This window comes from Paenibacillus segetis, assembly GCF_014639155.1.
GTDB classification, from domain to species: domain Bacteria; phylum Bacillota; class Bacilli; order Paenibacillales; family Paenibacillaceae; genus Fontibacillus; species Fontibacillus segetis.
In genome coordinates this window covers 1-57,671 of the sequence record NZ_BMFT01000007.1, presented here as the reverse complement: position 1 = coordinate 57,671, position 57,671 = coordinate 1, and the positions used below count along the sequence as shown (strand labels likewise).

Sequence of the window (57,671 nt, the reverse complement as noted above, 5' to 3'; positions counted from 1 at the left end):
GTAAGCATTAATTATGTCTCCGGGTCACAAAAAAGCCTGCACACCATGAGCCTGTCTCGTCGTGCACTTAAAGAGAGATCCAGGGTGCTTATTGTTGACGACTTCATGAAAGCTGGAGGGACGATCCAAGGCATGGTCGATCTGCTGGGTGAGTTTGATGCAGAAGTTGCTGGAGTTGGCGTTTTGGTGGAATCTGGGGAAGTGGAATCGGAACAACGGTTGCTCCATGATTATATATCCTTGGCGACACTTCGGGCGGTAGATGCCAAAGGCAAGGAAATATCCGTCGAGCCAGGTAATTATTTTTCTAGAAAATAATAGCCCAAAGATCTGTCGATTTTACACAAAAACAAAGATTTTAAGACGAAACATGTCGAAATACTCTTGTTTTTAAAAAAATTCCTGATTTTAGGTCATTTTGTTCACGAAAAAAAAAGGATTTCCGTTTGCTATGTGGAATATTACACCAAGTCTCTGATGGAAAAAGGTGGTGAACACATATGCAAATTACGGATGTAAGGCTTCGCCGAGTTAGTTCAGAAGGTAGAATGAAGGCGATCGCATCCATTACCATCGATAACGAGTTTGTTGTTCATGACATTCGTGTAATCGACGGCAACAATGGAATGTTTGTGGCAATGCCAAGCAAGCGCACTCCGGACGGGGAGTTCCGGGATATCGCGCATCCGATCTCTTCCGGTACACGCGAGAAGATTCAAGCTGCGGTATTGGCTGAATACGAACGAGCTGCTGACCAAGAGGAAGTTATCGAAGAAGGGGCTTAAGCCAAGTTTTGATCCATCAATTGGGGTTTGAGAAAAGAGAGCCATGTATCATGGCTCTCTTTTCTTTTTGGCCTAAATGAGATATATTCAGTATTGAGTTTAAGAGAAGGAGGCCGGGGCCTTGAAAAGATTAGCGATTGTTCTTGCTGCAGGTCAGGGGAAGCGCATGAAGTCAAAGCTTTATAAAGTGCTCCATCCCGTGTGTGGCAAACCGATGGTTGGGCATGTCCTGAACGCGGTAAAGAAAGTCAATTGTGAACGCAGTGTTGTGGTCGTTGGCCACGGTGCTGAAGCGGTCCAATCTTATCTAGGAACGTCTGCCGAATACGTACTGCAGGAAGAGCAGCTTGGAACCGGTCATGCTGTCAAGCAAGCAAAGCCGCTCTTGGGAGGGGAAGAAGGAATTACCCTTGTCATTTGCGGGGATACTCCACTGGTAACGGAGGAGACACTTGAAGCACTGATTAGTCTTCATTCCCGTAGCGGAGCTGCGGCAACCGTGCTTACAGCTTCACTAGATAACCCGGTTGGTTACGGGCGTGTTATCCGAGGAGCTAACGATTCCGTACAACGTATTGTTGAACAGAAGGATTGTTCACTTGAAGAAGCTGCAGTACAGGAAATTAACACCGGCACTTATTGTTTTGACAATGCCAAGTTGTTTGCTGCACTGGAGAAAGTAACGAATCAGAATGTTCAGCAGGAATACTATTTGACAGATGTGATCGGTATTTTGGTGCAAGAGGGCGAGATTGTCGAGGGTTATTTAACAAATGATTACGCTGAATCGATTGGTGTTAACGACCGTTTAGCACTGTCCGAGGCGGAGTCGTTTATGCGTGAGAGAATTTTGCGAAAGCATATGCTCGGCGGTGTAACCATTATCGATCCAAGCTCGACATATATCGGAGCGGACGTAACGATCGGAGCCGATAGTATCATTTATCCGGGGTCATCTATTTCCGGTCAAAGTGTTATTGGTGAGGATTGCGTTATTGGTCCCTCAACTGAAATTGAAGATTGCCAGATCCACTCAGGTGCAAAGGTTAAACAATCGGTGCTCTGTCAAGCAGAAGTCGGCAGGGGAACGACGGTTGGGCCTTTCGCTTATTTGCGTCCAGGCGCAAAACTAGGTGAGGATGTCAAAGTAGGTGATTTCGTAGAAATCAAGAATGCCTCTTTGGGTGATGGCTCTAAAGTGTCTCATCTGAGTTATATAGGAGACGCTAAAGTAGGCAAGAATGTAAATATCGGGTGCGGTGCGATTACGGTCAATTATGATGGATATAATAAGTCTATTACTGAGATTGAGGACAATGCGTTTATTGGCAGTAATGTGAATTTGATTGCACCAGTGAAAGTTGGCAAGGGCGCATATGTTGTTGCTGGCTCAACCATTACTCATTCTGTAAATGATAACGACCTTGCGATTGCAAGAAATCGGCAGGAGAACAAAGCCGGGTATGCTGAGAAGCTCCGTGCGCGTGCGAAAGCTAAGAAGCAAAGAGAACAAGAATCATAAACTCTTTATTTTTGTTTTGTAACAAGACGGCAAAGACGTGATAAATAGCCTTGAAATGCAGCAGGATATAGTATCAAATTAAGACGAGATAGATTTACTATCTATTACAGCACGGAGGGTTTTTAATTTATGACTTATTGTGATTCTAAATTGAAGATATTCACCTGTAATTCCAATCCCAAATTAGCTCATCAGATCGCTGATTATATTGGGATTCCAATGGGAGACTCGGAAACGACGAGCTTCAGCGACGGCGAAATCCAAGTTAAGTTGAATGAGAGCGTTCGTGGTTGTCACGTATATATCGTGCAGTCTACCTGCGGTCCGGTTAACGACAATCTGATGGAGCTTCTTGTTATGGTGGATGCTTTGAAACGGGCTTCGGCCAAGAGCATTAATGTCGTTATTCCTTATTACGGCTATGCGCGCCAAGATCGGAAGGCGCGTTCGCGTGATCCAATTACGGCCAAGCTAGTCGCTAATTTGATCGAGAAAGCCGGAGCCCACCGTGTGATCACAATGGACCTGCATGCGATGCAGATTCAAGGGTTCTTTGATATTCCGGTGGATCACATGTTAGGTGTACCTATCCTGGCACAATACTTCCGTTCTAAGCAAATCAGCAACCCTGTTGTCGTTTCACCGGATCATGGTGGGGTAGTTAGAGCTCGTAAACTAGCTGACTTCCTAAACGCACCGCTGGCGATTATCGACAAACGTCGTCCAGAACCAAACGTAAGTGAAGTTATGAATATCATCGGGAACATCGAAGGTAAAACGGCCATCCTTATTGATGATATCATCGATACTGCTGGTACGATCGTACTTGGTGCCAATGCCCTTAAAGAGGGCGGGGTTGAAGAAGTATACGCCTGCTGTACACACCCTGTGCTATCCGGTCCAGCGATGGAACGTTTGGAGAACTCTCCGCTCAAGGAAGTTATCGTAACGGATACGATTCCAATTTTGCATGCTAATCCAACCAGTAAGCTTCGGGTATTATCCGTCGCTCCACTGATGGGAGAAGCGATTATTCGCGTTCATGAAGAATTGTCCATCAGTAAGCTGTTTGAAATAGAATAATAATTCCTGCTGCTATACAGTCATACCGGGGTTACATCTTCCTGCTTGGAAGATGTAACCCCTATCCGCGTTAATCATTAAGAAGCTGGAGGGTTGATCAACATTGAAGTGGATCGTAGGTCTCGGTAATCCGGGGGGCCAATATGAAAAGACAAGACACAATATTGGTTTTATGGCCTTAAATGAGCTCTCCCGTAGACATGGTATAGATATCAAACAGAATAAATGCAAAGCTTTGGTGGGAGAAGGTTTTATCGCTGGACACAAAGTGGCACTGATCAAACCGATGACTTTTATGAATTTGTCGGGTGAAGCGGTGCGGGCATTCATGGATTACTACAAGGTGGCTCTGGAAGACATGGTCGTCGTGTACGATGATTTGGATACCGAGCTAGGTAGAATTAGACTCCGTTATCAGGGTAGTGCGGGGGGACATAACGGCATTAAGTCGCTGATACAGCATACGGGAACACAAACATTTAATCGTGTTCGAATGGGTATATCCAGACCTGACCCAGGACATGCTGTTGTTGATTACGTGCTCTCTGCATTTGCTAAGAAAGAGGCTCAGCTATTACAGGACTCCATTGAATCGACATGCGATGCACTGGAATATAGTTTGGATCATTCTTTTGAGCAGACGATGGCTAAGTTCAACGGATAGCCTGATATCTGACTTTTTGAACTTACACGGATAGTAGATTAGCTTGACCCAATGAAATAGTTTGACTTATATTGAGGTCCGCTGGGGGCTAAAGAGAGCTTGCCTAGGGCATACTGAAGGAATAACAACACTTCAGGAGGCATATAGATGGCAATAAACTATGTATGCAGGCATTGCCGAACATTTATTGGTAGAATCGATGCACCGGATGTCTCAGAGCTGCAGCTAGGCTTCCATTCCTTGACCCCCGATGAGCGGAGAGATATAATAGCGTATGATTCTAGCGGTGAGACAACGGTCCGGGTGACCTGTGATTATTGCAGGGAAGCGCTTAACAATAATCCCGAACTATCGCTGTTGACGAATCCATTGCAATAGAGGTATGGCTAAATAACGAAGGATGTATACCGAACTTAACGGTTATAGAGCCTTGGCGGCACGGTTGCTAAGGCTCCTTTTTGGTTACTGTGGGGAGACTGACAGGGCCTAACAATAGATTTCACTAAGCAATAAGAGAGGTGCCCATTTTGCTACAAGCACTTATTCAAGCATTTTCCCAAGACTCCGACTTCGCCTCTACGGTTGCAGGTGTAAAGGCAGGAATGAAGGAGCAATTGATTTCTGGACTATCGGGTTCATCGAGGCAAGTCATGCTGGCCGCACTCCATAAGGAGAGCGATCGTCCGTTGCTTATCGTTACCCATAATATGTTCGCCGCGCAGAAGATTGCTGAAGATCTACAAGAAGCTCTCTCAGCCAATGAGGTGCTACTATATCCTGCAAATGAATTAGTTGCTGCTGAATCGGCCGTATCCAGTCCTGAAATGCTGGCACAGCGGATTGAGGTGCTGTTACAATGCTCCCAAGGTTTCCGGGGGATTGTTGTGGCGCCTTATTCTGGTGTCCGTCGGTTCATTCCGACACCAGAGACGATGCGCGAAGCTTGGATCGAGCTGAAATTAGGGGGGACCCTTCAGCTTGAACTCTTTTTGAATAAGATGATTGAGCTTGGTTATGAGCGGGTTGAACGTGTGGAATCCAGGGGAGAAATGAGTATCCGTGGGGGGATTATCGACTTCTTTCCTTTGACCTCAACGATGGCCTATCGGGTAGAGTTGTTCGATGATGAGATCGATTCGATCCGTACATTTGATCCTGTGGATCAGCGGTCTGTCGATCAGATCAAAGAGGTGTCCATACCGCCATGCAAGGAACTCATTGCGTCTAAGGAACGTTTGGAGAAGGCAGCGCAAGTTGCAGTAGATCGCTTGGAAACGCAACTAGAGAAAATGAGTGATCGAAAAGCTAAAGGTAAATTACGCGAAGAAGTCTCCAAAGAAATTGAAATGCTGCGAGAGCATGTTTATTTTCCGGAGATTTATAAATATATTTCGTTGATTTTTCCTGAGCATAAGACATTATATGATTATGTTGCAAAGGATTCACTGCTTATCCTTGATGAGCCAGCACGTCTCTTAGAGACGGCCAAGCAACTGGAACGTGATGAAGCAGAATGGAATCTCAATCTGTTTCAGAATGGTAAAAGTCTGCCCGAGTTACCGCTTGCTTTTGAGAGTGATCATGTTCTGTATCGTCGGCCATTCCAAACGCTGTTTCTGTCGTTGTTTTTACGGCAAGTGCCACACACTCAACCTCAGAATATTCTGAACTTTGTTAGTCGCGCTATGCAGGATTTCCACGGTCAAATGAATGTGCTGAAATCAGAAATGGATCGCTGGAAGAAGAGCGGAGCTCAAGTGATCATGCTGGCTAACGGGGAAGAGCGGATGGATCGCATGCGGCGGGTGCTGCAGGATTATGGTATCGATGAGCCAACTCTACTAAATGGTAATCTACAGTCAGGATTTGAGCTACCATCTGTGCATTTGGTGGTCATAACCGAAGGTGAGATGTTCTCCCAGAAGCAGCGTAAAGCACGCAAAGTGGGCAAGAACATGGACAACGCAGAACGGATCAAGAGTTACACCGAGCTGAAGGTTGGCGATTATGTAGTCCATCAGAATCACGGGATTGGTAAATATATCGGAATTGGTACGCTTGAGGTAGGCGGGATTCACAAAGACTATATGCATATTTTGTATGCGGGTGGAGATAAGCTGTCTGTACCAATTGAGCAAATTGATTTGATTCAGAAATATGTAGGCTCCGAAGACAAGGAACCTAAAGTATATAAGCTTGGTGGTAATGATTGGACTCGCGTGAAGAGTAAGGTTCAATCTTCTGTTCAAGATATTGCCGATGAACTCATCAAACTCTATGCGGATCGGCAAGCATCTCCAGGTTATGGATTTGAAAAAGATACGCCGGAGCAACAAGAGTTTGAAGCGATGTTCCCTTATGAAGAGACTCGGGACCAGATGCGGGCAATTGAGGAAATTAAAAAGGATATGGAACAAACTAGACCTATGGATCGCTTATTATGTGGCGATGTTGGGTACGGGAAGACGGAAGTTGCTATCCGCGCTGCTTTTAAAGCAGCTATTGAAGGCAAGCAGGTTGCGGTGCTTGTACCGACCACGATCCTGGCTCAACAGCACTATGAAACATTCCGTGAACGGTTTGCTGGATATCCTATTAATATTCAATCGCTCAGTCGTTTCCGCAGTCGTAAGGAACAGAATGAGACGATTAAGGGAGTCAAAAAGGGTACCGTCGATATTGTCATTGGTACACACCGTTTGCTATCTCAGGACCTCATTTTTAAGGATCTAGGTCTATTGATCGTTGATGAGGAGCAGCGGTTCGGGGTAACGCATAAGGAGAAGCTAAAAAGGCTGAAGACCAATGTGGATGTATTGACCCTGACGGCAACGCCGATTCCAAGAACATTGCACATGTCGATGCTGGGCGTACGTGATTTGTCGGTTATCGAGACACCACCTGAGAATCGGTTCCCTGTACAAACCTATGTCGTGGAGCATAGTCAGGCATTGGTTCGTGAGGCGGTCGAGCGGGAAATGGCTCGTGGAGGCCAAATTTATTACCTGTATAATCGTGTTCAAGGCATTCAGGAGATGGCTGCTCAAATTTCGATGCTTGTTCCTGATGCCCGGGTCGGGGTTGGTCATGGGCAAATGTCAGAGCAAGAGCTGGAGAAGACGATTCTTGATTTTCTCGATGGCGAATATGACGTCCTAGTCAGTACGAGCATTATCGAGACGGGGGTTGATATTCCGAATGTTAACACCTTGATCGTCCATGATGCTGACAAAATGGGGTTGTCCCAGCTGTACCAACTACGTGGACGTGTGGGACGTTCCAATCGGATTGCTTATGCTTACTTTACTTATCAGCGCGATAAGTCGTTGACCGAGGTAGCAGAGAAGCGACTACAGTCCATCAAGGAGTTCACAGAACTTGGTTCGGGATTCAAAATCGCTATGCGTGACCTTACGATTCGTGGTGCCGGGAATCTGCTCGGGGCCGAGCAGCATGGCTTTATCGCTTCTGTAGGATTTGATCTCTACTCGCAAATGCTAGCAGAAGAAATTAAGAAACGTAAGGTGTCTATGCTTGGAGAAGAAGTTCCTGAGGAGCAGTCGTGGAATACGTCAATTGATCTGGGTATCGATGCGTATTTACCATCCGATTATATTTATGATAGTATTCAGAAGATTGAGATATACAAGAAGACTGCATCTGCGTCGTCTTTTGAGGATGTCTCGGAACTTGAAGACGAGATGCTGGACCGATTCGGAGAATTGCCGGAAGCTGTGCAGAATTTACTCTCTGTAGCTAGAGTGAAGCTCTATGGTAAAATGTATGGCATTGAATCGATTTCACGGCGTGGTGAAGAGGTCATTGTGAAATTCTACAGTGGTCGTGAAAAGGATATCCTGCCGTCCAGACTTGCGGAAGTTGGAAATCTGTTCGGAAGACGTGTACAATTTAATCAAGGATCGATCATGCTGATCAATATCAAAACCAAGGGAATGGACGACAAACAATTGATGGGCTTACTGGAACAATTTCTAGAAGCTCTAAAGGATTCGTTCAAAGCGAAAGGGGAATTACAAAATGTTTCGAAGTAAAGGACGTACATGGAAAAGGTTAACGATTGCGATGGTGGCTGTATTAGCTTTTTCCGTTATGGCTGGTTGCGGGAAGAAGGATGAGTCCAAAGCCGGAAATGATACGAGTGCAGTAGTTGCTACTTATGAAGGTGGACAAATCACGCAAAATGAATTTGACCGGGAGTCACGCATTGTATTAGCACTTCAACCGCAAATGGAGCAGTTCCTACAATTGGATGATTTCCGCGAGTATTTGGTCAAGCAACAGATCGCCTACAAGTATCTAGACGAGAAGGCAGATGCTAAGATCAAGGAAGCAGGCAAGAAAAAAGCGGATGAACAATATAAAGCGATGAAAGAAGCATACGGTGCTGACCAATTTAAAGCGATGCTCGATGCACAAAAAGTAACAGAGAAAGAATTCCAGGACTATATGGTTCGGATTTATACAGTATTGGAAAGTCAATTGGTACTTATTAAAGATGACGAAGTAAAGGCTGAATTCGAAGCTACTAAAGATGATTACACAACAGCTTCAGTCCGTCACATTCTCATTGGATTCCAAGATGCGGAAGGCAACGAGAAGTACACAGACGAAGAGGCTCTGAAATTAGCCAATGAAGTCAAAGCAAAATTGGACAAGGGTGAGGATTTTGCAGCTCTAGCCAAGGAGTACAGTACCGATGCTGGTTCCAATGCCAATGGTGGATTGTATGAAAATGCTCAAGTAAGCCAATGGGTTGAAGAATTTAAACAAGCGGCACTAACTCAACCGATCAATGAAATTGGTGATCCAGTTAAGACAACATATGGTTATCATATCGTTCGTGTAGAATCACGGACTGAGAAGAAATTTGAGGATCTGACCGACACTGAGAAGGATTTGCTTAAGACGCAAGTAGCTTCTGCTAAATTGGACGAGTTCATGTCTGGCGAGTTAGAGAAGACGATCATCAAGAAAATCGACCTACCTAAGGTTGAAAAGGAAACTGAAGGAACAGAGGGTACTGAAGGTACTGAAGGTTCTGAAAACACAACAACACCGGAAACTGGAAATAATGCAGGAACCGAAACAAATACAAATACGAATAGCGGTAAATAATTTGGTTTAGGGAAGTCCAGGTATGGTGCAGAAGGCAGCGCGGAGACATCCGCGCTGCTTTCTTGCCCCGTCCCAAAGATTACGCTTTCAAAACGCATTGCAAATGGATGAATAAGTCGATGGAAAGGGATGAATACTATGGTTAGAATCACAGTAATCGAATCCCACCATTTCTTACAAAACATCACATAGCTGTCTTAAACGAAGTTCATCAAGATGAATTTTTTTATGCCAGTGATGTTGGAATAATGAGTAGGTTAGTGATATCCGTCTCATAAGTAATCAGTAGTTCAATTCAAAACTTCTTAAGGAAAGCGGGGCAACATGAAAATGAAAGCTACTGGAATTGTACGCCGTATCGATGATTTGGGCCGTGTGGTAATACCGAAGGAAATCCGTCGTACCCTACGTATTAGAGAAGGAGATCCACTGGAGATTTTTGTGGATCGCGATGGTGAGGTCATCTTGAAGAAATATTCACCAATCGGTGAATTAGGTGATTTTGCCAAGGAGTACGCAGAGTCCCTTTATGAAAGCACGGGGCATATTACGTTGATTTCGGACCGGGATACATTAATAGCTGTAGCCGGGGCTTCCAAGAAAGAATACTTGGATAAGCAGATTAGTTCGATGCTGGAAACTTGTATGGAAGGACGTAAAATTCTTGTTGAGGTAAACTCAGGATCTTACGAAATTAACAAAGACCATCCGGAGAATATTTCTTCTTTTGTCATAGCGCCTATCATTTCAGGTGGAGATCCGATTGGTACAGTGATTCTCTTGAACAAAGATGATTCCGTCAAAATGTCGGATCTTGAGTCCAAAATGGCCGAAACGGCTGCGGGTTTCTTAGCTAAACAAATGGAGCAGTAATGTCTCTTGACATAACCTATCTGTTATTCAAACACACTCCCGCTCATCGGGAGGGCCACGATGCCTTCCTGATGACACGGGAGTGTGTTGTTTTTGCAATGAATAAGGTAAAGAAGCTGCTCCAACTTTTACGAGGAAGGGAATTCAGCATATAATGGAATTTGGAATGTAAGCCATTATTATAATCTCTTTCGTAAAGTAGGTAACGCATGAAAGAACATGTTCAAAAAGTAGGCGGATCGAAGCTCCTTAAAGGGGCAGCGGTACTTAGTATAGCTGCGATATTTACGAAACTGCTCGGTATGCTGCAGAAGATCCCGATGCAAAATATTGGGGGAGACATTGTTTTTGGTATTTATAATACCGTCTATCCCTTCTATACGATTCTGATTATGCTAGCGACTGCAGGCTTTCCGACGGCGATTTCTAGGTTTGTAGCGGAACGTCATGCTGCAGGTGAAGAGGCAGGGAAGCGTGAAGTCATCAGGATGGCAAGCCTAGTTATGACGATTCTAGGCGTGGGTGGCTGCCTGCTCATGTATTTTGGGGCACCATTTATATCGCGGCTGATTGGGAGCAACCAATTGATTCCAGCTCTAAAGAGCTCCGCCCCAGCATTATTGTTTGTTCCGCTGAGCGCGGCTTTACGCGGCTATTTCCAAGGTTTACAGGACATGATGCCAACGGCAGTCTCTCAAGTGACGGAACAGGTCGTTCGGGTCGCGGTTATGATTATTTTATTACTGTATTTGAGTGGCCTAGGTTCTACTGATGCAGTGATCGCTGGAGGTGCCTTGGCAGGCTCGACTGCGGGAGGAATCGCTGGACTCTTTGTTATGTTGATGTATTGGCGCAGTTATCGCAAGCATGAGGGTACTATGCTTGGTGCGACGAACTCTCCATCACGGGGAGCTTCGTTACCGGAGCAGGGACAAGGCTGGCCGTTGCTCCGCTCCATGTTGAGTTACGCGATACCAATCTGCCTAGCATCGCTGGCTATACCACTAATTAGCCTAGTCGATACATTTACACTACCAAGACTGCTTCGAGAGAGCGGTGGCGAGATCGAGACGATGATGGCGGTTGGTGTATACAACCGGGGAATTCCTCTAGTACAACTAGTGACGATGATCGCAACTTCGCTTTCCGTGTTGTTTATTCCCGCTATGGCGGAATTAAAGATGAAGGGTGATCATGAAGGAATCCGGCGGCAGTCTACTGTAGCACTGCGCTGGTTCTGGCTGATCGGACTGGCTTCCTCTATCGGATTAGCTATGTTGGCTAAGCCGATCAATGTCATGCTGTACGGCGATGATGTTGGCAGTGGCACGATGGCTTGGATCGCTTGGACAGCCGCTCCTGGGGCGCTCGTCACGGTGTCGGCGGCCCTCCTGCAGGGGTTAGGCTACGCCAAGGCACCCGCGCTGCACCTGCTCATGGCAGCGGCGATTAAGCTGGTACTGAACGTGCTGCTCGTGCCGCAGTTCGGTGACGATGGCGCTGCCATCGCTGGCATCGCCGCCTACGCTGTAGCGGCAGCGCTGAACCTTGCGCTGCTACTACAGCGCGCAGGGCTCGCACTGCGCGTCCGCGATGCGCTGTTGCGGCCGGGCGCCGCGGCATTGGCGCTTGCCGCTGCGCTCGCGGCGCTGCGCCTCGCCGGAGCGGAGCTACCGCCAGGCCGGCTGGCTGCGGCGGTAGAGGCCTTGCTCGGCGTGCTGCTCGGCGTAGCCGTGTTCACTGCGGCGGTGCTGCGCACGCGCCTGCTGAGCGAGGCTGAGCTGCTGGCGCTACCACGCGTCGGCCCTAAGCTACTCCGCGTGCTGCGACGACTACGGCTGTTACGCTAGGCATCATCATGAAGCGTCGTTGTACGATTTAGTAAACGACCGGGACTAGTGGTATAGTAGTTACAAGAATTTGGCCCACTTTTTTTCTAAGGTAAATATAAATTGTGTATCTCTCTAATATTTGCCGCCTATGTTAACTGTGGGATAGGAGTGTGAAAGAATGAGCGGAAACATTACAGTAATCGGCTTAGGCTCGGGCGATCCTGATCGATTGACCCTGGGAAGCTTGAAACAGCTTCAAAATGCGCAGCAGCGTTTCGTTCGTACAAAAGACCACCCGGTCGTATCTTGGTTAGAGGAGACGGGTGTGAGCTTCTCATCGTTTGATACCGTGTACGAGGAGAAGGCAGATTTCCCTTCGGTCTACGAGGAAATCACAGAGCGATTAATCGCGAGTGCAAGGGGTAATGATATTGTATACGCGGTTCCTGGGCATCCGATGGTAGCGGAAGCTACGGTGAAGTTATTGCGGAGCCGTTGCCCCGAGGAAGAGATTACACTGAGTATCATTGGGGGAGAGAGCTTCCTTGACGAAGCTTTTCTGCGGTTTGGTTTTGACCCTATTGAGGGTTTTCAATTGCTCGATTCTTCAGGATTATCGCCTGCCAATATAGATCCGCGGATGCATACGCTTATTGGACAAGTTTACGACGTCTTTACGGCTTCGGAAGTGAAGCTCAGCCTGATGGAAGTGTATCCTGATGATTATGAAGTTGTCATCGGACATGCACTTGGTGTAGCGGGTCAGGAGCAAATGATTAAGGTACCGCTCTATGAGCTTGATCGGACGGAAGGGTACGGTAATCTGTCTCTCGTATACGTCCCAGCGAGTAACGATGATAGTTTGCGTATTCGTAGTTTTCAAAGGTTACATGAGATTGTCGACATTCTCCGTAGCCCAGAGGGTTGCCCGTGGGACCGTGAGCAAACCCATCAATCGATTCGTAAGAATCTAATTGAGGAGACCTATGAGGTGCTAGAGACGATCGATGACGATGATCCCGATCATATGCGAGAGGAACTCGGTGATTTGCTGCTGCAAATTATGCTTCACTCGCAGATGGAAGAGGAGACCGGCGCTTTTACCGTATATGATGTGATCCAAGAGCTAAATGAAAAACTAGTATATCGTCATCCTCACGTATTTGGAGAATTGAGCGCAGAGGATGCTGAGGCAGCGCTGAATAACTGGGAGGCCATGAAGGCTGAGGAGAAGCGGCGGAAAGGAATCGAGCCAGAGAGACTTTCAGTACTGGATGGCGTACCTCGAGATTTGCCAGCTTTGATGAAAGCATATAAACTACAGAAGAAGGCGGCCAAGTCAGGGTTTGATTGGGATCATATTGATGGCGCGTGGTCCAAGATCGAGGAAGAATTGGGCGAACTTAAGGAAGCAGTGCAAGGTGGGATGGATCCATTAGAGCAGACACGAGAGCTTGGGGATGTGTTGTTCTCGATTGTGAATGTAGCTCGGTTCATCGGGGTTGATCCCGAAGAGGCGTTGTCTCTGACCATTCTTAAATTTGTGCGACGGTTTAATTATGTAGAGGAAATCCTACGTGAGCGTGGCAAGACACCGAAGGAGAGCAACTTGGCTGAAATGGATGCTTTATGGGATGAAGCCAAGAACAAAGGGATACAATAATCGGCAGAAAATACTAAATTTCGTCTATTTTTGTGAAAAAAACAAAAAAATTATCTCTTTGGAGCAGGAATTCGGGCTTTAAGAAAGAATAATCATACAAGATATTATTGTGGTTATACGGAGCCTTGGCTTCTTATACAACTACAGTATCACCTATTTTCTTAACTATTGGGAGGCATTATTAATGAACAAGACAGACCTTATCAACAACATTTCCAGCAAAAGTGGCTTGACCAAAAAAGACGTTGAATCTGTATTGAACGGATTCCTCGGTGAAATAACCGATGCTCTTGCAGGCGGAGACAAGGTCCAATTGATCGGCTTTGGTACTTTCGAAACTCGCCAACGTTCAGGTCGTACAGGCCGCAACCCACAAACAGGTAAAACGATCGAAATCCCTGCATCGAATGTTCCAGCTTTCAAAGCAGGCAACAAACTTAAAGAAGCTGTAAAATAATGCGTCTTGATAAATTCCTGAAGGTGTCGCGGTTAATCAAGCGTCGCACGGTGGCGAAGGATATTTCTGAACAGGGAAGAGTCCTTATCAACGGGCGTGAATCCAAACCGAGTAGTACGGTTAAAGTGGGCGATCAAATCACCGTTCAATTTGGCCAAAAGCTGGTGACGGTTGCTGTCGAACGACTCGCCGAAACAACTCGTAAGGAAGACGCTGCTACCATGTATACCTTGGTTAAGGAAGAACCAATTGTGAAGGATAACGGTCTAGACTGGTCCTAAATGATTGTGACTGTACAAGATAAGAAGCATGTCTCTGTTAATCAGAGATGTGCTTCTTTTGTTTAAGAATAGGCAATGTATACGATGAAACTAAAAAATGCAAAATTCCCTCTACACAAATACCCGAATAATGGTAATATATAGTTACTAACCTCTGATTATTGCTGTTATAAAGTTCTACCTAATCTGACAGCAAGATTGTATTTGTCTTCATGGCACTGCATCATTGCCTGCTTCTGAGACAACCCCTCTGTTTACACACAAATACTCCTTTTGTGAGACTGCGATTTTTGACTAATCCAACCAAGATGTATAACAAAGCCCGATTTTTATGCGCAATGCTTTAAAACACCTCATCAAGTGAAAAATTTCACAATTATTTCATTCATCTTTTGCTTGGAACCCCATAATGTAAAACAACTGAATATGAAACAAGGGTGATCGCTGATGAAACAGTTGGTACAAAAGCTGTACTCTTGCGGAGAACTGTCCCAAGAGGAAGTCGTCCATCTGCTGCATAATCTTGGCCCTGAGTCTCGTGATGAGCTTTTTCGTTATGCCCACATGAAGCGAATAGAGCGATATGGAGATAAGGTATTTATGCGCGGTTTGATCGAGTTTTCTAGTTTCTGCAGGCAGAATTGTCTGTATTGTGGACTTCGCGCAAGCAATGTAGCAGCCGAAAGGTATCGTTTACAGCCAGTGCAGATACTAGATTGCTGTCAGGAAGGGTACGACCTTGGATTTCGTACGTTTGTCCTGCAGAGCGGAGAGGATTATTGGTATACAGAGACAATCCTTGTTGACCTAGTTAGGTCCGTTAAGGTGAGATTTCCTGATACGGCGCTCACTTTGTCCATTGGGGAACGGGACGAAGAAACATATCAGAGCTTGTATGAAGCGGGTGCGGATCGTTTTTTACTTCGTCATGAAACCGCTTCCCGAAATCTCTACAAGAAACTCCATCCCACGATGTCTTTTGACAATCGACGTAAGTGCCTGGCGACACTGCAGCGAATCGGCTATCAGGTGGGAGCTGGTTTCATGGTTGGGTTGCCTGGTCAGACCGTAGCGGATTTAGCAGAAGACCTCTTGTATTTAAGAGCTTTGAACCCAGACATGATCGGCATTGGTCCTTTTATTCCTCATGACGATACACCGCTAAGAGATGAGAGCGCCGGTTCGCTGGAAGACACCTTAGTGATGGTTGCCCTCGCTCGCCTGTTTGTGCCGGATGCGCTTATACCAGCTACGACAGCCCTTGGCTCCTTGGATGTAATGGGTAGGGAAAGAGCGTTGAAGGTTGGAGCAAATGTAGTTATGCCGAACTTGTCACCTGTGACTGTTCGTAAAAAATATGCCCTGTATAACAACAAGATCTGCACCGGAGAGGAGTCGGCAGAGTGTAGACACTGCCTTGAGCTTCGCATTAGAGCAGCGGGCTTCTTCGTGGATATGGGGAGGGGGGATAGTCTTAAGTCGGTTACAGTCAAACCATAGCAGGAATCGTTTTATCCCGCAGATACATGTGAAAATTTTCTCAATCAAAACGTAGAGGAGAAATGGAGAATGAGCATATTGACCAAAACAAATGAGCTCTGGTTTTTCGAAATCCGTCTGGAATCCATCGGCGGGATGGGAGCTAATTTAGCTGGAAAAATGCTGGCGGAATCCGGGGTGCTGGGGCTCGGTTTAAATGGGACTAATTTTTCGTCTTATGGCTCGGAAAAGAAAGGGTCTCCCGTCAAGAGTTTTGTACGCTTCTGCCAACCTGATGTTGAAATTCGTGATCATAGTCCAATTGAGCAGCCGGATGTGATCGGTTTGTTCCATGAAGCGCTGCATACCACCGTCAATGTATTAAGTGGATTGAAACCGGGGGGTGTCGTCCTGGTAAATTCGACCCGGAGCTTTGAGGAGATTCGGCGCGATTTACAGTTTCCCTATGGAACACTTGCCTTGATTGATGCGATGGGCATTGCAATTGATGAGCGCACTAGGGTGAATACATCTATGCTGGGTGCTCTTTTCCGCATCTGTGATTTTCTAGATCCAGATACGATGCGCCAGGTCATTCGCCAGACATTCGAGAAGAAATATCCGCATTTAGTAGAGCCTAATTTACGCACGTTTGAGCGAGGATATCAGGAGGTAAGATTTCAGACGATTGAAGCACTCACTGATGCCGCCGGCATGAAATTTGAGCGGCCGGAGCCTTTGCTTGGATATGAGACACAGGTACTTGGGGGACTTATTCGCACACAAGGTAACAGCATGCTGAAAGATTTGAGCGGCTCACGCCAAGGTTATTTACCTGAACTAGATTTAGCTTCGTGCATTCATTGCGCTAATTGCGATTCGGTTTGTCCTGATTTGTGTTTTGTATGGGAGTCAGGGGAGGACAAACGGGGGCGGCAGCAGATGTTCTTGAAAGGGATTGACTATCAATATTGCAAGGGCTGTTTGAAGTGTGTGGAAATCTGTCCGACGGGGTCATTGTCATCACTCCGGGAAGAGGTCGGGTACGCCGACAATCACCGCGTTGCCCACGTATTTAATTAAGCTTAGGGAGGACTATTTCTATGTCGATAACAGAAGACAAAATTTCTGCCTTAGCATTGGCAGAGCAACTCGTCGCATTTGAGTCGGGTAACGAAGCCGCAGCGATGGCTGCAACGCAGATTAATTATCATGTTATGGGTTATTTTCCGATTACTCCATCCACGGAGATTGCACAAATTTTGGACCAGAAGAAAGCGCAGGGTTTGCATGACATCAAGCTGATTGCAGCGGATGGTGAACATGGCTCGGCGGGGATTTGCTATGGTGCGGCTTTGAGTGGGGCTCGGGTTATCAATGCAACCAGTGCCAATGGATTTTTGTATATGATCGAGCAACTCCCCGTGCAATCAGGCACGCGTTTTCCTATGGTACTCAACCTGGTCACGCGCGCGATCAGCGGCCCGCTCGACATTCGTGGGGATCACTCCGATCTGTATTATGCGCTGAACACAGGTTGGCTCATTTTAACCGCTAGTACACCGCAAGCCGTATACGACATGAACATTATCGCTTTGAAGCTTTCGGAGCATGCCGATGTACGTCTGCCTGTCATCGTTGCTTATGATGGCTTTTTCACATCACATCAAAAACGGAAGCTGAGCTATTTTTCAGATGGCCGTACCGTTCGCGCTTTCGTAGGGGAACTGCCACCAGCCGGCTTTGATGATGTAGTTGATCCGGCTCATCCAGTTACGATTGGCGCCCATATGAACGGTGATGATCTACTGAACAATCATTATCAATTATCCTGCGCTATGGATCGAGCGGCTGAGGTATATCAACAGATTGCGGGCGAATACGGGCACTTAGCGGGCCGTAATTATGAGGCGTTGGAGTTATATTGTATGGATGACGCTGATGTAGCGGTATTCCTCCTGAACTCGGCTGCGGAATCAGCCAAAGATATCGTTGATAAATTACGTGCCGAAGGAGTTAAAGCAGGGCTTATCCGTCCGAATATCATCAGACCATTTCCAGCAGAGGAATTGCGGTCAGCACTGCGAGGAGTCAAAGCACTTTTGGTTGGCGAACGGGCGGATTCCTACGGTGGACAAGGCGGCAATATGACTCATGAGGTGCGATCAGCCTTGAAATTGGACCCGAATAACGAAACGATTGTACTTTCTCGTGTATTTGGACTCGGTGGGAAGGATTTCTATCCGGATGATGCTGAAGCCTTTTTCCGGCTGGCCATTGAGGCCATGGAACAAGGTAAAGCAGAGGTTCCTTTTGATTATTACGGGCATACGCCAGGCGATCCCGACAAGCAGCTACAACCCGTGTTAACACCAAGCTATGGGGATGCCTATAATAGCGGGCTGATTCAAGTGAATCCAGACGAAGCAACAGGAAAGCTGAGAGTTAAGATGCCACCGCTGCGTAGCCTGACGTCCAAGCCAAAACGGTTAGCCCCAGGTCATGGTGCTTGCCCGGGTTGTAGTGCAATCTCATCTCTAGAGTTGTTCTATAAGGGGATCGAGGGTGATGTGGTTACGCTGATTCAGACCGGATGCTCCTATGTTGTTACCGCGGGGTATCCATATACTTCACACAAACAGACCTTTATTCACAACCTATTCCAAAATGGAGCGGCCACCGTCTCAGGCGTTGTGGAAGCATTCTGGGAACGCAAACGTCGTGGTGAAATTGATGTGTCTGATAATGTAACCTTCATCATGGTGACGGGTGACGGCGGTATGGATATCGGGATGGGGCCAGCCATCGGGGCCGCTTTGCGTAATCATAAGATGATTATCCTGGAATACGACAATGAAGGTTACATGAATACCGGCTCCCAGCTTTCTTATTCCACGCCGCTAGGTCATCAGACCAGTACGTCTGGTGTAGGTAAGAAGCAAAAGGGCAAGGCGTTTCACCATAAAGACACGCCACAGATTATGGCGGCAACCCACATTCCTTATGTATTCACTGGAGCAGAATCCAATCCACAGGACCTGGTCATGAAAGCGGCTAAGGCTCAGTGGTACGCGCAGAATGAAGGTCTTGTCTATGGCAAGGTGTTAAGCACCTGTCCACTAAACTGGCGTTCCGAGGATGAACTGGGTACTCAAATTCTTAAAACCGCAGTGGATTCCTGCTTCTTCCCACTGTATGAGATTGAGCATGGAATAACCAATATCACTTATAACCCGGAAGCAAAGAATGCACGTGTTCCCGTTGTTGAATGGCTCAAGATGATGGGCAAGACGAAGCATATGCTGAACGATTCAGAACTGTTGTCTGCTTTTGAAGAGGAAATTGAGCGGCGGTGGGAGCAGCTGAAGCTCAAGCATGAAAGCCCACTGCTATAGTGCGGATGACAGGTGCTGGTGTTGTGTCTTGCCCCATTGTTAGAGACACCGCACCGGCTCCCCTTGATCAATTATCGAAACAACAATGGGAAGGGAGAGAATTCACCATGGAAGACACATGCTGCTGCCAAGGTGAGCAGTCGAATGAACGTCTTGATAAGGTAAAAGAGGTCATTGAACAGTTTCGAATGCTGCAAGGAGCACTTATACCGGTACTGCATGAAATACAGGATATTTTCGGGTATTTACCTGAAGAGGCGCTTCGGATTGTTTCTAGTGAATTGGATATGCCGATGGCGGAAATTTATGGAGTAGCTACGTTTTATTCCTTTTTCTCGCTAGAACCTAAGGGTGAACACGTGATCCGCGTCTGTATGGGAACCGCTTGTTATATCAAAGGAGCGCAGGCCGTGTTAGATCGACTTAGTCAGGAATTGAACATTCCGGTTCAAGGCACTACCCCTGATGGCAAATTTACTCTTGATGCAACCCGCTGTCTTGGTGCCTGCGGACTGGCACCGGTAATGACTATTGGTGAGAAAGTATTTGGTAGATTAACGCCAAAAGAGATTCCGAAAATACTAAAACAGATGCGAACACCTGTGGAAGCGCACTAGGGGAGGGGGAAAAAGATGAAAACGCTGATTAATCTGGAAAGTATTCGCACAGCGGGTCTAGGCCTGGTCGACAGGCGGAGATTAGGTGAAGTCAGTTCGGTTGGCGTAGCCGAGCGATCCGTTATGATCTGCGGAGGTACGGGATGTGCGTCTTCGGATGCAATGCAAATTGTTGATGCGTTCATACAGGAAGTATCCAGCCAAGGAATCGAAGATAAGGTTGAAATCGTTCGTACAGGTTGTTTTGGCCTCTGTGAATTAGGACCAGTCGTTATTATTTACCCCGATGAGGTTTTCTACAGCCGCGTAAGCCTAGAGGATGTAGCTGAAATCGTCGAGGAGCATCTTCTTAAGGGACAATTTGTGGAACGGCTGGTATACCAGCAATCGATGGAAAATGGGGTGATTAAGCCACTGCATGACGTTGATTTTTTCCGCAAGCAGAAACGCATTGCCTTACGTAATTGCGGCACCATTGATCCTGAAGAGATTAACGAGTACATCGCTGTAAGCGGATACCAAGCATTACACAAAGTGCTTACTAAGATGCAGCCAGCAGATGTGGTACGCGAAGTGAGAGAAGCGGGGTTGCGAGGACGGGGGGGTGGCGGTTTTCCTACCGGGATAAAATGGGAAACTGCGGCTAAACAGCAGAATGCACACAAATATGTGATCTGTAATGCCGATGAAGGTGATCCTGGTGCATTTATGGACCGCTCTATCTTGGAGGGGGATCCGCACTCGGTATTGGAGGGTATGGCGCTTGCTGGTTATGCAATTGGTGCAGATCATGGATTTATTTATTTGCGGGCCGAATACCCAATTGCGGTGAAACGGGTTCAAATTGCGATAAAGCAAGCCAGAGAGTATGGTCTCTTGGGAGAGGATCTGTTTGGTTCGGGCTTTTCGTTTGATGTCAGTATCCGCCTGGGGGCCGGGGCTTTTGTCTGTGGGGAAGAAACGGCGCTGATGAATTCCATTGAAGGAAGACGTGGTATGCCTAATCCTAAGCCACCATTTCCAGCCGTAAGTGGCCTATGGGGGAAACCTACCGTCATCAACAACGTGGAGACGCTGGCAAATGTGCCGATCATTTTGCTGCAAGGAGCTGATTGGTATGCCGGCATTGGTACAGAGAAGAGCAAAGGCACGAAAGTTTTTGCGCTTGGTGGTAAGGTCGTCAATACAGGGCTAGTGGAAGTGCCGATGGGTATCACCTTACGTGATGTGATATATGAAATCGGCGGAGGCATTCCTGGCGGGAAGGCATTTAAAGCAGTCCAAACGGGAGGACCCTCTGGGGGCTGTCTGACGAGTGAGCATCTGGATCGTCAAATTGATTACGATACGCTGCTTAGTCTCGGCTCGATGATGGGTTCCGGCGGTATGCTCGTGATGGACGAAGAGACTTGTATGGTCGACGTAGCTCGGTATTATTTGGATTTCACACGGGATGAATCCTGCGGGAAGTGTGCACCGTGTCGGATTGGGACGAAACGTCTGTTGGAAATCCTAGATAAAATCACGGAGGGAAAAGGGACGCTACAGGACCTGGATAAATTGGAGGAACTGTCCGAACAAATTAAGGCGGCTTCACTTTGTGGGCTGGGCCAGACCGCTCCTAACCCGGTGTTATCCACCTTGAAATATTTCCGTGACGAATATATTGCGCATGTCATTGATAAGAAATGTCCGTCCGGGGTATGTCGCTCACTGCTCACCTATTACATTGAGGCTGAGAAATGTAGAGGTTGTGGGTTATGTGCACGCAAATGTCCGTCGAATGCCATTACTGGTAAGTTGAAAGAGCCGTACGTGATTGATCTGCAAGCCTGCATCAAGTGTGGAATCTGTTTTGAGAGCTGCAAGTTTACAGCTATTTATAAAAGCTAAAGGTGTGAGGAGACCGTGATGGATACCGTAAAATTAAAGATTGATAATATTGAGACGGAAGTGCCAAAGGGGACGACGGTTCTTCAGGCTGCTCGCGAGCTGGGCATTCGTATCCCCACACTTTGTCATCTACAGGATATCAACCACTCGTCAAGCTGCCGTGTGTGCCTTGTAGAAGCTGGCCCTCGTCTGATCGCTTCCTGTACGCTTGCAGCCGAAGATGGCATGCAGATCAAGACCAATACAGAACGGGTGCGCAAAGCCCGTAAGACAACCATTGAGTTGATTCTATCCGACCACAACCGGGAGTGTACTTCCTGTTTACGTAGTCGAACCTGTGAGCTTCAAGATGTGGCTTATCAAGCCGGGGTGCGTGAGGTGCGTTATGCAGGGGAGAAATCCAATGGATGGTTTGATATTTCCTCTCCATCGATCGCAAGGGATATGTCCAAATGTTTGCTCTGCGGGCGTTGTGTGGCCATGTGTAGCAATGTGCAGACTGTAGGGGCGATCGGTTTTATGAATCGTGGCTTCGATACGATGATTGGCCCTGCATTAGATAAACCGATTGGTGAATCAGTCTGTGTTAACTGTGGGCAGTGCATTATGGCTTGTCCAGTTGGGGCACTACAGGAGCGGGAGCACATACAGGATGTTTGGAAAGCGCTTGCGGATCCGCATAAATACGTCGTTGTTCAGACTGCACCTGCGGTGCGTGTTGCTTTAGGTGAAGAATTTGGCATGCCGATGGGTACCCGAGTGACAGGTAAAATGGTGGCGGCTCTGCGTAGGCTTGGTTTTGACAAGGTGTTTGATACGGATTTTGGTGCGGATTTGACCATTATGGAGGAAGGTACTGAGTTACTTCATCGGGTGGAGACCGGTAAAGGATTACCACTCATGACTTCCTGTTGCCCAGGATGGGTGAAATTCGTCGAGCATTTCTACCCAGATATGCTAGATAACCTCTCAAGCTGTAAATCACCACATGAGATGGAAGGCGCAATGATTAAGAGTTATTTTGCAGAAATGATGGACATTGATCCTGAGCGGATTGTGGTTGTGTCGATTATGCCATGTACCGCGAAAAAGTATGAAGGGGAGCGGACAGAGTTATCCAATGAGGGCATGCAGGATGTTGATTATGTACTGACGACACGGGAAATTGCTCAAATGATTAAAGAAGCTGGCATTGACTTCGCTAATATGCGTGGCGAAACGTTTGATAATCCGTTTGGCGAGTCGTCCGGCGCTGGCGTTATTTTTGGCACAACGGGCGGTGTGGCTGAAGCTGCTTTGCGTACAGTCTTTGAACTCGTTGCAGGTCATGAGCTAGAGACTGTGGAGTATAATGCGGTGCGCGGAATGGAAGGAATTAAGGAAACGGTAGTTGAATTGCCTGGAGGTAAGATCATTCGTACCGCTGTTGTCCATGGACTGGGCAATGCTAGAAAGCTAATGTCGATGATCCAAAAGGGGATTCGCAAATACGAGTTTATTGAAGTTATGGCTTGCGAAGGTGGTTGCATTTGCGGCGGTGGACAACCGATGGTTGATGCTAAGGTGAGGGAAAAAGTTAATGTGAAGGCGGAGCGGGCTAGAGCGATCTATGCTGAGGATGAGGCAGCCACGATCAGAAAGTCGCACAAGAATCCATATATCCAAAAGATTTATCAAGAGTTTCTAGATAAGCCGAATAGTCATAAGAGCCACATCTATCTGCACACCCATTACTTGGTGCGCTCCCGTTATTAGCGAGGGGTTGAGTCCTTCGTACCTGGTATTTATATCGCTAATTATAGGGAGGGATAACCATGAGCACAGCAGCACAGAGGGAGCAGGCTGATTTTATCCGAGATGAAGAGATTGTTGAGTCTCTTGCGTATGGAGCATTTGCAGCCCAGGAACAGGACGTAGTCCGGACGATTCTTGATCAGGCTATGGCCTGCAAAGGGTTAAGTGCGATGGAAGCGGCCGTGCTACTTCATGTTGATGATGATGAGTTGCTTGAGGAAATATTCCATGCTGCGCGCGAGGTGAAGGAGCGCATTTACGGAAATCGGATTGTGTTGTTCGCGCCGTTGTATGTGAGTAATTACTGCGTGAATAATTGTCAGTACTGTGGATACAAACAATCCAATACGAGTATGAGCCGGCGACGTTTAAACAGTGAAGAGTTGATTCAAGAGGTAGAAGTACTACAGAAGCTAGGGCATAAACGGCTCACACTGGAAGCCGGGGAAGATCCTCTGCATTGCTCGACTGATTATCTTATCGAATGTATCGAGACGATCTATTCGGTTAAGGTCGATAATGGCAGTATTCGCCGGATAAATGTCAACATTGCAGCAACAACGGAGGAAGACTATCGCAGATTAGCTGATGTTGGGATCGGTACGTATATTTTATTCCAAGAAACCTATCATAGGCCTACTTACCGTAAGATTCATACGAAAGGCCCCAAGCGTGATTACGATTGGCATACGACAGCCATGGATCGCGCGATGAGGGGAGGTATTGACGATGTTGGGGTAGGTGTTCTTTATGGGCTATATGATCACAAATACGAGACCATAGCCATGTTGCTGCACGCTGAGCATTTGGAGGCTACTTTTGGTTGTGGACCTCATACGGTCTCCGTGCCACGCTTGCGTCCGGCTGCAGGAGTTGATCTGGAGAGCTTCCCTTATCTGGTGAGTGATCAGGAGTTCAAGAAAATCGTAGCCGTACTTCGTCTTGCTATTCCATATGCAGGCATGATCCTATCTACCCGGGAAGATCCGGAGTTCCGAGATCAGGTGATCAAGCTGGGTATCTCCCAGATTAGTGCAGGCTCCTGTACGGGGGTTGGCGGGTATGTGGACACGTATGAGGGCAATGAGAACGCAGATAGATCTCAATTTGAGGTGGGGGACCATCGCTCGCCATTGGAGATTATTAAATCCCTCTGCCGTGATGGATACCTTCCGAGTTATTGCACGGCCTGTTATCGAGAGGGGCGCACCGGGGATCGATTTATGCGCCTAGCTAAGTCAGGGCAAATTCACAATGTTTGTCACCCTAACTCGTTATTAACTTTGCAGGAATATTTGCTTGATTATGGCGACGAGGAAGCTAAGGAAATGGGGAAAACGATTATTCAGGACAATATTAAACGGATTCCAAAGGCGTCGGCTAGGAAGGTCACGATTGACCGGTTGGCGCGAATTGAAGCCGGTGAGCGGGATTTGAGGTTTTAAGTTATGTTTGCACACAGAATATACAACGACCCGGCCGCAAAGGCCGGGTTTTTGGTGTATCAAGCATGATCAATGCATGGGTATACGTTTACCAGCTAGTAGTCCTACTCACTGACTCTTCCCAAGCGTTCAAAGCAGAAGGGAACAATTCAATTGCGCGTGGGAAAACCCCGTGTAAATAAGCGATCAACACCCCATAGTTAACGATGGGAACCCCGGCAATCATCGTTTCGCCAATGCGATGCAGCATGGCTCGACGGTTTAACATACAGGCACCGCAGTGAACAATTAAGGCATAGCGGCTCAGATCATGCGGATAACTATACCCGGTTATGTGCTCAATATGAAGTTGCTTGCCAGTCACCTGGCTTAGCCATCCTGGTATTTTGACGGTGCCAATGTCATCAGACTGCTGATGGTGAGTGCAAGCTTCAGCAATCAATACATGATCGCCATCACGTAAATTATCGATGGTCCGAGCTCCTTTAACCAACTCATTCAAATTGCCCTTATAACGCGCATACAGGATCGAGAATGAGGTGAGCGGAATATCAATAGGGGTATCGGCAGCGACTTGGTGGAAGGCTTGCGAGTCCGTGATAACCAGCCGTGGCTTCTTACCTAGCTGTTTCAGCGTTCTCTTCAATTCATGCTCTTTGGTAACGATAGCAGTGGCATCGCTCTCTAGAATGTCGCGGATGGTTTGCTGCTGCGGCAGAATCAGTCTCCCTTTTGGTGCAGCAGAATCAATCGGAACGACCAGTACGACTAAATCTCCAGGGGACACTAGGTCGCCTACAATACGGAATCGCTCGTTATCATGAGGGAGGGTGTTAATGATTGCCTGCTTCAGCTCCGCAGCGCCGTCCCCCTTTGTAGCGCAAAAGGGAATGCTCTTACTATCAAGAATGAATTCAACTTCATTACGGATGCTCTCCACATCTTCCGCGACATCCGTTTTATTGAGAACAATAATGACGGGAATATCTTTTGACCTTAGCTCAGCAAGTAAGTCTACATAAAAATCATCAGCACCCACTGTCGCTTCAACAACCACCAAAGCGAGATCGGTTCGGCTAATTACTTCTCTTGTCTTCTGCTTGCGCAGGTACCCAAGTAGTCCCTCATCATCCAGCCCCGCGGTGTCAATCAGGACGACCGGACCAAGTGGCAGCAACTCCATTGCTTTATATACCGGGTCGGTTGTCGTGCCCTTCACAGGGGAGACTACAGCAATCTCTTGTCCTGTTAGGGCGTTAATTACACTTGATTTACCTACATTACTCCGTCCATAAATTGCGATATGAATCCGATCTCCCCTTGGTGTTGCATTCAGGCTCATAGGTTATTCCCCTCCATCACATAAATGGCATAAATTACATTTAACGTAAAATAAATCTGTTTTTTATGCAGTAAAGAAGATCACTAGTTTTGCCCTATTAAACTAAAAAATATCGCAGCCAAGCGGTTCTAATTGCACTGTTATCCCCATAGTCTATCTGTAAGAAGGAGGGGTACATGCCATGATCGAACAAAGTAAGGGGAAACGCCAGGAGCTACACTTGCTGCAAAGAAAGCTGCTGGAGATTAATGGTGTCCTCAATGTAGAGAGTTTCGACAGCGAGGAGTTTCTGTTACAGACTGAGCTTGGGCATTTAACAATCCGCGGCCAGAATTTGCATATAAAAAATTTGAATTTAGAGCAGGGACAAGTCAGTATCGAAGGCCTGGTTAATTCCCTGTCCTATTTAGATCCCGGTTCCAAGTCATCCGGTAAGGGATTGATGGGCAAGTTATTTCGATGAATCTGCAGACGCAATGGATGACCCTGCTGTGGATGTTATTCTCCGGGGGAATGATGGGAATTGCCTTTGATAGCTATCGTGTGATCTCGGGAGAACTTCGTTTTCCGCGCTGGAGTGTTCATGTCTTGGATTTATTCTATTGGATTGCGGCAGCGTTGTTCGTTTTTCGAAATCTGTACCATAGTAACCAGGGAGAACTACGATTCTATGTATTTTTAGGTCTTTTTATAGGAATTTGGATTTATTTTTTGTTCCTCAGTGTTATAACAGAGCGTTTTGTGGTAATGTTAATGAAGGTGACTAAACGTATTTATGCAGTAATAGTAAGGATAATTCAACTTTTGTTGATAGTTCCGATACGTTGGTTGCTGAAGGTAATCAGAATTCTTCTCAGTTTTGTCTGGATTATGTTAATGTTTATCGGGCGGATTACTATTTTACCGATCTGGAAGCTATTAACATGGATGACTAGTCCTATACGTAAGCGTCTGAGAATTGGTGAAAGACTTCGCTTCATACAACAATGGGCGATTAGAATATGGCAACGCTGGTTCAGCAAGAATTGACGGTATGGAGGTGTCCGGGTGAGCTCAGTTAAGAAAAAGTCTACTAACAAAGGCCAAGCTTCTTCAAGTTCTACCGGGGCACGTAGAAGGCTCCGTTTATGGGCGGGATTTATGATCATATTTCTTGGTTGGGCGGGATACACTTACATAGCTCAATCTGGGGAAATTGAAGCAAAATCTCAGCAACTAGCGGAGAGAGAGACCTCCATGGCCACAAGTAAACAAAGCTTAGACCAGTTAGAATATGAATTAAACCGACTCAAGGATCCTGAATATATTGGGCAAATCGCAATGAAGAAATACGGTCTATACAAACCGGGGGAAATTCCAGTCCGGGTATCAGAGTCTGAGACGGGAAATGATTGACTCTTGGGGATATACGTCTGTTGACCTTGTTTGAGTCATTCGGTATAATCAAATCACCGCAGTCAAGACTGTGAGACCTGGCTGTATATTTTTAAGGGAGGATCATTTTATTTTATGGCAATAGAAGTGGGCACCAAGTTAGAAGGAAAAGTGACAGGCATCACGCATTTCGGAGCATTTGTGGATCTGTCAGGAGGTGTCACGGGTCTCGTTCATATCTCGGAAATCGCCGACAATTATGTTAAAGATGTCAACGATCATCTGAAGATAGGCGACGCGGTTACCGTGAAGGTAATTAATGTCGATAAGGACGGCAAGATCGGGCTATCCATTAAGCAAACCGTAGACAAACCAGTAGAGGCTGCTAGACCGCCTCGTGCACCGAGACCTGATCGACCGTCAGGCGGAAGAGATGGAGACCGTCCAAGTGGTGGCGGCGGTGGTGGAGGATTTAACCGGGATCGGGGAGGACGTTCATTCAAACCCCCAGCTGGTAAAGCTACCTTTGAAGATAAAGTGTCACGCTTCCTCAAGGATAGCGAAGAACGCATTTCTTCACTGAAGAAGAATACGGAAGGCAAACGCGGAGGTCGCGGAGCCAAACGAATGTAATCCCCCAATCATATATTAAACCCACCGTAGGCAATCGTGATTGCCTACGGTTTTTTTGTGTGCTTTTCTTTTATTTCAAATAGATTAGGAGAAACTTTGGACATGTATCGCCGAGCTCATGTTTTTTTTGTCGTCTTCCTTCTTTTGCCGACAGGTTATTACGCATTTCCAGTAATCTCAAGTTGAAACGCTGATGATTCTCTAGCGAAGCGGCACAAATCTGTACGAACATAGGAGCGTATCATGAGATGCAGGTACAGAGTGGGCCTGTGTTCGCCCCGTTTCGTAATCCTCTCTCAATTTGTCGGAAATTTCTTTACTAGTGGTACCGACATCTGACAAACTTTCCATCGCCGCCCTCCTATAATGGGACATACTTACAAAAATTAGAAAAGGCGGTGCGAAAGACGATGGAGAAGAGGAATGTCATCTCATTCCCAGGGATGAAGAAAGCTAAGGAGCCAATCGGTATCACATGGCGGACTAGATGGACAAGCATACCCATCGTAAAGAAGTGGAGCTTGGTCTTTGCGGCAAATAAATGGAACGGATTATTGTTATTCATGGGATTTTTACTTGGTAAAGCAACGATTCTAGGAGAGTTATCTCCTTTTGCTGCGGCTTTCTTCGCTGTCCTTGTGTTTATGCGCCGAGATATTCTCTTCTTGGCCGGTGCCTCGATGATCGCCGGAGCTATATTTGCACCTGTAACTGGTCATCACGTCATTGTCATTGCCGCAGAACTCATCATATTCTATTTGATTTATAAAGGAGTAGCATCATTCGATCGAGCCGATATTTCTTATGCGCCGCTCATGGTGTTTACTTCCACGTTTTTTGTAGGATTAGTTGGAGCCATTATTGGCCCTTCCTTGAGCTGGTATGCCATGACCATGATCGTAATGGATGCTGTATTAAGCTTTGTGCTTACGCTCGTGTTCATTCAGGCGCTGCCTATTCTTACTTACCGCAAAAAAAACTATCAACTTCGGAATGAAGAAATACTTTGCCTCGTTATTCTACTTGCTTCTGTAATGACCGGATCAGTCGGATGGTCGGTGAATGATTTATCTATCGAACATGTGATGTCGAGATATTTAATTCTTATATTTGCGTTAGTTGGCGGAGCGCCACTAGGTGCTTCTGTTGGTGTAGTAACAGGATTGATCCTTAGTTTGGCTGATACATCGGCGCTATATCAAATGAGCTTACTGGCCTTTTCCGGAATGTTGGCCGGAATGCTGCGTGAGGGACGTAAATGGGCAGTGGGCTTCGGAATGCTTCTAGGCTCCTCGATCTTGTCCATTTATCTCACGGGTCCAGCCGATGTCATGTCCTCAACATGGGAAAGTTGTGTTGCCGTTGGGCTGTTTCTTTTGACACCGAAAAGCATGATAAGCGTCATCTCCAAGTATGTACCTGGCACGCAAGATCATATGAATACTCAACATGAGTATGCGAAAAGGGTGCGAGATATTACTGCTGAGAGGGTAACGAAATTCTCGCATGTATTTAAACAGTTATCGCATAGCTTTGGAGTGGTCGCAAGCTCTGGTGAGCTAGCCAAGCGGAATGAAGACATGGATCATTTCATGAACTCCGTAACGGAAGGTGTGTGTGGGAGCTGTTTTCGCCGGAATTCTTGCTGGGAAGGTAAGTTCTATCAAACCTATAAATATATGACCGATATGATGACGTTGGTTGAAGAAAAGCCAGGTTTAAATAAAGAACAGATTCCTCCAAAGTGGAATAAAATTTGCTCCAAAACAGAACAAGTACTTGAAGTGATGAAACGGGAATACGATCTCTATCAACATGATATGCATTGGAAGCGGCAAATATACGATAGTCGCCAGCTTGTGGCAGAGCAGTTGTCCGGTGTCTCTCAGGTCATGGAGGATCTGGCCAAAGAGATTAAGCGGGAAGGTCAGGCGATGTACAAGCAGGAGGAACAGATTAGAGAAGCGCTAGAAAAGATGGGATTATCCATCCATAGTATCGATATTGTAAATCTAGATCATGGGAATGTGGAGATTGAAATTGTCCACGCTTATACTCGTGGGTTCGACGAGTGCCGGAAGATTATTGCTCCACTACTATCGGATATTCTTGTTGAACATATTGCCGTCATAAGTGAGTCTTCTTTGGGCGGAAGGGAGGGACTTGCTTGTGTGACGTTTGGCTCGGCCAAGACGTATGAGATTACGACAGGAGTAGCGGGTACAGCTAAAGGTGGGGATTTATTGTCCGGTGATAGCTTTAGTGCAATGGAACTTGGAAATGGTACTTATGCGGTAGCCATCAGTGATGGCATGGGTAATGGGGAGCGAGCAAGAATTGAGAGTAGCACGGCACTGAACATTCTTGAACAATTGCTGCAGTCGGGGATGGATGAGACACTTGCCATCAAGTCGGTTAACTCTATTTTAATGTTGCGTTCGCCGGACGAAATTTATGCTACCGTTGACCTGGCGCTAATTGATGAATATTCTGCTCGAACGACGTTTATGAAGATTGGTTCGTCTCCAAGCTTCATCAAACGGGGGCAAGAGGTTATCCCTGTATCGGCTAGCAACTTACCTATCGGAATCATTCAGGATATCGAAATTGATTTGGTAACCTTGCAATTATACCCTGGAGACACGCTGATCATGATGACCGATGGGATTTATGATGCTCCAGGTCATGCGGTAAATAAAGAACTGTGGATCAAACGATTGATCCAAGAAATTCATGAAGAGAATCCGCAGGAGATGGCAGACCGTCTGCTAGATTCTGTGATTCGGTACCAGCAAAATGTTATCTTAGATGATATGACTGTTGTTGTGGTCAAAGTGGATCACTTAAGACCGCAATGGGCAACGCTGAACATTCCAGGGATTAGCACGCTGGAGCGGCCTCGTACCGTAAGTTAGCGTACCAACTCGTGTTAGAAATTTAACATAAGTAGTTCAGATAATATTAAATATGGAATAGTTTGGAACATTGTAGTAATATAGCACTATGTTTCTTTTTCTGGGTAATTATTTCTATTTATTCTCAAATGAATAACTATTACGGCAAAACTACTGAAAAGTAGTGACGCAAAGCTATAGGGACTTCCTACCTACTCATGTAGAAGATGTCAGCCAGTTGCCAAAAAATTGGTGATCTATGGTGTTGCTTACTATGGATCATCTTTTTTTATGCCTTGGAGAGAGAAACGTCATCGTGTTTGAAGAGATTAAGCTTCGGGCGCTGGATTAAAATATAGATCAGCAGAGAGAGCTAAGGAGCAAATGCCTATGAATACCCTACTGTTATCAGAGAAGACGAAAGATTATTGGCTCAATGAGTTTAAACCCCCTTTATCCGGATGGAGTCTGTTCACTGATTATCCCAAACATCTCTCGGTTAGAGAGATACAGCGTTCCACTTATGTATTGGACGTAAGCAGAGAGCAAATGAACGATATTCAAAGACATTTCGATCTGCACATATGGATGCTGACCTGTTATTTTGTTTTCCTTTTTAGAATGAGTGGAGAAGGAGATCAGATTGTTGGAGTAAGCGGAAATGATGGAGAAGTGATACCGCTGCGGATGATCATGGATGGAAATACCTCCTTCCGCAAGATGTATAGGCAGGTATCAGTCAAACTTAAAATGAACCGGAATTCCCGTCTCCCCCTCAATGAAATTGAGTACATAACCCAGTATTCGCCCATCCTAGAAACCATATATGGAGTAGACAATACTTATGCGCACAGTTGCTTGAACTGGCATGTGAACAAAGCTGATGAACAATGGACTTTAGATATTTCGTATCATAAGTACTTGTTCAAAGAGAGCACGATCCGCAAGTTTGCAACCCATTACCAAAGTATTGTTCAAGCCTCATTAGTGGATGACGATATTGCGGTAGCAAGTATTCCGATTCTGACCGAAGAAGATGAGGATGCTTATGATGCGCTTAATGATACAGCTAAAGCGCTGCCTGTAAACTTGGACATTCCTGCTATGCTAAGGGATACGGTCCGTCGTTTTCATGATCGCATTGCTCTATCGTCCGGTCAGCAAAAGCTCACGTATGGCAGGCTGGACGCTTTATCTAATCAAGTGGCACAGATGTTAAGACAGCGTGGTTTATCTAAAGGTGGATTTGTCACTATCTTCATGGAACGGAGTATCGAGGCAGTGATTGCGATACTCGGAGTTCTAAAAGCCGGGGGGGCTTATATCCCGCTTGATCCCGAGCACCCTGATGCTCGAAATGCTTATATTATTTCCGATACAGACAGTTATATTGTAATTACAAAGGAATGCTATACTCCGAGGTTAGTGACGCTGTTGGATGGAAGAGACTTAGACGATGTTGTTTTTTGCTTGGATACAGGGGGACTTGATCTATATCCAGAGGATCCTTGTAGCGTTTCTCTTACAGGTGATGACGTAGCATACGTTCTCTACACCTCTGGTACTACGGGTAAACCGAAGGGCGTCTTAATTCCCCACGTTGGTGTTATTAATCTTGCCGCTGATACGATGAATCATTTGCAGTTGAATGAGCAGGATGTCATTTTGCAGTATTCTACCTTCAGCTTTGGCGCTTCGGTATACGACATATTCAGTTCTCTTTGTAGCGGTTCAAGATTACATTTATTGACGAGTAAAGAGCGTTATTCGGTGGAAATGTTCACCTTGGCGGTTCAGTACACGAGGGCAACGCGGATTGGTATTTTGCCAACGGTGTTTTTTAATCAATTGTCCACTTATCTAAGTGATGAAGATGCGCGGAAGTACGTCAGAGTCAAGAGCTTTGTTATTGGCGGTGAGGTATTAACTGGAGAGGTTGTGCGGGCATTCCAACAGAAACTTCATCACAGTCCGATTATTGTAAATGCTTATGGGTCGACAGAGGCCTCCGTTGTGACGACGACGCATACTATTGATTATATTGTACCTGAATACACCTCGAGCATTTGTATCGGTGAGCCGATTACAAACTACGAGGTACTCATTGTGAACGAACATAACCAGCCTTGTCCGAAGAACGTTATGGGTGAGCTATTGATCCATTCAGTTGGATTAGCTAAGGGGTATCTTAACGAACCGGGGCTGACCGAGAAAGGTTTTGTTATAGATCCAGTTCATCCGCAATCTGGCAGGATATATTATCGTTCCGGTGATTTGGTGCAATTGCAGGATCATGGTATTCAGTATATGGGTCGCAAGGATCTGCAAGTGAAGATCGGGGGATATCGAATTGAGATTGGTGAAATTGAAGACAATCTAGAGAAGCATGAACAAATCAAGGATGCGGTTGTCATTCCTAAGGAAGATGAGGACGGCAATACAATGTTGGTTGCTTTCTATACTTCCAAGACAGGCCAGGTTCTAACTAAGAGTGAATTAGTGCAGTTTCTGAAGATCAAGGTGCCCGCATATATGGTTCCTAATTATTTTAATGTTGTGGAGTCATTGCCTGTATCACCTACCGGTAAAATAGATCGTAAGCAGCTAGCGTTAATTGATGTGGCTTACGATGATGAGCAAAACTCAAATTATATCGCCCCTAAGGACGATCTACAACGGAAGATTGCAGCCGCTTGGGAGAGTGCCTTTCATCGTACAGATATCGGCATTCAGGATGATTTCTTCGAGATTGGGGGGCACTCTCTAAAGATATGCGAGATACTTGTTATGCTGAAGCCTCAGTTTCCAAGGCTGAAAATGAATGATTTCTTCCAATATCCAACCATTGAGAAATTGGCTGAAAGAGTGACTGTTTTGGCCCAAACAGATCCTAATGAAGCGTTAGACAAGGATAACGGTGAAATAAAAGATTTAGCCGAATTCCCCCGTTCCTTTTATAATTCAGATCTATTGATTCCTAGTAAGGTGTACCGTCAGAAGCATATTCTGCTGACCGGTGCTACGGGTTATTTAGGCTCAAGGTTACTCTATGAGTTGCTAAATCGTAGTGACGATACCATAGTTTATTGTCTGATTCGCTCGCCTCTGGGAGAAGATCCACGTAGGCGGTTGTCTGATGTGATGAGCAACTATTTTGGACAAGATATATTAGAGAAGCTGGACAATCAGGTCATCGTGATTCACGGTGATTTGGAGAAGTATGGTCTGGGACTGACTGCAGCTAATAATGAATTTCTACGGCAAAAAGTCGATTCGATCATTCATTGCGGTGGCGATGTGAGGCGTTTTGGTGATTCGGAGTATTTCACTCGGGTGAATGTTGAGAGTACGAATTCATTACTGGAATTAATCCGAGACAAGCAGGATGCTCGTTTTCACTTTGTCTCGACACTGAGGATTCCTGAGGAGTTAGCGCTGAGTGGTCAATGGAATCAATTTACTGATAGGGATTTGTATGATTATTCAGTAACTCTTGATAATGTCTGTACGAACAGCAAGCTGGAAGCAGAGAAGCTGGTAGTTCATACCTGTGAGGTTGGGGGCGTTCCGACAACCGTATATCGCGTAGGTAACTTGTCTTGCCATTCACAAAGTGGTGTATTTCAACGGAATATAGACAACAATGCTTTTTATAGAATGCTGAAAGCCATGATTCTATTAAAGAAGGCGCCACGAGTTAACTGGCAGGTAGATATTACTCCGATAGATTATGCGGGCGAATCGATTACCTCGTTGGTACTTCATCAAGCCACGGTTGGTAAAATGTTTCATATATGCAACCCTGTACAAATTTCGTATGTAGATTTAGTAGAAAGCTTCCGAGCTTATGGTTATGACATTGAACTTGTAGAGTTAAGAGAGTATGAATCATGGCTGCTAGATCGCAGTCGACCTAAGGATGCTCGCGGATTGGAGCTGGCTATGGCCCAGCTTGAGGGTGACGGAGCTAATAATAGTCCGTATAGGTATACTTGCCCACAAACGATGGAGTATTTGGGTGGATCTCATGTGACCTGTCAGGAAATGAACCATGAGTTCTTCAAACGTTTGATCGATTACGCTATGTCCATAGGCTATTTCGATCAGCCATAAATCGCAACCGAGTCTTCAAAGACTCGGTTTTTTAGCTTTACAAATAAATTGTATTCCCTGCCATTTGTTTATACTCTCTTTGGTTTGAAATCAGCTATCCATGGAAATGATAGAGAAGAGAGAGTTACGGATAAACCAATGGAAGGTGGGAATATTAATGAAGCAAATTATGTTAATTACTGACGGATGTTCAAATGTAGGCGAGAGTCCAGTTATCGCAGCTGCATTAGCTAGGGAAGATGGGATAACGGTCAACGTGGTTGGGATTGTCGATTACGGTACGCTTGGTGAGCTAGGGAGCATCGAAATCGGAGAAATCGCTAAGGCTGGTGGCGGAATGAGCCAGTTATCAGGTACAGAAAAGCTGGCGCAGACCATGCAGATGTTGACTCGAAAAACAGTGGTTCAGACTGTACATCAAGCGGTTAATAGGGAGCTAAGACAGATTTTGGGGGATCAACAATCGATAGAGGATTTACCCCCTGACAAACGATCTCAAGTCGTAGAAGTTATTGATGAAATGAGTGAAACCAGTCCGCTACAGGTCGCTCTACTGATTGATGTTAGCGCTAGTATGAAACCGAAACTAGCAGCGGTGGAAGACGCGGTACGCGATATGATGTTAAGTCTTGGTGCACGTAAAGGTGACAGTAAGTTAGCTGTATTCCACTTTCCAGGCCATCGCAGTGGCGAAGATGCTGTGTTAGATGTGGATTGGACAGGCGACCTTGGCACGGCAAGATCGATCTTTCAACGCCTTGTCATGAGGGGAGCTACTCCAACTGGGCCTGCGATCCTGAAGGTGATGGAATTCTTCCGTTATGGTACACTTAATAGAAATGGACACGAGGTTTGGCCGGAGGAGTCCCATGAAAGAGAAGGAGTGCTCGGTGATTACGTCGTTTAATTTAAATTTGCCCCCAGGAACGATGGTGACGGGCCGCTTCAATGGCGGTCGGTACTTGATTCAGCGGTTGCTAGGGCAGGGAGCTAATGGAATTGTATATTTAGTGAAACAGGTGGAGAGCGCCAGACTATATGCACTCAAGATGGGTTTTGATACGATTGATTTACAATCGGAGATCAACGTGCTGAAGGCTCTTCAACAACAGGATAATCGGCGAGGTAGAGCAGCGGAGCGGGATTCTTCTTTTCTAGTGGAGGTGGATGATTATTCACTTCAGGGACAGGAGATTCCGTTCTATGTCATGCGATATGTGAAAGGACAACCCTTGCGGACGTTTCTTACCGCGCAAGGAGGGAACTGGATGCAAGTTGTTGGACTTCATTTGCTGCGGCAATTGCGAGGGTTACATGAGTCTGGGTGGGTATTTGGTGATCTGAAACCAGAGAATGTACTAGTTTCTCCTTACGGTGAGGTTGAATTGATTGATTTCGGTGGCGTTAGTGGGATGGGACGGAGTGTAAAGCAATTTACAGAATGGTATGACCGTGGGTTCTGGAATGCGGGTGGACGAACGGCAGAGCCGTCGTATGATTGGTTTTCATTTGCCGTCGTATGTATCCATCTGTTAGCTGAGGACTCGCTTAAGAAGGCTGCGAATCAGCTCCCTCAGACTCGAAGTCGTAATGATTTGCTGGAGGTTGTGGGAAGCGAAGTATCGCTTGCTCCATACCGGGAATGGCTAAGACGGGCGATTACTGGAGATTTTCGCAATACGAGAGAGGCCTGTTTGGTGTGGAAGGAGCTTACTCTAGGCAGAACACTTAAGCGGAAGAAGAGTCAACGTTCGACACCGCAATGGATGATGGGTGCTTTTGTCGTATCACTTGGTCTGCTCATCTGTGCGATATATCTAACGTTTCGATTCTGATCATCTGGAGCATACATAAGCAACAAAGGGAAAAGAGGAAGACATATGAATGATCCAAGCATGAACCGTTTGGTAGAACAAGTTCGCCATATTGGGCGGGAATGTCACTTATGGTCTCCTGGAGATTGCATCATAGTCGCAGTATCTGGAGGGCCGGATTCTGTGGCTTTATTGCATATTCTAAACGAGCTTGCTCAAGAGAAAGCTATGGATTTGAAACTCGTATGTGCCCATGTTAATCACGGACTACGGGGCTCTGAATCAGATGAGGAAGCGAAGTTCGTATCAGATTTATCCTCTAAACTAGCCATCCCATTTGAACTTGGCAATTTAGATATCCCTACTTATATGAAGGAGAAGGGAAAAGGCAAAGGCACAGAGCTTGCGTCCCGGGAGAAAAGATATGAATTTCTGCATCATGTAGCCGAGAAATACGGAGCGAGGTCGATTGCTCTAGCCCATCATGCGGATGATCAAGCGGAGACGGTCATCATGCGTCTGCTACGCGGGAGTGGTCCTACGGGATTAGCTGGAATGAAGATGATGAGACGTGAAAAAAATGTGGAACTTATTCGTCCCTTACTTCGTATATACAAGACGGAACTGGTCCGGGCGTGTCAGACGGCTAACATTCCATATGTAATCGACAGCAGTAATTTAATGAACAAATATGATCGAAATGCTGTGAGGTTGGATGTCCTGCCTTTTTTGGGGCAATATAATGGACAGTTGGTAGCATCGTTGAATCGTCTAGCTGAGATTATGGGGGATGAAGACGACTACATGCAGCGCGAGGTGGCTGAAGCCTACGCGAAGTTAGTATCTCCACTTGGTGGAGGTCTCACCTTTAATATTCAGCAATTTATACCCTTACATGCCGCTTTACAACGGAGGTTGATTAAACTAATATTAGATTATCTGCCTTTTAACACGGAAGAAAGCGATTTTGTCAAGATTGAAGCGATCCGAAAAGGGGCGGTTCAGAACCGACCTACCACATGGAGCCTTGATCTTGGTGGCGGACTTTGTTGTTTGCGGGAATACGATATCATCCGGTTTATCCCAAATGCGGCGGAAAGTGATCTTTCTGGGTATAATTATGCTGTAGATCAATTTCCATCTGAGGTGTCCATCCCCTGGGCGGGACGAAGACTACGATTTATGCAGTCAGAACCCGATCACACCATCGATCAGTCCTATAGGGTGGGCAAAGACGAGGCGGTATTTGATGCGGATGAGCTGGCCTTTCCGCTTACTGTGCGTTCCCGGTTGCCGGGAGACATCATGAGAGTTCTGGGTCTAGATGGAAGCAAAAAGGTGAAGGATATTTTCATTGATGAGAAAATTCCCCCATCTCTTCGATCTCAGATTCCCATTGTGACTGATGCCGGAGGTTGTATTCTGTGGATCCCTGGTATTCGTAGGTCCTCGGTAGCTATGGTGACCCAGCATACAACTTCCATTATGCGGATAGCCCTAGATAGGGATAACGAGTAGCAGTACCTTGGTTATGGTTAAGTTCAGGCATTCATAGTATAACGTAGGAGGTTTACCTAACTTGCAAAATGATATTCAGGAAATTCTGATCAGTCAGGAAGAGATTAAGGAGAAGGTCGCTGAACTAGGTCAACATCTCAGTAAAGAATACGAAGGACGTAATCCATTAGTGATTTGTATCTTGAAAGGCGCCTTTATTTTTATGGCGGATTTGGTAAAGGAAATCACAGTACCGATAGAGCTTGATTTTATGGCTGTATCTAGCTACGGCACCTCAACCAAGTCATCCGGAGAAGTGAAGATCATCAAGGATTTGGACAGTTCGATTGAAGGACGCGATATTCTGATTGTTGAAGATATTATCGACAGTGGGCTTACACTGAGCTATTTGGTGGACGTACTACAACGTCGGAATGTAAAGTCTGTAAAGCTCGTTACGCTATTTGATAAGCCATCCGGTCGAACAGTTAATTTAGAAGCTGATTTAGCTGGGTTTATCCTACCTGATGCATTTGTTGTGGGGTATGGCTTGGATTATGCCGAGAAATACCGTAATCTTCCGTACATCGGCGTACTTAAACCGGAAGTATATAGTAGTTAAAACATATGGCTCTTTGGGCCGAATACCCATACTACCTCATTTTTTTGTAAAAGTGTGAGCGGCTATGGTAAAATAACTTAAGGTTTTGAGAGGAGGTAGGGGATGAATCGGTTCATCCGGAATTCTGGTTTTTATTTGATACTTTTCTTAGTCGTGGTGGGCATCGTGCAATTCCTCAACGGTGGAACAGAGTCAACCGTCACCCCTAGGTACGATCAATTTCGTCAGCAATTGAAGGATAACAACGTTGCTGAATTAACCGGGAAATTTGACGGTTACGCCTATCAGGTAACCGGTAAGTATAAAGAAGCCGTTGAAGAGGGTAAGACAAAATCGAAGAACTTCACCTTGTATGTTCCTTTTGACGAAAATGTGCTGAAGGAAATCGTAGCTTACAGCGATGCGAATAACATTGAGATGAAGTGGAATAAGATGCAGGGCGAGAGCATTTGGCTCACTTTCCTGACATCGATCGTACCACTAGCTATTATGTTTATCCTGTTCTTCTTCCTGTTTAATCAGGCACAGGGTGGCGGCGGCAAAGTCATGAACTTCGGCAAGAGCAAAGCCCGCCTGTATAATGAAGAGAAGAAGAAGGTTACATTTGAAGATGTGGCGGGAGCAGACGAAGAGAAACAAGAGCTTGTTGAGGTTGTTGAGTTCTTGAAAGACCCTCGGAAGTTTACTGCCGTTGGTGCACGGATTCCTAAAGGGGTGCTGCTTGTAGGCCCTCCAGGTACCGGTAAAACTTTGCTAGCTCGTGCAGTTGCTGGTGAAGCTGGAGTTCCGTTCTTTAGTATTTCGGGTTCTGATTTCGTCGAAATGTTCGTCGGTGTCGGTGCTTCACGGGTACGTGATTTGTTCGAGAATGCGAAGAAGAATTCTCCATGTATTATCTTTATTGATGAGATTGATGCCGTTGGACGTCAACGTGGCGCTGGCCTTGGCGGTGGACACGATGAACGTGAACAAACGCTCAACCAATTGCTCGTAGAGATGGATGGTTTTGGTGGCAATGAAGGTATTATTATGATTGCTGCAACAAACCGTGCCGATATTCTTGACCCGGCATTGCTGCGTCCAGGCCGTTTTGACCGTCAAATTACGGTTGACCGTCCGGATGTAAAAGGCCGTGAGTCCGTTCTTAAAGTACATGCGCGTAATAAGCCATTAACCAAAGACGTGAAGTTAGATGTTGTTGCTAAACGTACAACTGGATTTACGGGCGCTGATCTAGAGAATTTGCTGAATGAAGCGGCTCTCTTAGCAGCACGTCGTAATCGTAAAGATATTTCCATGCGTGAAGTGGACGAAGCAATCGACCGTGTCATTGTAGGTACCGAGAAGCGTAGCCGCGTGATCAGTGATCGCGAGAAGCGGATTGTTGCTTACCATGAAGCGGGACATACGATTGTTGGTTACTTCTTAGAGCATGCTGATATGGTTCATAAAGTAACGATTATTCCACGGGGTCGTGCTGGCGGATACGTTATCATGATGCCGAAAGAAGATCGTATGCTTGCGACCAAACAAGAGCTCCTAGACAGAGTCACAGGTCTCCTTGGTGGTCGAGTTGCGGAAGAGTTGTTCATTGGTGAAATTGGTACTGGTGCATATAGTGACTTCCAGCAAGCGACTAGCATTGTACGAAGCATGATTATGGAGTATGGTATGAGCGATAAGCTTGGACCAATGCAATTTGGGACATCTCAGGGTCAAGTATTCTTGGGCCGCGATATTGGACACGAACAGAACTACAGTGACCAAATTGCTTATGAGATCGATCAAGAAATGCAGCACTTCATTACTAGCTCGTATGAACGTTGTAAGCAAATCTTGACTGAACATTCCAAAGAAGTTGCACTGATTGCAGAAACTTTGCTTGAAGTTGAGACCTTGGAATTGGATCAAATCAAAGAGCTTATTGAGAATGGTAAACTACCTGAATCCACTGTAGATGTCTCGAATGAGGGAGACGGCGGCAACTCCGGTTCCGGCGAGCCTGTCATCGACAACATCGGTGATGTTCGTGTTCGCATTCAAGGTAAATCTGAGGAGTCGGCACCGATTGTTCCAGGTGACATTCCGAACGAGGAGCCAGTTGATTCTAGTGATAGCACAAGCGAACCAACGGTTAATGCACCTGAGGATAGCGTAAGTGATACACCAGAGAAGCCGGGCGATAATGATTCAGATCAGGGTCCAAGAAATGGTGGAAATACACCTACGGTTTAATCTTTCTTTGCTTGCGATAGGTCGCAAGGGAGTGTATGTATAACAATATTGAAGTCCGGGAGACAGCCACTTGTTTCCCGGACTTTTTTGTTCAGGAAATTTAGTTCTTGTTTCAAAGTTGGGCGTTATCGTCACGTAGAAGAACATTAAGGTAGAATTTCGGAACTTAGGCCGACATGTAGCGCATTGACAGGGCAACTTACCTTGTGTAAATTAGTTGTTAAACACGTAAAGTGACTATTTTGTGTATTGTAGGATCCACGCTGCTTAGCATCGTGAAATTTGATACGTTCTTATCGCTGGTAAGGACGTACTTAAGCATTATCAATAACTAGATGTGAGATAGAGAGATTCAGCGGCAGTGAACCGCGAAAGCATCAGGGGAGGTTAATTGGTGGAGGCCCAAGCACTGGAACGAAAGGCTGAGATGAACCGCGAGCTGCGGGAGAAGTTGATCACGCTCAAGAAGGAACGAAATGCAATTATTCTAGCTCACTATTACCAACGTGATGAAATTCAGGAGGTTGCCGATTTCCGAGGCGATTCTTTTTTGCTTGCTCAGAAGGCAGCTTCAACGGACGCGGAGACGATTGTTTTCTGCGGCGTGCACTTTATGGGGGAGAGCGCCAAAATATTAGCTCCGAACAAAACGGTGCTTATTCCTGATGAACGGGCAGGTTGTCCGATGGCTGATATGGTTAATGTGGATGGCTTACGGAAAATGAAAGCTCAGTATCCTAATGCCAAAGTAGTAACGTACATTAATTCTTCAGCTGAGATCAAAGCGGAAACGGATATTTGCTGTACGTCTTCCAATGCAGTCAAAGTTATTAACTCCGTTGATTCTGATGAGATCATTTGGGTGCCGGACAAAAACTTGGGTCATTACGTTCAGCAGCATACAGACAAGAAGTTAATTATCTGGGAAGGTTATTGTAACACCCATGATATGTTGACTGTAAAGGACGTAGTGGAGATGAGAGCCCTTCATCCGGGCGCAGAATTTGTGGTTCATCCCGAATGTCGTCCTGAAGTTGTGGCGATGGGTGATTTTGTTGGGAGCACGACTGCGATCCTCGAATACTGCAAAAATTCCACTAATAAAGAGTTCATTGTAGGGACAGAAGATGGTACGGGATATCAATTGCGCAAAGATAGTCCAGATAAAATGTTTCACTTTGCGACGAAGTTCCTGGTATGTCCTAATATGAAAGTGAATAATTTGAAGAAGCTGGTCAAATGTTTGGAGACGATGCAGCCACAGATTTACGTGCCTCCTGCTATTGCCGACCAAGCCAGAGTTTCCCTAGAGCGCATGCTACAAGTTAAGTAGTATGCGCTACTCTCTTGTCCAAGATAGGTGACAAAAATTGATACCACAATATTTGGTTGATTTTAATGTGAACGAACTACCTGTAATTGATACGGACGTTATTGTTATTGGATCAGGCATCGCTGGTCTATATACGGCAATCAAAGCTAGCGTAGATCGCCGAGTCATTATGATTACTAAGAAGTCATTGCTTGAGAGTAATACTAGGTATGCCCAGGGTGGAATTGCCGCCGTTATTTCCGAGGATGATTCAACGCAGTCTCATTATCAGGATACATTGTTAGCTGGGGCAGGACTTTGCTCGTCACGGTCCGTTGATATCTTGGTCAATGAAGGACCGGGATGTGTGGAGGAATTAATTAAGCTCGGCACCAACTTTGATCGGGAGAATGGTGAACTGGCGCTCACACAAGAAGGAGCGCATAGTCATCGTCGTATTTTACACGCGAATGGTGATGCTACAGGTTTTGAGATTGTACGTGCATTATCAGAGCAAGTAACTGGACATTCTAACATTGAAATATGGGATAACCATTTTGTGATTGATTTGATTACAGAAGAGAACGAATGCTTGGGTGCGTTGGTTCAGCGTCCAGATGGTCAACGGATATTTCTACGTGGAGCCGCGACGATATTGTGTTCCGGTGGTGCAGGGCAATTGTATCGATACACGACGAATCCGGAAGTGGCGACAAGTGATGGCGTGGCTATGGCTTATCGTGCAGGAGCGGTTATCCGGGACATGGAATTCCTGCAATTCCATCCGACATCACTTTGCTATCCTGGTGCCCCTCGCTTTCTGATATCTGAAGCGGTACGTGGAGAGGGTGCTGTGCTTCGTAATATAAAAGGTGAACGGTTTATGGAGAAATATCATGAACTGCTGGAGTTAGCACCTCGGGATATCGTCGCACGAGCGATTGTAAGTGAGATGGAGGAAACAGGTTCAAGCTTTGTGTATCTGGACATTACCCACGAGACACCGGAGATGATTAAGCATCGTTTTCCAACGATCTACGAAACTTGCACTAGCTATGGACTGGATATGACTACGGATTGGATTCCAGTGGCTCCAGCTGCGCATTATATGATGGGTGGCGTCAAAACGGGTCATCATGGGGAGACTACTGTGAGCAGATTGTTTGCTTGTGGAGAGGTATCGTCCACGGGAGTTCATGGAGCTAATCGTTTGGCGAGTAATTCATTGTCGGAGGCCATTGTGTTTGGACAAAGAATCGTTGATAGTATCTCCCAGTTAATACCGTTGGATAAAACAGGCCGAAATATTTCTTACCAAAGGGATCGGCAAGAAACGCTGACCACATCTATCGTTGAGCTCCGTATGAAGCTGCAACGAATTATGGTTCGTCAAGTAGGCTTGCGCCGGACGGGTGCAGGTTTGCTGAAGGGGCTAGAGGAATTAAAGCCGCGTTTAACGATTTTTGATACCTATCTGGATACTCGCGAACAGTGGGAGTATGCAAATATGCTAACAAGTGCACTCATTCTTACGGAATCGGCGCTTGCACGTGAAGAGAGTCGGGGCGGACATTACCGTGAGGACTACCCAGAGCGTGATGACATCAAGTGGCGCAAACATATTTTACAGCAACGTGAAAAAGGAATGTTGGAGGAAATTAGTGATGATGTTTAATGGATATAACGCAGAGTTAATAGAATCCATTACTGGGTGGCTGAAGGAAGACGTTGGATCTGGCGATGTCACGACCCGTGTGACTATTCCTTCTGGACATGAGTCAAAAGCGGTGATTCATGCTAAGGAGGATGGAATTATCGCCGGAATGCCAGTCGCAGAATTGGTATTTCAGGTCGTGGACCCACAGCTTTCATTTACGGCATTCAAACATGATGGTCAGTATGTTGCTAAGGGTACTGTGTTGGCGGAAGTTGAAGGTAGTACGCATAGTATTTTGACAGGAGAGCGTCTAGCTCTGAACTTATTACAACGTTTATCCGGTATTGCTACGCGGACGAATGAATATGTGAATGCGATCGGAGGCTTGCCGGTACGCCTGGTAGATACAAGGAAAACTACTCCGGGACATCGGATGCTGGAGAAGTATGCGGTTCGTACGGGCGGCGGAGCGAACCATCGGTTTGGGCTATATGACGCTGTGATGATTAAAGATAATCATATCAAAGGAGCCGGTGGAATTACGGGAGCGGTGAGTCGGGCTCGTGCTAATATTCCGCATACAATGACTATTGAAGTGGAGACAGAGAATCTAGAACAGGTCGAGGAAGCTCTGAGTGCTGGAGCCGATATTATTATGTTGGATAATATGGCACCCGATCTGATGAAGGAAGCGGTACGGCGAATCAAAGCCAAGTCTCCGCATGTTACTGTCGAAGCTTCAGGAAATGTATCACTACATACGATACGCGCCATCGCTGAAAGTGGCGTAGACGTGATATCTGTAGGACGGTTGACGTATTCCTTTGAGAGTCTGGACATTAGTCTGGATCTCAATGAGAAAAAAGGAGGGTGAGCACAATGTTCCTTGTGATAGATGTAGGCAACTCGAATATCGTACTTGGAATCTATAGGAACCGTGAGCTGCTTCATCATTTCCGGCTTGCCACCAATCGTCAAACGACAGTGGATGAATATGGAGTTATGATCTATAACTTGTTTCAAATGTCTAAGATTAATGTAATAGACATTGAGGGAGTTATCATTTCTTCCGTTGTACCTCCATTGATGCATGTTCTTGAAGAGCTTTGTGAAAAATATGTAAAGAAAAAACCTTTGGTCGTTGGCCCAGGAATTAAAACTGGACTGAACCTGCGCTATGAAAACCCTCGGGAAGTAGGCGCAGACCGGATCGTTAACGCCATTGCTGCAATAGATAAATACGGTGGTCCATTAGTGGTTGTTGATTTTGGTACGGCGACGACCTTTGACTGCATCGATGCTGGGGGTAATTATCTTGGTGGTGCCATCGTACCGGGTATCGGTATTTCCACAGAAGCGTTGTATCAGCGCGCGTCCAAACTTCCGCGGATCGAACTTGAGAAGCCAAAGAAAGTAATTGGCCGTAATACCGTTACGGCGATGCAGGCGGGTATTATTTTTGGCTATGCGGGCCAGGTTGATGGTATAGTAGAACGGATCGCACTTGAAATGGAGGCACAGCCAAAAGTTATCGCGACCGGCGGCCTCGCTGAGCTCATCGCTAGCGAAACACGCTCCATTCATGAGGTTGACCCCCGTCTTACCTTAGAAGGCCTCCGCATCATTTATGAGCGGAATCAGCAATAGAAACATGTTGTTTATACTTGATCCTATGCTCAATCTTATGGTTGATCTAACGTGAGCGTTTCCCGTAGGGGAGAGCGCTCTAACCATCTAAATGTTGCAGTATAACGCACCACAGTACCATATCACCCAGCACGTAAATGTACTTGCTGCAGGAGCGCCAGAAGCAGAGCGTGCCCGAAGGGCGACAAGCGGCTACGGCGCTCCTTTGTTACTCGGGAGTCCCAATAAGTAGCAGTGATGAGCAGCCGGTTTTCATGGTAACTCAGGAGAACCAAAAGTAAGACGTACCCGAAGGGGGAAAAGCGTTCCACGCACAATACCAAGCGCATCCCCGTAAGGGGACAGCGAGCAGGAGCGCCTCTCCATGGCACACGTTATTAAGCGGGAGTCCAGAGGGTGCAACCCTTGGGGCCCTCCCTTAGGGTAAGGGAGGGTTTGGGTGGGATGAGAAAAAGTAAGAAACGGGAGGAAATACAAATGAACAAACAAATAGAGAAAGACCGCTTAATTCGCGGTACAGCCATGAATGGCAAAGTCCGCGCGTTTGCAGTGCGGACCACACAACTGGTGGAAGAACTACGCCGTCGGCATGATACTTTTCCAACAACTACTGCGGCGTTAGGACGGACGGTAACTGCAGCAGCTATGATGGGCGCTATGCTCAAAGGAAATGAGAAGCTCACCGTACAAGTAAAAGGCGATGGGCCGATCGGTCATATTGTAGCAGATGCAAATGCCAATGGAGAGGTACGCGGTTATGTCAAAGAGCCGCATGTTCATTTACCGAGCAATAGCATGGGAAAATTGGATGTAGCAGGAGCCGTAGGTACGACGGGTTTCATTCATGTAACGAAAGATCTAGGGTTAAAAGAGCCTTACCGGGGAAGTGTTCCGATTATTTCCGGTGAGCTTGGCGAAGATTTCACGTATTATTTTGCCATATCGGAGCAGACTCCTTCTGCTGTTGGGCTGGGCGTATTGGTGGATGTTGATTCCTCGGTTATCGTAGCTGGAGGATTCATCATACAATTGCTACCTGGGCTCAATGATCAAGAGATTGATGCTATAGAACGAGCGGTAGGTCAGATGCCCCCGGTTACATCACTTCTAGACCAAGGTATGGAACTAGAGGAGATGCTTAGCTGGTTATTGCCAGATTTTAAGGTTCTCGAGGAAATGGATATTACATTCTCTTGTCATTGTTCTCGCGAGCGGGTTGAGCGGACATTGATCAGCTTGGGTAAAGATGAGTTGACGGAGTTACAAGAAACAGGAGAAGAGACAGAAGTTGTATGCGATTTTTGCAATGAAGTTTATACATTTAGTGCAGATGAACTTCAGGAGCTTATCAACCAAACAGAGAAATAAAGTTCCGTTATACCAGAGATAGAGTTATTTTTGTGGCTTATATTGACAACTCCGATCGGTGTTGTTAAGATAATACTATCAAAACCAACTTAACCACTCGGAAATAAATAAAAGCGAATCAACTTTTCCTTTTATTTTTTACATCTAGAAGAATAGTTCTTATTTTAAAATTATATATTTTCCCAAAGGGAGGGCTTTTAGATGGCAAAAGTCGTAAATAGTGTAACGGATCTTATTGGTGGTACCCCGCTAGTTCGTTTGAATCGAATCGTTCCAGAAGACAGCGCAGAGATCTATGTGAAATTGGAATACCAGAACCCAGGATCAAGTGTTAAGGACCGTATTGCGATCAGTATCGTGGAAGAAGCAGAGAAAGCCGGCAAACTTAAACCAGGCGGTACAATTATTGAAGCAACTAGTGGTAACACGGGTATTGGTCTTGCTCTAGTAGCTGCTGCTAAAGGTTATAAAGCCGTTATCGTTATGCCAGAAACGATGAGTATTGAACGTCGCAACTTGCTGCGTGCTTACGGAGCAGAATTAGTTCTAACTCCAGGCGCAGAAGGTATGAATGGCGCAGTGAAGAAATCCGAGGAAATCTTAGCTGAGAATCCGGATTATTTCTTGGCTGATCAATTCAGAAACCAAGCTAACGTTAAGATTCACCGTGAAACAACTGGACCGGAGATTGTTGAGGCGATTGAATCCTTGGATGGTCAATTGGATGCATTCGTAGCAGGGATCGGCACAGGCGGTACGATTTCTGGCGCAGGTGAAGTGTTGAAGAAACGTTTCCCTGATATTAAGATTTATGCGGTGGAGCCAGCAGCATCCCCTATATTATCAGGTGGCAAACCAGGACCTCACAAGATTCAAGGTCTTGGAGCGAACTTCATTCCAGAAATTTTGAATCGTGAAATCTATGATGAAATTATTCATATCGAGAATGACGAAGCTTTCGAACAGGCACGTGCTGTAGCCAAAGAAGAAGGCATTCTATCGGGTATTTCATCTGGAGCAGCTGTTCGTGCGGCACTGCAAGTTGCTAAGCAACTAGGCAAGGGCAAACGTGTAGTAGCTGTTATTCCAAGTAACGGCGAACGTTACCTGAGCACACCACTATACAATTTTGAAGCTTAATTGATATTTAATTTAGAATCATTCATTAACCCTCATGGCTACCCTTTATGGGTGGCATGGGGGTTTTTTATACATGATTTAGGGAATATGAACATGGATAATGAACAAGATGTTTTAAACTGTTCTAGCTTTTAGTATACTAGCAAGCAATAGAATGCTAACGAGGGTGGAGGAACGGACCGTAGATGGAGCACATTACATCATGGGAACAATGGAAGAAGTGGGCTACGGAAAGGCAGTGGACGATGCTGCCTTACGCGGGCAAATGGAAGTTCCCTACGGGACTTCCTGGGGATTGGAGATCGGCTTGGGAGCAATCGCAGCCGTATTCCTTTGTATTGGAGAGTGGAAAAGGAGGGCGATATACTTTTCTTGGCTTAGATCCAGTTTCGGTTATCCGTGGCAAGGGAAATCAAGTAGAAATTGAGCAATTGGATACTGGTGTGAGAACAAGTATACATGGCAAACCACTAGCGGTACTTCGCCAATGGATGGCTCCTTACAAGTCACCTAGTTTTTCTGGGCTTCCCAAATTTAGCGGTGGAGCCGTAGGATTTCTAGGTTATGATATCGCCAGATCCCTGGAGCGTCTTCCGCAGCTTGCAGAGGATGACCTTGGGTTAGATGATTATATCTGGATGCGGATGGAAGAGCTATGGATTGTCGATCAAGAGCTAGGTGAAGTCTATGCGATTGTCCATTGTCCAATCTCCCCACTGAGTGAGGGGACAAGAGCTACAAGGGAAATGGAAGTAGTCTACCATGAGGCTAAGTTACGGGTGCAAAGGATGGCAGAGCGCTGGGACGAAATCGTTCTTGGAGCGAATACGGGAGTAGTAAGTAATCAAGTAGCAAGACGGCTGAGAAAGCTTGAACTTATAGAGGAGCAGTCGGATTCAGTACTTAGTGAGATCCAGCTGGGAAATTCTAGCGTGTCTATGGCACAGGATGATTTCGAGTCGGCTGTTAAGCGGATTCAAGACTACATTCGTGCTGGGGACGTGTTCCAGGTCAATTTATCACTGAGGCAGAATATCTCCTTACAGGCATCGGCGGAAGAAATTTACGAATGGTTGAGAATACTGAACCCTTCCCCATATATGGGCTTGCTTCGTTTTCCTGATTTCGGGCTCGTCTCGGCTTCTCCTGAACTATTGGTGAAACTCGAACAAGATGAGGTTAGTACAAGACCAATAGCTGGTACAAGGCGCCGCGGAACAAGCCCAGAGGAAGATGTAGCGATGGCTCAGGAACTACGTAGTAATGAGAAAGAGCAAGCTGAACATATTATGTTAGTTGATTTGCTACGAAATGATGTGGGGCGTGTAGCACAGTATGGTTCCGTGCGAACAAGTGAGCTACTCACCATCGAGTACTATTCCCATGTGATGCATTTAGTGTCCCAAGTGGAAGGTACTCTTCAGGAGGGTAAGACTCCATACGATGTAATTGCCGCTGTTTTCCCAGGTGGAACCATAACCGGAGCGCCAAAGGTGAGGACAATGGAGATCATCGAAGAATTGGAGCCGGTGACTCGGGGGCCGTATACAGGCGCGATGGGATGGATTGACTATAACGGAAATATGGAATTAAATATTGTTATACGTACATTGATCGTTAAAGATGGAGTTGGATATATACAGACAGGAGCTGGGATTGTTATCGACTCGGTTCCATATCGTGAATACAGAGAATGCCATAATAAAGCCAGAGCCATCGTTATGGCGGTGTTGCTAAGTCAGGATTCCACCGATGAAGGCTAAGAAAAAGGGGATGAAATTATGATACTGGTTATTGATAACTATGATTCGTTTACTTACAACTTGGTACAATATCTGGGTGAGCTTGGTGAGGAAGTCACGGTTCGTCGTAACGACGAGATTGATCTGCAAGGAATCAAGGATATGCAGCCAGATCACATTCTCATTTCACCGGGACCTTGTACACCAAATGAGGCGGGAATTACGCTGTCGATTATTGAGACCTTCAAAGGACAAATCCCCATATTCGGTGTTTGTCTAGGACATCAGGCTATTGGCCAGGCCTTCGGTGGCAATGTAATACGTGCTGAGCGGCTTATGCATGGTAAAACATCTCCGATTCTCCATAACGGTCAGTCGGTGTTTGCGGGGCTCCCCTCACCATTTACGGCAACTCGGTATCATTCTTTAATTGTTGAGCGTGCGAGCTTGCCGGATTGCTTGGAGATTACAGCAGAGACAGAAGAAGGCGAAATTATGGGACTGCGCCACAAAGAATATGCTGTAGAAGGTGTTCAATTCCATCCAGAATCTATTATTACGGATCATGGACATCAAATTCTCCGCAACTTTCTGAATCGGAATAGAGAAGAAGACCAAGTATGAAATACATCGGGGTGAATGGGACTCCCACCCTTGCTGCAGAAGCCGTGATTTCCGTAATGGATCACGGCTTCATGTACGGAGTAGGGTTATTTGAGACGTTTCGTACGTACGGGGGTCGCCCATTTTTACTTGAGCGGCATTTGGAACGTCTACGGCAGGGTTGCCAAAGCTTAGGTATCAATTATGATAGTGATTCTGATCAAGTCATGGCCGAAATTCAGCAATTGCTTGAAGTCAATGGGCTTGAAGAGGGTTATTGTCGGCTTACTGTTTCGGCGGGTGAGGGTCCACTAGGTCTTCCTTCGGATGACTACAATAAGCCTACGGTTATTTTATATATCAAACCTCTTCCGAACCCAGGAGCTAGTCTATACACACTAGGAAAAGAATTATGGCGCTTGAAGACGCGGCGTAATACACCGGAAGGTGAGGTTCGCTTCAAGTCGCTACATTATATGAACAATATTTTAGCAAAGAGGGAACTCTCTCAATATAAGCCGAATCCAACTATCGCAGTCGAAGGTCTACAACTTACAGAGAAGGGATTCTTGGCTGAAGGGATCGTAAGTAATTTATTTTTTGTACATGGTGGTACGCTATATACACCGGACATCGGGAATGGGATTCTCCCGGGGATTACTCGTTCTATTGTTTTGGAAATGACCGAGGAGTTTGGAATGGACAGGCAAGAAGGGCAATATACGTGGGAAATGCTCTGCGAAGCGGACGAAGTTTTTGTGACTAACTCAATTCAGGAACTGGTACCGGTGACGAAGCTTGTCATTCCTGAAGCTCCTGAAGAATGCTCTCGTCTTGTTGGTAGTGGACGAATAGGTCACATAACGAACAACCTATTGAACAGTTATAGAAAGAAAGTAGGAAATTGAAATGCAACCAACGTTATACAATAGAACTTACAATTGCGGAGAGACGATTTTGACACTTGGAAAACGGACCTTAGTGATGGGGATTCTAAATGTAACACCGGACTCTTTCTCTGATGGCGGACAGTACAATGATACCGAGCGTGCGGTTCAACATGCACTGCAGATGGTTAAGGATGGGGCAGACCTGATTGATATCGGAGGGGAATCTACTCGTCCAGGTCATGAACCAGTTGGTGAGCAGGAGGAGCTGGAGCGGGTGATTCCTATTGTGGAAGCCTTACACCGCGAAGCGCCAGGCATTCCTATTTCTGTGGATACTTACAAGTCCGTGGTCGCACGGGAGGCTTTGAAGGCTGGAGCACATATCATCAACGATATCTGGGGTTTTAAACAGGATCCAGCTATGAGCAAAGTGGCTGTTGAGTTTGGATGCCCAGTTATTTTAATGCATAATCGTCACGATCGGGATTACACGAACTTGGTGCAAGATGTTACTAATGATCTGATGGCTAGCGTAAACATTGCCAAAGAAGCGGGCGTGAAAGAGGAGCAAATCATCCTTGACCCAGGAATCGGCTTTGCTAAAAATTATGAAGAGAACTTGCAGGTCATGCGTGCGCTTGATGATCTGATGAAGTTAGGTTATCCAATGCTGCTCGGTACATCTCGCAAAAGATTTATCCGTACTACGTTAGATTTACCTGTTGAGGACACTGTTCTTGGTACTGCGGCAACGGTAGCGTTTGGTATTGCTCAAGGCTGCCAAATCGTGCGTGTTCATGATGTGCTTGAGATCAAGCGCTCAGTGAAAATGTGCGACGCCATATTGTATAGCTAGATAATGAACACTTACTTATAGATAAAATTTCAGGATAGGAAGGCGTGGCTTAAGATGGATAAAATGATCATTCGTCGCATGGAGTATTACGGTTATCATGGTGTTTTTGAAGAGGAGCGGAAACTGGGTCAACGTTTTTATGTTGATCTTGCATTAGAGCTTGATCTAAGCGAAGCGGCAAAAAATGACGATTTGAGCAAAACGGTAAATTATGCCGAGGTTCATGAGCTGGTTAAAGGAATTGTCGAGAAAAAGAGCTTCAAGCTAATTGAGGCGCTCGCAGAGCATATTGCATCCTCCGTTTTGGACACTTATACTATGATAGATGCGCTAACGGTTGGCGTGACGAAACCACACCCACCATTTGATATTCATTTTGAAGGTGTGACGGTGGAGTTGTACCGTTCTAGAAAGTGAGAGTTGTTATGAATACACATTCATCCTCTGAAACATCAGAGGCTTATATAGCTTTAGGGGCTAATTTAGGGGATCGAGAGACAACCTTGATGCAGGCGATTGCCTATTTGGAGGATCATCCAGATATATCTGTGCTAAGATGCTCTAATTTATATGAGACCGATCCCGTTGGTTATCTCGATCAACCTTGCTTTGTTAATATGGTAGCCGCGGTTAAGACTTCTTTAGATCCGGAGGCGTTACTCTCCACCATGCTTGAAATTGAGCTTCGTCTTGGGCGTGAACGGTTAATCCGTTTTGGTCCAAGAACGGTCGATTTGGATCTTCTATGGATTGAAGGACGAACGGTCGATACAACACTGCTGACCTTACCTCATCCACGTATGTTTGAGCGTGCTTTTGTCTTGGTACCTTTAGCGGACGTTGTTGCTCCGGATAAGGCAGGCGATCTTTATGGACAAATGCAAAGCGCACTGGATCATATCGAAGGAAAGGAAGGCGTTCGGTTTTGGAAGACATGCACCTGGCACGGCGTATCCGCGCTTTCCGGAAATTAAAAGGTTATACGCAGCAAGAGCTTGCGGACAAATCAGGTGTTTCACTCGCACTTCTTGGGGCGATGGAACGGGGTAATCGCCGCGTAGAAGATCAAATTTTAGATAAAATTGCGAATATTCTAGACGTCAGCTTGTCCGAGCTGAAGTTACCAAGATAGATGTACGTATGAGCACAAAACTAAGCCTATGCTTTCGATGCAAGTTTTGCTCGAAGAACAATCATTGAAGCATATGCTCACAAAACTCTAAGGAGGGACCACATGCTAAAGATCGGCGATATAGAGATGAAGAATCAAGTTGTGCTTGCCCCTATGGCAGGGGTCTGCAATCCAGCCTTCAGACTTATTGCTAAAGAATTTGGCACGGGGCTTGTCTGTGCTGAGATGGTTAGTGATAAAGCGATCATTCACGGCAACAAGCGTACACATGAAATGTTGTTTGTCGATGAACGTGAGAAACCGCTGAGTCTGCAGATTTTTGGCGGGAACCGCGAATCTCTTGTCGAAGCGGCTAAAGTGGTCGATCAAGATACCAATGCAGATATCATCGACATTAATATGGGGTGCCCTGTGCCGAAGGTCACAAAATGCGATGCGGGTGCTCGTTGGTTGTTAGAGCCAAACAAAATATATGAAATGGTATCGGCTGTAGTTAATGCGGTTAGCAAACCAGTTACGGTAAAAATGAGAATTGGTTGGGATGACGAGCATATTTTCGTTGTTGATAACGCGAAGGCTGTAGAGCAGGCTGGAGGTAAAGCCGTCAGCGTACATGGTCGAACACGGGAACAGCTATATACAGGAAAAGCAGACTGGGATTATATTCGTCAGGTTAAAGAAGTAGTATCTATCCCGGTTATCGGGAATGGAGATGTTGTCACACCGGAGGACGCTAAGCGGATGTTGGATCAAACTGGCTGTGATGGTGTCATGATCGGCAGAGGGGCTCTAGGTAACCCTTGGATGCTTTATCGCACAGTGGAGTATCTGAAGACAGGTGAGTTACTCCCAGAGCCTGGAATTGAAGAGAAGATGCGTATTGCTATTTTGCATATGGATCGGCTTGCCGCGCTCAAAGGCGAACATGTAGCCGTTCGTGAAATGCGTAAGCATATGGCTTGGTATCTAAAAGGCATGAAAGGTGCGGCTCGGATTAAGGACGTTATCATGGAAGAGACTAAGCGTGACGAAATGGTACGAATTCTTGAGGATTTTGTCGTCGAGTCACTTGCTACTGCGAATTCGATTGATTCTGAGCCTGCATAACGTTTAATGAAGGTTCATTTTATGGATAAAAAGAGAGAAACCTCTGTTTATTAAACGTTTTCATTTGAAGAATCGGGTGTCATTGACATTTGGCAGAGCTTCACCTATAATTTCACAGTATAAATTCGCCTCAGGAGATAACTTCCACACATGGAGAGGTCTCTCACTCCATGAGATTGCATATGATATTCTCAAATGATGCGTGAATTTTCACGGCCGTTGCCATAGCGGCAACTCGGGGACCTTTTGGGGACAAAGGTCTTTGCATTCCTTTTATTGTGGGAACTTTATTGACCAGAAGGCGATCGAAGTCCGCGCGCATAGTGCGAAAATTATTTCCATGACAGGAGAATTGGTTGAAATGAGCGATAAAGAAGTCATTCTTACACAAGATGGATTAAAGCGGTTGGAAGAAGAACTTGAGAATTTGAAATCAGTGAAACGCCGCGAAGTTGCTGAGCGGATTAAAGTTGCGATTGGTTACGGAGATATCAGTGAGAACTCGGAATATGAGGATGCTAAGAACGAGCAGGCCTTTATCGAAGGACGGGTTATTACACTTGAGAAAATGCTACGTAACGCCCGGATCATCAATAATGATGAGATTGGTACAGATACAGTTACTATCGGCTCTACTGTAACGGTGCAAGATATGGAGTTCGGTGATACAATGGAGTATGCCATTGTAGGAACAGCTGAGTCTGATCCGCTACAGAACAAAATATCGAATGAAAGCCCAGTTGGCAAAGCAATACTTGGTAAGCAAAAAGGCGCTGTTGTGGATGTAGCAGTCCCAGCTGGTACGATTCAATATAAAATTGTCGATATCAAGAAATAACGCGGAATTAGCGAGTGAAAGAAGCTTCCCCGGGGGAAGCTTCTTTCACTGTATTGTAGATCGTTCTGCTTAGTTGCTTTCCATAGTGACAAAGTAGTCCAAAACCAAATACATGTTTGTAGGAGTGAAGCGGAAATGAGCGAGGAACACAATCAACAGGAGCAAGAAGTCGAAGTTAGTGAACTGTTACAGATTCGTAGAGAGAAATTGGACGAGCTACGTGGGCTTGGAGTCGATCCTTTTGGAGGGAAATACGAAAGAACCCACAACGCAGGCGATATTCTGCAACAATACGACCAACTTTCTAAGGAAGAACTGGAAGAGAAGAGCGTAGAAGTTTCGATTGCTGGACGTTTGATGGCTAAACGGGGTATGGGGAAGGCTAGTTTTGCGCACATCCAGGATCTTACGGGTAAAATTCAGATCTATGTACGCCAAGATAGCGTGCCAGAAGTTAAATATTCAGCTTTTAGCCTACTTGACCTTGGAGACATCGTTGGAGTTAAGGGTGAGGTATTCAAGACCAAAACCGGTGAAACTTCGATCAAAGTCAAAGACCTGGAGATTTTATCTAAATCGCTTTATCCGCTTCCGGACAAATATCATGGTCTCAAAGATGTTGAACTTCGCTACCGTCAACGTTATGTTGACCTGATCGTAAACCCTGAAGTACAACAGACATTTATTAAACGTTCACGGATTATTAAGTCCATGCGTCATTATTTGGATTCCCAAGGATATTTGGAAGTAGAAACTCCAACCCTGCATAGTATTGCTGGGGGGGCGGCTGCTCGTCCATTTATCACGCATCACAATGCATTGGACATGCAGTTATACATGCGTATCGCTATTGAGCTTCACCTGAAACGCCTGATCGTAGGCGGTTTAGAGAAGGTGTATGAAATCGGCCGGGTGTACCGGAACGAAGGTATGTCAACACGTCATAATCCGGAATTCACCATGATTGAGTTGTATGAGGCTTATGCCGACTATAAGGATATTATGGCGTTGACTGAAAATATGATCGCCCACATTGCTAAGGAAGTACTTGGCACGACTGTGATTAAATATCAAGATTATGAAGTAGACTTAACTCCACAGTGGCGTCGTGTATCTATGGTAGATGCGGTCAAAGAAGTTACGGGTGTTGACTTTGGAAGACACATGACCAATGAAGAAGCACACGCTTTGGCGAAAGAGCATAAAGTTCCAGTAGACGCGCATATGACATTTGGTCATATCCTGAATGCGTTCTTTGAACAATTTGTAGAAGAAACTTTGATTCAACCAACATTCGTATACGGACATCCGCTAGAGATATCTCCGCTTGCGAAGAAGAATCCAGAAGACCCTCGGTTTACTGATCGATTCGAATTGTTTATCGTGGGACGTGAACATGCCAACGCCTTTACAGAGCTAAATGATCCTATCGATCAACGTCAACGTTTCGAAGCGCAAATCTTGGAACGCGAGCACGGGAATGATGAAGCGCATGAAATGGATGATGATTTCATCCGGGCACTGGAATATGGTATGCCACCAACAGGTGGATTAGGTATTGGAATAGACAGACTTGTTATGCTATTGACCGACTCGGCTTCGATTCGCGATGTACTACTCTTCCCGCACATGCGTCCTCTTGCTGGAGAGTAAGAATATATTCGTATATATAGAAACAAGCATGGCAGGAAACTGCCGTGCTTGTTTTTTTATCTTATATCTGATCTTGTTTGTGGTGGTTGGTGGATCAATAATCATTAGTGAATATAAGACAAGCCCGGTTTAAGCTGGGTTTTAAATTATTTTAAATAAATGCTTGCATCTGGGCTGTGAAGATGATATATTATACATCCGCCCGTTAAACACAAGCTTTTGTAGCTAACCACTACGATATGCCAGAAAAAATAAAGCTTGCAAAACGGTGTTGGATGTAGTA

At 45.8% G+C, this 57,671-nt stretch carries 50 protein-coding genes and 1 riboswitch (1 of these 51 running past the window's edge); of the genes, 48 read left to right on the top strand and 2 right to left on the bottom strand.

Annotated elements, in window-relative coordinates:
• From purR to hydG, 20 genes are all read left to right on the top strand, one after another.
• Positions 1-318 carry the 3' portion of a pur operon repressor gene (gene purR / locus IEW05_RS24580; protein ID WP_188542515.1) on the top strand. 513 nt of this gene lie to the left of the window's left edge, so the window shows 318 of its 831 coding nt (coding positions 514-831); the start codon falls outside the window, past its left edge; its stop codon occupies positions 316-318.
• Positions 319-500: 182 nt separating this feature from the next.
• Positions 501-785, top strand: a complete 285-nt coding sequence (gene spoVG / locus IEW05_RS24575) for a septation regulator SpoVG (RefSeq protein WP_110930526.1) — start codon at positions 501-503, stop codon at positions 783-785.
• A 121-nt stretch (positions 786-906) separates the two neighbouring features.
• Entirely contained in the window at positions 907-2,307 is a 1,401-nt protein-coding gene (glmU, locus tag IEW05_RS24570; protein ID WP_188542514.1) for a bifunctional UDP-N-acetylglucosamine diphosphorylase/glucosamine-1-phosphate N-acetyltransferase GlmU, read from the top strand.
• Between the two features lie 129 nt (positions 2,308-2,436).
• On the top strand, positions 2,437-3,390 hold the full coding sequence (locus IEW05_RS24565; protein ID WP_188542513.1) for a ribose-phosphate diphosphokinase: 954 nt from the start codon (positions 2,437-2,439) through the stop codon (positions 3,388-3,390).
• Between the two features lie 103 nt (positions 3,391-3,493).
• Complete coding sequence (pth, locus tag IEW05_RS24560) at positions 3,494-4,054, top strand: aminoacyl-tRNA hydrolase (RefSeq protein ID WP_188542512.1); 561 nt, start codon at positions 3,494-3,496, stop codon at positions 4,052-4,054.
• Between the two features lie 147 nt (positions 4,055-4,201).
• Complete coding sequence (locus IEW05_RS24555) at positions 4,202-4,432, top strand: anti-sigma-F factor Fin family protein (protein WP_188542511.1); 231 nt, start codon at positions 4,202-4,204, stop codon at positions 4,430-4,432.
• Between the two features lie 149 nt (positions 4,433-4,581).
• Positions 4,582-8,106, top strand: coding sequence for a transcription-repair coupling factor (mfd, locus tag IEW05_RS24550; protein WP_188542510.1), 3,525 nt, complete (start codon positions 4,582-4,584; stop codon positions 8,104-8,106).
• On the top strand, positions 8,093-9,190 hold the full coding sequence (locus tag IEW05_RS24545; RefSeq protein ID WP_188542509.1) for a peptidylprolyl isomerase: 1,098 nt from the start codon (positions 8,093-8,095) through the stop codon (positions 9,188-9,190). The genes mfd and IEW05_RS24545 overlap by 14 nt, the downstream gene beginning before the upstream one ends.
• A gap of 330 nt (positions 9,191-9,520) precedes the next feature.
• Positions 9,521-10,063: a stage V sporulation protein T gene (spoVT, locus tag IEW05_RS24540; protein WP_188542538.1), complete on the top strand. Its 543-nt coding sequence runs from the start codon at positions 9,521-9,523 to the stop codon at positions 10,061-10,063.
• A gap of 209 nt (positions 10,064-10,272) precedes the next feature.
• Positions 10,273-11,913 carry a putative polysaccharide biosynthesis protein gene (locus tag IEW05_RS24535; RefSeq protein ID WP_188542508.1) on the top strand — a complete coding sequence of 547 codons (1,641 nt, stop codon included), beginning with the start codon at positions 10,273-10,275 and terminating at the stop codon, positions 11,911-11,913.
• A 160-nt stretch (positions 11,914-12,073) separates the two neighbouring features.
• Complete coding sequence (gene yabN / locus IEW05_RS24530; RefSeq protein WP_188542507.1) at positions 12,074-13,558, top strand: bifunctional methyltransferase/pyrophosphohydrolase YabN; 1,485 nt, start codon at positions 12,074-12,076, stop codon at positions 13,556-13,558.
• A 184-nt stretch (positions 13,559-13,742) separates the two neighbouring features.
• Complete coding sequence (locus IEW05_RS24525; RefSeq protein ID WP_188542506.1) at positions 13,743-14,015, top strand: HU family DNA-binding protein; 273 nt, start codon at positions 13,743-13,745, stop codon at positions 14,013-14,015.
• Positions 14,015-14,296, top strand: a complete 282-nt coding sequence (locus IEW05_RS24520) for an RNA-binding S4 domain-containing protein (RefSeq protein WP_188542505.1) — start codon at positions 14,015-14,017, stop codon at positions 14,294-14,296. Before IEW05_RS24525 ends, IEW05_RS24520 begins: the two co-directional genes overlap by 1 nt.
• Before the next feature lie 447 nt (positions 14,297-14,743).
• Positions 14,744-15,796: a [FeFe] hydrogenase H-cluster radical SAM maturase HydE gene (gene hydE, locus IEW05_RS24515; protein ID WP_188542504.1), complete on the top strand. Its 1,053-nt coding sequence runs from the start codon at positions 14,744-14,746 to the stop codon at positions 15,794-15,796.
• A gap of 69 nt (positions 15,797-15,865) precedes the next feature.
• The gene (locus tag IEW05_RS24510) at positions 15,866-16,858 is read left to right on the top strand and encodes a 2-oxoacid:acceptor oxidoreductase family protein (protein ID WP_188542503.1); all 993 of its coding nucleotides are present in this window, start codon (positions 15,866-15,868) and stop codon (positions 16,856-16,858) included.
• 20 nt (positions 16,859-16,878) lie between these two features.
• Positions 16,879-19,170 carry a thiamine pyrophosphate-dependent enzyme gene (locus tag IEW05_RS24505; protein ID WP_188542502.1) on the top strand — a complete coding sequence of 764 codons (2,292 nt, stop codon included), beginning with the start codon at positions 16,879-16,881 and terminating at the stop codon, positions 19,168-19,170.
• A 107-nt stretch (positions 19,171-19,277) separates the two neighbouring features.
• A complete protein-coding gene (gene nuoE / locus IEW05_RS24500; RefSeq protein ID WP_188542501.1) occupies positions 19,278-19,787 on the top strand; it encodes an NADH-quinone oxidoreductase subunit NuoE in 510 nt (169 codons plus the stop codon).
• A gap of 15 nt (positions 19,788-19,802) precedes the next feature.
• The gene (gene nuoF, locus IEW05_RS24495) at positions 19,803-21,680 is read left to right on the top strand and encodes an NADH-quinone oxidoreductase subunit NuoF (protein WP_188542500.1); all 1,878 of its coding nucleotides are present in this window, start codon (positions 19,803-19,805) and stop codon (positions 21,678-21,680) included.
• Positions 21,681-21,698: 18 nt separating this feature from the next.
• Positions 21,699-23,435: an NADH-dependent [FeFe] hydrogenase, group A6 gene (locus IEW05_RS24490; protein ID WP_188542499.1), complete on the top strand. Its 1,737-nt coding sequence runs from the start codon at positions 21,699-21,701 to the stop codon at positions 23,433-23,435.
• A 59-nt stretch (positions 23,436-23,494) separates the two neighbouring features.
• A complete protein-coding gene (gene hydG / locus IEW05_RS24485) occupies positions 23,495-24,919 on the top strand; it encodes a [FeFe] hydrogenase H-cluster radical SAM maturase HydG (protein WP_188542498.1) in 1,425 nt (474 codons plus the stop codon).
• Between the two features lie 88 nt (positions 24,920-25,007).
• Here the strand turns inward: hydG and hydF are convergent, their stop codons facing one another.
• Positions 25,008-26,261, bottom strand: coding sequence for a [FeFe] hydrogenase H-cluster maturation GTPase HydF (gene hydF / locus IEW05_RS24480; protein WP_188542497.1), 1,254 nt, complete (start codon positions 26,259-26,261; stop codon positions 25,008-25,010).
• A gap of 181 nt (positions 26,262-26,442) precedes the next feature.
• On the opposite strand from hydF, the gene yabP reads away from it, so the two are divergent.
• The 4 genes from yabP to IEW05_RS24460 all read left to right on the top strand — a co-directional run bounded on the left by yabP (position 26,443) and on the right by IEW05_RS24460 (position 28,268).
• Complete coding sequence (gene yabP / locus IEW05_RS24475; protein ID WP_188542496.1) at positions 26,443-26,724, top strand: sporulation protein YabP; 282 nt, start codon at positions 26,443-26,445, stop codon at positions 26,722-26,724.
• Positions 26,721-27,290 carry a spore cortex biosynthesis protein YabQ gene (yabQ, locus tag IEW05_RS24470; RefSeq protein WP_188542495.1) on the top strand — a complete coding sequence of 190 codons (570 nt, stop codon included), beginning with the start codon at positions 26,721-26,723 and terminating at the stop codon, positions 27,288-27,290. The genes yabP and yabQ overlap by 4 nt, the downstream gene beginning before the upstream one ends.
• A gap of 18 nt (positions 27,291-27,308) precedes the next feature.
• Entirely contained in the window at positions 27,309-27,656 is a 348-nt protein-coding gene (locus IEW05_RS24465) for an FtsB family cell division protein (protein WP_229753733.1), read from the top strand.
• 114 nt (positions 27,657-27,770) lie between these two features.
• Complete coding sequence (locus tag IEW05_RS24460; RefSeq protein WP_188542494.1) at positions 27,771-28,268, top strand: S1 domain-containing RNA-binding protein; 498 nt, start codon at positions 27,771-27,773, stop codon at positions 28,266-28,268.
• A gap of 201 nt (positions 28,269-28,469) precedes the next feature.
• Here IEW05_RS24460 and IEW05_RS24455 read toward each other — a convergent pair whose 3' ends face one another.
• A complete protein-coding gene (locus tag IEW05_RS24455; protein WP_188542493.1) occupies positions 28,470-28,619 on the bottom strand; it encodes a hypothetical protein in 150 nt (49 codons plus the stop codon).
• Positions 28,620-28,678: 59 nt separating this feature from the next.
• On the opposite strand from IEW05_RS24455, the gene spoIIE reads away from it, so the two are divergent.
• The 24 genes from spoIIE to lysS all read left to right on the top strand — a co-directional run bounded on the left by spoIIE (position 28,679) and on the right by lysS (position 57,388).
• Positions 28,679-31,183, top strand: coding sequence for a stage II sporulation protein E (gene spoIIE / locus IEW05_RS24450; protein WP_188542492.1), 2,505 nt, complete (start codon positions 28,679-28,681; stop codon positions 31,181-31,183).
• 133 nt (positions 31,184-31,316) lie between these two features.
• Positions 31,317-31,408: riboswitch (cyclic di-GMP riboswitch) on the top strand.
• Positions 31,409-31,552: 144 nt separating this feature from the next.
• The gene (locus IEW05_RS24445; protein ID WP_188542491.1) at positions 31,553-35,275 is read left to right on the top strand and encodes a non-ribosomal peptide synthetase family protein; all 3,723 of its coding nucleotides are present in this window, start codon (positions 31,553-31,555) and stop codon (positions 35,273-35,275) included.
• Positions 35,276-35,432: 157 nt separating this feature from the next.
• Complete coding sequence (locus tag IEW05_RS24440) at positions 35,433-36,182, top strand: VWA domain-containing protein (RefSeq protein ID WP_188542490.1); 750 nt, start codon at positions 35,433-35,435, stop codon at positions 36,180-36,182.
• Positions 36,166-37,110, top strand: a complete 945-nt coding sequence (locus tag IEW05_RS24435; RefSeq protein WP_188542536.1) for a serine/threonine protein kinase — start codon at positions 36,166-36,168, stop codon at positions 37,108-37,110. Before IEW05_RS24440 ends, IEW05_RS24435 begins: the two co-directional genes overlap by 17 nt.
• 45 nt (positions 37,111-37,155) lie before the next feature.
• Positions 37,156-38,607, top strand: a complete 1,452-nt coding sequence (gene tilS / locus IEW05_RS24430) for a tRNA lysidine(34) synthetase TilS (protein ID WP_188542489.1) — start codon at positions 37,156-37,158, stop codon at positions 38,605-38,607.
• A 61-nt stretch (positions 38,608-38,668) separates the two neighbouring features.
• Positions 38,669-39,208: a hypoxanthine phosphoribosyltransferase gene (gene hpt, locus IEW05_RS24425; RefSeq protein ID WP_188542488.1), complete on the top strand. Its 540-nt coding sequence runs from the start codon at positions 38,669-38,671 to the stop codon at positions 39,206-39,208.
• A 102-nt stretch (positions 39,209-39,310) separates the two neighbouring features.
• Positions 39,311-41,443 (top strand): ATP-dependent zinc metalloprotease FtsH, encoded by a 2,133-nt coding sequence (ftsH, locus tag IEW05_RS24420; protein WP_188542487.1) that lies wholly within the window; start codon positions 39,311-39,313, stop codon positions 41,441-41,443.
• A 394-nt stretch (positions 41,444-41,837) separates the two neighbouring features.
• Positions 41,838-42,776, top strand: coding sequence for a quinolinate synthase NadA (gene nadA, locus IEW05_RS24415; RefSeq protein WP_188542486.1), 939 nt, complete (start codon positions 41,838-41,840; stop codon positions 42,774-42,776).
• Between the two features lie 37 nt (positions 42,777-42,813).
• Positions 42,814-44,430 (top strand): L-aspartate oxidase, encoded by a 1,617-nt coding sequence (nadB, locus tag IEW05_RS24410; RefSeq protein WP_188542485.1) that lies wholly within the window; start codon positions 42,814-42,816, stop codon positions 44,428-44,430.
• A complete protein-coding gene (nadC, locus tag IEW05_RS24405; RefSeq protein WP_188542484.1) occupies positions 44,420-45,286 on the top strand; it encodes a carboxylating nicotinate-nucleotide diphosphorylase in 867 nt (288 codons plus the stop codon). The genes nadB and nadC overlap by 11 nt, the downstream gene beginning before the upstream one ends.
• A 5-nt stretch (positions 45,287-45,291) precedes the next feature.
• The gene (locus tag IEW05_RS24400; RefSeq protein ID WP_188542483.1) at positions 45,292-46,059 is read left to right on the top strand and encodes a type III pantothenate kinase; all 768 of its coding nucleotides are present in this window, start codon (positions 45,292-45,294) and stop codon (positions 46,057-46,059) included.
• A 91-nt stretch (positions 46,060-46,150) separates the two neighbouring features.
• Positions 46,151-46,291, top strand: coding sequence for a hypothetical protein (locus IEW05_RS25670; protein ID WP_194434164.1), 141 nt, complete (start codon positions 46,151-46,153; stop codon positions 46,289-46,291).
• 245 nt (positions 46,292-46,536) lie between these two features.
• Complete coding sequence (gene hslO / locus IEW05_RS24395; RefSeq protein WP_188542482.1) at positions 46,537-47,427, top strand: Hsp33 family molecular chaperone HslO; 891 nt, start codon at positions 46,537-46,539, stop codon at positions 47,425-47,427.
• Positions 47,428-47,628: 201 nt separating this feature from the next.
• Positions 47,629-48,567 carry a cysteine synthase A gene (gene cysK / locus IEW05_RS24390; RefSeq protein ID WP_188542481.1) on the top strand — a complete coding sequence of 313 codons (939 nt, stop codon included), beginning with the start codon at positions 47,629-47,631 and terminating at the stop codon, positions 48,565-48,567.
• Between the two features lie 185 nt (positions 48,568-48,752).
• Positions 48,753-50,330: an anthranilate synthase component I family protein gene (locus IEW05_RS24385; protein ID WP_188542480.1), complete on the top strand. Its 1,578-nt coding sequence runs from the start codon at positions 48,753-48,755 to the stop codon at positions 50,328-50,330.
• An 18-nt stretch (positions 50,331-50,348) separates the two neighbouring features.
• The gene (gene pabA, locus IEW05_RS24380; protein ID WP_188542479.1) at positions 50,349-50,933 is read left to right on the top strand and encodes an aminodeoxychorismate/anthranilate synthase component II; all 585 of its coding nucleotides are present in this window, start codon (positions 50,349-50,351) and stop codon (positions 50,931-50,933) included.
• Positions 50,930-51,820, top strand: a complete 891-nt coding sequence (pabC, locus tag IEW05_RS24375) for an aminodeoxychorismate lyase (protein WP_188542478.1) — start codon at positions 50,930-50,932, stop codon at positions 51,818-51,820. Before pabA ends, pabC begins: the two co-directional genes overlap by 4 nt.
• A 1-nt stretch (position 51,821) precedes the next feature.
• Positions 51,822-52,658 (top strand): dihydropteroate synthase, encoded by an 837-nt coding sequence (gene folP, locus IEW05_RS24370; protein ID WP_188542477.1) that lies wholly within the window; start codon positions 51,822-51,824, stop codon positions 52,656-52,658.
• 54 nt (positions 52,659-52,712) lie between these two features.
• Positions 52,713-53,075, top strand: a complete 363-nt coding sequence (gene folB / locus IEW05_RS24365; RefSeq protein ID WP_188542476.1) for a dihydroneopterin aldolase — start codon at positions 52,713-52,715, stop codon at positions 53,073-53,075.
• Between the two features lie 8 nt (positions 53,076-53,083).
• The gene (gene folK / locus IEW05_RS24360) at positions 53,084-53,632 is read left to right on the top strand and encodes a 2-amino-4-hydroxy-6-hydroxymethyldihydropteridine diphosphokinase (protein WP_188542475.1); all 549 of its coding nucleotides are present in this window, start codon (positions 53,084-53,086) and stop codon (positions 53,630-53,632) included.
• Positions 53,584-53,790, top strand: a complete 207-nt coding sequence (locus tag IEW05_RS24355; RefSeq protein WP_188542474.1) for a helix-turn-helix domain-containing protein — start codon at positions 53,584-53,586, stop codon at positions 53,788-53,790. Before folK ends, IEW05_RS24355 begins: the two co-directional genes overlap by 49 nt.
• Positions 53,791-53,892: 102 nt before the next feature.
• Positions 53,893-54,897, top strand: coding sequence for a tRNA dihydrouridine synthase DusB (gene dusB / locus IEW05_RS24350; RefSeq protein ID WP_188542473.1), 1,005 nt, complete (start codon positions 53,893-53,895; stop codon positions 54,895-54,897).
• Between the two features lie 361 nt (positions 54,898-55,258).
• Positions 55,259-55,735 carry a transcription elongation factor GreA gene (gene greA / locus IEW05_RS24345; RefSeq protein ID WP_188542472.1) on the top strand — a complete coding sequence of 159 codons (477 nt, stop codon included), beginning with the start codon at positions 55,259-55,261 and terminating at the stop codon, positions 55,733-55,735.
• A 135-nt stretch (positions 55,736-55,870) separates the two neighbouring features.
• Positions 55,871-57,388, top strand: a complete 1,518-nt coding sequence (gene lysS, locus IEW05_RS24340; protein WP_188542471.1) for a lysine--tRNA ligase — start codon at positions 55,871-55,873, stop codon at positions 57,386-57,388.
• Positions 57,389-57,671 lie beyond the last annotated feature (283 nt).

Coding starts and splice junctions, on each gene's coding strand:
- dusB (WP_188542473.1), top strand. CDS start 53,893: ATGCTAAAGATCGGCGATATAGAGATGAAGAATCAAGTTGTGCTTGCC.
- hydG (WP_188542498.1), top strand. CDS start 23,495: ATGAGCACAGCAGCACAGAGGGAGCAGGCTGATTTTATCCGAGATGAA.
- IEW05_RS24545 (WP_188542509.1), top strand. CDS start 8,093: ATGTTTCGAAGTAAAGGACGTACATGGAAAAGGTTAACGATTGCGATG.
- hslO (WP_188542482.1), top strand. CDS start 46,537: ATGAACAAACAAATAGAGAAAGACCGCTTAATTCGCGGTACAGCCATG.
- nadC (WP_188542484.1), top strand. CDS start 44,420: ATGATGTTTAATGGATATAACGCAGAGTTAATAGAATCCATTACTGGG.
- folK (WP_188542475.1), top strand. CDS start 53,084: ATGAATACACATTCATCCTCTGAAACATCAGAGGCTTATATAGCTTTA.
- IEW05_RS24565 (WP_188542513.1), top strand. CDS start 2,437: ATGACTTATTGTGATTCTAAATTGAAGATATTCACCTGTAATTCCAAT.
- yabN (WP_188542507.1), top strand. CDS start 12,074: ATGAGCGGAAACATTACAGTAATCGGCTTAGGCTCGGGCGATCCTGAT.
- folB (WP_188542476.1), top strand. CDS start 52,713: ATGGATAAAATGATCATTCGTCGCATGGAGTATTACGGTTATCATGGT.
- IEW05_RS24445 (WP_188542491.1), top strand. CDS start 31,553: ATGAATACCCTACTGTTATCAGAGAAGACGAAAGATTATTGGCTCAAT.
- IEW05_RS24505 (WP_188542502.1), top strand. CDS start 16,879: ATGTCGATAACAGAAGACAAAATTTCTGCCTTAGCATTGGCAGAGCAA.
- yabP (WP_188542496.1), top strand. CDS start 26,443: ATGATCGAACAAAGTAAGGGGAAACGCCAGGAGCTACACTTGCTGCAA.
- IEW05_RS24460 (WP_188542494.1), top strand. CDS start 27,771: ATGGCAATAGAAGTGGGCACCAAGTTAGAAGGAAAAGTGACAGGCATC.
- IEW05_RS24440 (WP_188542490.1), top strand. CDS start 35,433: ATGAAGCAAATTATGTTAATTACTGACGGATGTTCAAATGTAGGCGAG.
- ftsH (WP_188542487.1), top strand. CDS start 39,311: ATGAATCGGTTCATCCGGAATTCTGGTTTTTATTTGATACTTTTCTTA.
- tilS (WP_188542489.1), top strand. CDS start 37,156: ATGAATGATCCAAGCATGAACCGTTTGGTAGAACAAGTTCGCCATATT.
- spoVT (WP_188542538.1), top strand. CDS start 9,521: ATGAAAGCTACTGGAATTGTACGCCGTATCGATGATTTGGGCCGTGTG.
- spoIIE (WP_188542492.1), top strand. CDS start 28,679: ATGGAGAAGAGGAATGTCATCTCATTCCCAGGGATGAAGAAAGCTAAG.
- IEW05_RS24455 (WP_188542493.1), bottom strand. CDS start 28,619: ATGGAAAGTTTGTCAGATGTCGGTACCACTAGTAAAGAAATTTCCGAC.
- hydE (WP_188542504.1), top strand. CDS start 14,744: ATGAAACAGTTGGTACAAAAGCTGTACTCTTGCGGAGAACTGTCCCAA.
- folP (WP_188542477.1), top strand. CDS start 51,822: ATGCAACCAACGTTATACAATAGAACTTACAATTGCGGAGAGACGATT.
- pabC (WP_188542478.1), top strand. CDS start 50,930: ATGAAATACATCGGGGTGAATGGGACTCCCACCCTTGCTGCAGAAGCC.
- cysK (WP_188542481.1), top strand. CDS start 47,629: ATGGCAAAAGTCGTAAATAGTGTAACGGATCTTATTGGTGGTACCCCG.
- nuoF (WP_188542500.1), top strand. CDS start 19,803: ATGAAAACGCTGATTAATCTGGAAAGTATTCGCACAGCGGGTCTAGGC.
- nuoE (WP_188542501.1), top strand. CDS start 19,278: ATGGAAGACACATGCTGCTGCCAAGGTGAGCAGTCGAATGAACGTCTT.
- hydF (WP_188542497.1), bottom strand. CDS start 26,261: ATGAGCCTGAATGCAACACCAAGGGGAGATCGGATTCATATCGCAATT.
- IEW05_RS24400 (WP_188542483.1), top strand. CDS start 45,292: ATGTTCCTTGTGATAGATGTAGGCAACTCGAATATCGTACTTGGAATC.
- IEW05_RS24520 (WP_188542505.1), top strand. CDS start 14,015: ATGCGTCTTGATAAATTCCTGAAGGTGTCGCGGTTAATCAAGCGTCGC.
- IEW05_RS24490 (WP_188542499.1), top strand. CDS start 21,699: ATGGATACCGTAAAATTAAAGATTGATAATATTGAGACGGAAGTGCCA.
- IEW05_RS25670 (WP_194434164.1), top strand. CDS start 46,151: ATGTTGCAGTATAACGCACCACAGTACCATATCACCCAGCACGTAAAT.
- IEW05_RS24555 (WP_188542511.1), top strand. CDS start 4,202: ATGGCAATAAACTATGTATGCAGGCATTGCCGAACATTTATTGGTAGA.
- IEW05_RS24385 (WP_188542480.1), top strand. CDS start 48,753: ATGGAGCACATTACATCATGGGAACAATGGAAGAAGTGGGCTACGGAA.
- IEW05_RS24510 (WP_188542503.1), top strand. CDS start 15,866: ATGAGCATATTGACCAAAACAAATGAGCTCTGGTTTTTCGAAATCCGT.
- yabQ (WP_188542495.1), top strand. CDS start 26,721: ATGAATCTGCAGACGCAATGGATGACCCTGCTGTGGATGTTATTCTCC.
- greA (WP_188542472.1), top strand. CDS start 55,259: ATGAGCGATAAAGAAGTCATTCTTACACAAGATGGATTAAAGCGGTTG.
- IEW05_RS24525 (WP_188542506.1), top strand. CDS start 13,743: ATGAACAAGACAGACCTTATCAACAACATTTCCAGCAAAAGTGGCTTG.
- IEW05_RS24535 (WP_188542508.1), top strand. CDS start 10,273: ATGAAAGAACATGTTCAAAAAGTAGGCGGATCGAAGCTCCTTAAAGGG.
- pabA (WP_188542479.1), top strand. CDS start 50,349: ATGATACTGGTTATTGATAACTATGATTCGTTTACTTACAACTTGGTA.
- spoVG (WP_110930526.1), top strand. CDS start 501: ATGCAAATTACGGATGTAAGGCTTCGCCGAGTTAGTTCAGAAGGTAGA.
- lysS (WP_188542471.1), top strand. CDS start 55,871: ATGAGCGAGGAACACAATCAACAGGAGCAAGAAGTCGAAGTTAGTGAA.